The sequence below is a fragment of the Amycolatopsis alkalitolerans genome (assembly GCF_006152065.1).
Taxonomy (GTDB): domain Bacteria; phylum Actinomycetota; class Actinomycetes; order Mycobacteriales; family Pseudonocardiaceae; genus Amycolatopsis_E; species Amycolatopsis_E alkalitolerans.
The window spans coordinates 1-55443 of the sequence record NZ_VDFW01000013.1; the positions used below are offsets into that span (position 1 = coordinate 1).

General features: G+C 71.8%; 51 protein-coding genes and 2 pseudogenes (1 of these 53 only partly in view). 25 read left to right on the forward strand and 28 right to left on the reverse strand.

From position 1 onward, the window contains the following. The first annotated feature begins 78 nt into the window (after positions 1-78). Positions 79-2445: a phosphoketolase family protein gene (locus FG385_RS16260; RefSeq protein WP_139097590.1), complete on the forward strand. Its 2367-nt coding sequence runs from the start codon at positions 79-81 to the stop codon at positions 2443-2445. Between the two features lie 189 nt (positions 2446-2634). Here the strand turns inward: FG385_RS16260 and FG385_RS16265 are convergent, their stop codons facing one another. The 4 genes and pseudogenes from FG385_RS16265 to FG385_RS16280 form a co-directional block, all read right to left on the reverse strand. Continuing rightward, positions 2635-3930 carry an HNH endonuclease signature motif containing protein gene (locus FG385_RS16265; RefSeq protein WP_139097591.1) on the reverse strand — a complete coding sequence of 432 codons (1296 nt, stop codon included), beginning with the start codon at positions 3928-3930 and terminating at the stop codon, positions 2635-2637. A 260-nt stretch (positions 3931-4190) separates the two neighbouring features. Further along, the gene (gene cydD, locus FG385_RS16270) at positions 4191-7565 is read right to left on the reverse strand and encodes a thiol reductant ABC exporter subunit CydD (protein WP_139097592.1); all 3375 of its coding nucleotides are present in this window, start codon (positions 7563-7565) and stop codon (positions 4191-4193) included. Next, complete coding sequence (cydB, locus tag FG385_RS16275; protein WP_139097593.1) at positions 7562-8575, reverse strand: cytochrome d ubiquinol oxidase subunit II; 1014 nt, start codon at positions 8573-8575, stop codon at positions 7562-7564. The genes cydD and cydB overlap by 4 nt, the downstream gene beginning before the upstream one ends. A 10-nt stretch (positions 8576-8585) precedes the next feature. Beyond that, positions 8586-9985: pseudogene (locus FG385_RS16280) on the reverse strand (cytochrome ubiquinol oxidase subunit I). A 170-nt stretch (positions 9986-10155) separates the two neighbouring features. Here FG385_RS16280 and FG385_RS16285 point away from each other — a divergent pair. Genes FG385_RS16285 through FG385_RS16295 form a run of 3 tightly spaced genes read left to right on the forward strand, consistent with a single transcriptional unit; the run spans position 10156 to position 14388 of the window. Further along, a complete protein-coding gene (locus FG385_RS16285) occupies positions 10156-10563 on the forward strand; it encodes an Hsp20/alpha crystallin family protein (RefSeq protein ID WP_139097594.1) in 408 nt (135 codons plus the stop codon). Between the two features lie 57 nt (positions 10564-10620). Continuing rightward, entirely contained in the window at positions 10621-13254 is a 2634-nt protein-coding gene (locus FG385_RS16290; RefSeq protein ID WP_139097595.1) for a bifunctional acetate--CoA ligase family protein/GNAT family N-acetyltransferase, read from the forward strand. A gap of 9 nt (positions 13255-13263) precedes the next feature. Then, positions 13264-14388, forward strand: coding sequence for an acetate/propionate family kinase (locus FG385_RS16295; protein WP_139097596.1), 1125 nt, complete (start codon positions 13264-13266; stop codon positions 14386-14388). 109 nt (positions 14389-14497) lie between these two features. Here FG385_RS16295 and FG385_RS16300 read toward each other — a convergent pair whose 3' ends face one another. After that, a complete protein-coding gene (locus FG385_RS16300; protein WP_139097597.1) occupies positions 14498-14764 on the reverse strand; it encodes a hypothetical protein in 267 nt (88 codons plus the stop codon). 142 nt (positions 14765-14906) lie between these two features. On the opposite strand from FG385_RS16300, the gene FG385_RS16305 reads away from it, so the two are divergent. Beyond that, positions 14907-16661 (forward strand): SulP family inorganic anion transporter, encoded by a 1755-nt coding sequence (locus FG385_RS16305; RefSeq protein ID WP_139097598.1) that lies wholly within the window; start codon positions 14907-14909, stop codon positions 16659-16661. 51 nt (positions 16662-16712) lie between these two features. Here the strand turns inward: FG385_RS16305 and FG385_RS16310 are convergent, their stop codons facing one another. After that, entirely contained in the window at positions 16713-17177 is a 465-nt protein-coding gene (locus tag FG385_RS16310; protein WP_139097599.1) for a universal stress protein, read from the reverse strand. A gap of 169 nt (positions 17178-17346) precedes the next feature. On the opposite strand from FG385_RS16310, the gene ppsA reads away from it, so the two are divergent. Further along, on the forward strand, positions 17347-19605 hold the full coding sequence (gene ppsA, locus FG385_RS16315) for a phosphoenolpyruvate synthase (RefSeq protein ID WP_139097600.1): 2259 nt from the start codon (positions 17347-17349) through the stop codon (positions 19603-19605). Positions 19606-19618: 13 nt separating this feature from the next. On the opposite strand, the gene FG385_RS16320 is transcribed toward ppsA, so the two are convergent. Beyond that, on the reverse strand, positions 19619-20035 hold the full coding sequence (locus tag FG385_RS16320) for a CBS domain-containing protein (RefSeq protein WP_139097601.1): 417 nt from the start codon (positions 20033-20035) through the stop codon (positions 19619-19621). Positions 20036-20164: 129 nt separating this feature from the next. On the opposite strand from FG385_RS16320, the gene FG385_RS16325 reads away from it, so the two are divergent. From FG385_RS16325 to FG385_RS16345, 5 genes are all read left to right on the forward strand, one after another. After that, complete coding sequence (locus FG385_RS16325; protein WP_139097602.1) at positions 20165-20749, forward strand: Rv1733c family protein; 585 nt, start codon at positions 20165-20167, stop codon at positions 20747-20749. A gap of 19 nt (positions 20750-20768) precedes the next feature. Further along, the gene (locus FG385_RS16330) at positions 20769-21359 is read left to right on the forward strand and encodes a CBS domain-containing protein (protein ID WP_139097603.1); all 591 of its coding nucleotides are present in this window, start codon (positions 20769-20771) and stop codon (positions 21357-21359) included. Next, the gene (locus FG385_RS16335; protein ID WP_139097604.1) at positions 21356-22219 is read left to right on the forward strand and encodes a universal stress protein; all 864 of its coding nucleotides are present in this window, start codon (positions 21356-21358) and stop codon (positions 22217-22219) included. Before FG385_RS16330 ends, FG385_RS16335 begins: the two co-directional genes overlap by 4 nt. A gap of 88 nt (positions 22220-22307) precedes the next feature. Then, entirely contained in the window at positions 22308-22799 is a 492-nt protein-coding gene (locus tag FG385_RS16340; protein ID WP_160148828.1) for a universal stress protein, read from the forward strand. An 11-nt stretch (positions 22800-22810) separates the two neighbouring features. Then, positions 22811-24292, forward strand: coding sequence for a WS/DGAT domain-containing protein (locus tag FG385_RS16345; protein WP_139097606.1), 1482 nt, complete (start codon positions 22811-22813; stop codon positions 24290-24292). A gap of 11 nt (positions 24293-24303) precedes the next feature. Here the strand turns inward: FG385_RS16345 and FG385_RS16350 are convergent, their stop codons facing one another. After that, positions 24304-24900: a hypothetical protein gene (locus FG385_RS16350; RefSeq protein WP_139097607.1), complete on the reverse strand. Its 597-nt coding sequence runs from the start codon at positions 24898-24900 to the stop codon at positions 24304-24306. A gap of 169 nt (positions 24901-25069) precedes the next feature. Here FG385_RS16350 and FG385_RS16355 point away from each other — a divergent pair, with 169 nt between their 5' ends. Both FG385_RS16355 and FG385_RS16360 read left to right on the forward strand, forming a co-directional pair. Beyond that, entirely contained in the window at positions 25070-25273 is a 204-nt protein-coding gene (locus FG385_RS16355; protein WP_139097608.1) for a hypothetical protein, read from the forward strand. Beyond that, complete coding sequence (locus tag FG385_RS16360; RefSeq protein WP_139097609.1) at positions 25270-27831, forward strand: cation-translocating P-type ATPase; 2562 nt, start codon at positions 25270-25272, stop codon at positions 27829-27831. The genes FG385_RS16355 and FG385_RS16360 overlap by 4 nt, the downstream gene beginning before the upstream one ends. Here the strand turns inward: FG385_RS16360 and FG385_RS16365 are convergent. Beyond that, complete coding sequence (locus FG385_RS16365) at positions 27812-28348, reverse strand: GNAT family N-acetyltransferase (protein WP_235022598.1); 537 nt, start codon at positions 28346-28348, stop codon at positions 27812-27814. The two genes, FG385_RS16360 and FG385_RS16365, sit on opposite strands and share 20 nt — an antisense overlap. Before the next feature lie 108 nt (positions 28349-28456). Between FG385_RS16365 and FG385_RS16370 the strand changes: the two genes are divergently transcribed. After that, positions 28457-31141, forward strand: coding sequence for a cation-translocating P-type ATPase (locus FG385_RS16370; protein ID WP_139097611.1), 2685 nt, complete (start codon positions 28457-28459; stop codon positions 31139-31141). A 105-nt stretch (positions 31142-31246) separates the two neighbouring features. Continuing rightward, positions 31247-31408, forward strand: coding sequence for a hypothetical protein (locus tag FG385_RS34380; protein ID WP_200834490.1), 162 nt, complete (start codon positions 31247-31249; stop codon positions 31406-31408). On the opposite strand, the gene FG385_RS16375 is transcribed toward FG385_RS34380, so the two are convergent. Further along, positions 31398-31643, reverse strand: a complete 246-nt coding sequence (locus FG385_RS16375; RefSeq protein WP_139097612.1) for a PLDc N-terminal domain-containing protein — start codon at positions 31641-31643, stop codon at positions 31398-31400. The two genes, FG385_RS34380 and FG385_RS16375, sit on opposite strands and share 11 nt — an antisense overlap. A gap of 131 nt (positions 31644-31774) precedes the next feature. Between FG385_RS16375 and FG385_RS16380 the strand changes: the two genes are divergently transcribed. The 3 genes from FG385_RS16380 to FG385_RS16390 are packed head-to-tail and all read left to right on the forward strand — an operon-like array spanning position 31775 to position 35093. Next, complete coding sequence (locus FG385_RS16380; protein ID WP_139097613.1) at positions 31775-32176, forward strand: hypothetical protein; 402 nt, start codon at positions 31775-31777, stop codon at positions 32174-32176. Next, a complete protein-coding gene (locus tag FG385_RS16385; protein WP_139097614.1) occupies positions 32176-32853 on the forward strand; it encodes a CBS domain-containing protein in 678 nt (225 codons plus the stop codon). The genes FG385_RS16380 and FG385_RS16385 overlap by 1 nt, the downstream gene beginning before the upstream one ends. Beyond that, positions 32850-35093 (forward strand): heavy metal translocating P-type ATPase, encoded by a 2244-nt coding sequence (locus FG385_RS16390; protein ID WP_139097615.1) that lies wholly within the window; start codon positions 32850-32852, stop codon positions 35091-35093. The genes FG385_RS16385 and FG385_RS16390 overlap by 4 nt, the downstream gene beginning before the upstream one ends. Here FG385_RS16390 and FG385_RS16395 read toward each other — a convergent pair whose 3' ends face one another. Both FG385_RS16395 and FG385_RS16400 read right to left on the reverse strand, forming a co-directional pair. Further along, positions 35094-35345, reverse strand: coding sequence for a hypothetical protein (locus FG385_RS16395; RefSeq protein ID WP_139097616.1), 252 nt, complete (start codon positions 35343-35345; stop codon positions 35094-35096). A gap of 72 nt (positions 35346-35417) precedes the next feature. Continuing rightward, positions 35418-35825 carry a hypothetical protein gene (locus tag FG385_RS16400; RefSeq protein WP_139097617.1) on the reverse strand — a complete coding sequence of 136 codons (408 nt, stop codon included), beginning with the start codon at positions 35823-35825 and terminating at the stop codon, positions 35418-35420. A 202-nt stretch (positions 35826-36027) separates the two neighbouring features. Between FG385_RS16400 and FG385_RS16405 the strand changes: the two genes are divergently transcribed. Next, positions 36028-36948: a TauD/TfdA dioxygenase family protein gene (locus FG385_RS16405; protein WP_139097618.1), complete on the forward strand. Its 921-nt coding sequence runs from the start codon at positions 36028-36030 to the stop codon at positions 36946-36948. Here the strand turns inward: FG385_RS16405 and FG385_RS16410 are convergent. Both FG385_RS16410 and FG385_RS16415 read right to left on the reverse strand, forming a co-directional pair. Beyond that, on the reverse strand, positions 36945-37940 hold the full coding sequence (locus tag FG385_RS16410) for a glycoside hydrolase family 172 protein (protein WP_139097619.1): 996 nt from the start codon (positions 37938-37940) through the stop codon (positions 36945-36947). The genes FG385_RS16405 and FG385_RS16410 overlap by 4 nt on opposite strands. Beyond that, entirely contained in the window at positions 37941-38264 is a 324-nt protein-coding gene (locus FG385_RS16415) for a putative quinol monooxygenase (RefSeq protein ID WP_139097620.1), read from the reverse strand. It abuts the gene before it with no gap. Between the two features lie 56 nt (positions 38265-38320). Here FG385_RS16415 and FG385_RS16420 point away from each other — a divergent pair, with 56 nt between their 5' ends. Continuing rightward, positions 38321-39346, forward strand: coding sequence for a DUF5914 domain-containing protein (locus FG385_RS16420; RefSeq protein WP_139097621.1), 1026 nt, complete (start codon positions 38321-38323; stop codon positions 39344-39346). A gap of 11 nt (positions 39347-39357) precedes the next feature. Here FG385_RS16420 and FG385_RS16425 read toward each other — a convergent pair whose 3' ends face one another. Genes FG385_RS16425 through FG385_RS16440 form a run of 4 tightly spaced genes read right to left on the reverse strand, consistent with a single transcriptional unit; the run spans position 39358 to position 42388 of the window. Further along, a complete protein-coding gene (locus tag FG385_RS16425) occupies positions 39358-40842 on the reverse strand; it encodes an FAD-dependent oxidoreductase (RefSeq protein ID WP_139097622.1) in 1485 nt (494 codons plus the stop codon). Next, on the reverse strand, positions 40832-41188 hold the full coding sequence (locus FG385_RS16430) for a lycopene cyclase domain-containing protein (protein WP_139097623.1): 357 nt from the start codon (positions 41186-41188) through the stop codon (positions 40832-40834). Before FG385_RS16430 ends, FG385_RS16425 begins: the two co-directional genes overlap by 11 nt. Next, on the reverse strand, positions 41140-41448 hold the full coding sequence (locus FG385_RS16435; RefSeq protein WP_139097624.1) for a lycopene cyclase domain-containing protein: 309 nt from the start codon (positions 41446-41448) through the stop codon (positions 41140-41142). Before FG385_RS16435 ends, FG385_RS16430 begins: the two co-directional genes overlap by 49 nt. Positions 41449-41464: 16 nt before the next feature. Next, a complete protein-coding gene (locus FG385_RS16440) occupies positions 41465-42388 on the reverse strand; it encodes a phytoene/squalene synthase family protein (protein WP_139097625.1) in 924 nt (307 codons plus the stop codon). Between the two features lie 143 nt (positions 42389-42531). Here FG385_RS16440 and FG385_RS16445 point away from each other — a divergent pair, with 143 nt between their 5' ends. Next, positions 42532-43401, forward strand: coding sequence for a hypothetical protein (locus tag FG385_RS16445; RefSeq protein WP_139097626.1), 870 nt, complete (start codon positions 42532-42534; stop codon positions 43399-43401). On the opposite strand, the gene FG385_RS16450 is transcribed toward FG385_RS16445, so the two are convergent. From FG385_RS16450 to FG385_RS16460, 3 genes are read right to left on the reverse strand one after another with little or no spacing between them, the layout of a single operon-like run. After that, on the reverse strand, positions 43398-44009 hold the full coding sequence (locus FG385_RS16450) for a ComEA family DNA-binding protein (protein WP_139097627.1): 612 nt from the start codon (positions 44007-44009) through the stop codon (positions 43398-43400). The genes FG385_RS16445 and FG385_RS16450 overlap by 4 nt on opposite strands. A gap of 59 nt (positions 44010-44068) precedes the next feature. After that, positions 44069-44566 (reverse strand): SRPBCC domain-containing protein, encoded by a 498-nt coding sequence (locus FG385_RS16455; RefSeq protein WP_139097628.1) that lies wholly within the window; start codon positions 44564-44566, stop codon positions 44069-44071. Continuing rightward, positions 44563-44883, reverse strand: coding sequence for an ArsR/SmtB family transcription factor (locus FG385_RS16460; RefSeq protein ID WP_139097629.1), 321 nt, complete (start codon positions 44881-44883; stop codon positions 44563-44565). Before FG385_RS16460 ends, FG385_RS16455 begins: the two co-directional genes overlap by 4 nt. Positions 44884-44994: 111 nt before the next feature. Here FG385_RS16460 and FG385_RS16465 point away from each other — a divergent pair, with 111 nt between their 5' ends. The 3 genes and pseudogenes from FG385_RS16465 (at position 44995) to FG385_RS16475 (ending at position 49165) form a co-directional block, all read left to right on the forward strand. Continuing rightward, on the forward strand, positions 44995-45555 hold the full coding sequence (locus FG385_RS16465; RefSeq protein ID WP_139097630.1) for a hypothetical protein: 561 nt from the start codon (positions 44995-44997) through the stop codon (positions 45553-45555). A gap of 42 nt (positions 45556-45597) precedes the next feature. Further along, positions 45598-47078, forward strand: a pseudogene (locus FG385_RS16470) (flavin-containing monooxygenase). A 56-nt stretch (positions 47079-47134) separates the two neighbouring features. Further along, positions 47135-49165 (forward strand): AMP-binding protein, encoded by a 2031-nt coding sequence (locus FG385_RS16475; protein WP_139097631.1) that lies wholly within the window; start codon positions 47135-47137, stop codon positions 49163-49165. A 3-nt stretch (positions 49166-49168) separates the two neighbouring features. Here the strand turns inward: FG385_RS16475 and FG385_RS16480 are convergent, their stop codons facing one another. The 6 genes from FG385_RS16480 to FG385_RS35315 form a co-directional block, all read right to left on the reverse strand. Beyond that, positions 49169-49912 carry a class I SAM-dependent methyltransferase gene (locus tag FG385_RS16480; protein ID WP_139097632.1) on the reverse strand — a complete coding sequence of 248 codons (744 nt, stop codon included), beginning with the start codon at positions 49910-49912 and terminating at the stop codon, positions 49169-49171. Positions 49913-50052: 140 nt separating this feature from the next. Further along, entirely contained in the window at positions 50053-50979 is a 927-nt protein-coding gene (gene ligD, locus FG385_RS16485) for a non-homologous end-joining DNA ligase (RefSeq protein ID WP_139097633.1), read from the reverse strand. Positions 50980-51016: 37 nt separating this feature from the next. Continuing rightward, on the reverse strand, positions 51017-51955 hold the full coding sequence (locus FG385_RS16490; RefSeq protein WP_139097634.1) for a sigma-70 family RNA polymerase sigma factor: 939 nt from the start codon (positions 51953-51955) through the stop codon (positions 51017-51019). An 87-nt stretch (positions 51956-52042) separates the two neighbouring features. Continuing rightward, complete coding sequence (locus tag FG385_RS16495; RefSeq protein ID WP_235022599.1) at positions 52043-52627, reverse strand: TetR/AcrR family transcriptional regulator; 585 nt, start codon at positions 52625-52627, stop codon at positions 52043-52045. Continuing rightward, the gene (locus tag FG385_RS16500; protein ID WP_235022600.1) at positions 52627-53115 is read right to left on the reverse strand and encodes a GNAT family N-acetyltransferase; all 489 of its coding nucleotides are present in this window, start codon (positions 53113-53115) and stop codon (positions 52627-52629) included. Before FG385_RS16500 ends, FG385_RS16495 begins: the two co-directional genes overlap by 1 nt. A gap of 53 nt (positions 53116-53168) precedes the next feature. Then, a complete protein-coding gene (locus FG385_RS35315; RefSeq protein ID WP_268815930.1) occupies positions 53169-53303 on the reverse strand; it encodes a hypothetical protein in 135 nt (44 codons plus the stop codon). A 138-nt stretch (positions 53304-53441) separates the two neighbouring features. Here FG385_RS35315 and dinB point away from each other — a divergent pair, with 138 nt between their 5' ends. Next, a complete protein-coding gene (gene dinB / locus FG385_RS16505) occupies positions 53442-54638 on the forward strand; it encodes a DNA polymerase IV (protein ID WP_139097635.1) in 1197 nt (398 codons plus the stop codon). 67 nt (positions 54639-54705) lie between these two features. Here dinB and FG385_RS16510 read toward each other — a convergent pair whose 3' ends face one another. After that, positions 54706-55443, reverse strand: the 3' portion of a protein-coding gene (locus FG385_RS16510) for an SAM-dependent methyltransferase (RefSeq protein ID WP_139097636.1). 126 nt of this gene lie beyond the right edge of the window; only the last 738 of its 864 coding nucleotides appear in the window; the start codon falls outside the window, past its right edge; the stop codon is at positions 54706-54708.

Genomic DNA, 55443 nt, shown 5'->3' on the forward strand with positions numbered 1-55443 from the left:
CTGCATGATCGACAATGGCGAAGCCCCGATCATGCAAGCCGACCGGGTGCGGGTGTCCCGCAGGACACAGGAGGTGGAATGAGCACGGCCACCGAAACCGCGGCCGCACTGACCGAGTCCGAGCTGAACGAGGTCGACGCGCTGTGGCGGGCGGCGAACTATCTGGCGGCCGGGCAGATCTACTTGCTGGACAACCCTTTGCTGACCGAGCCACTGCGGCGGGAGCACATCAAGCCGCGGTTGCTCGGGCACTGGGGCACCTCGCCCGGGCTCAACTTCCTGTACGCGCACCTGAACCGGCTCATCAGCCGGCACGACCTCGACATGATGTTCGTGACCGGCCCCGGGCACGGTGGGCCCGCGCTGCTGGCGAACACCTGGCTCGAGGGCAGCTACCCGGAAGTGAAGCCGGAGGTCACCCAGGACTTCGAGGGCTTGCGGACCCTGTTCCGGCAGTTCTCGTTCCCTGGTGGCGTGCCGAGCCATGTGGCGCCGGAAGTGCCGGGTTCGATCCACGAAGGCGGTGAGCTGGGATACTCGCTCGCGCACGCCTTCGGGGCCGCGTTCGACAACCCCGGCCTGATCGTCGCGTGCGTGATCGGCGACGGCGAGGCGGAAACCGGTCCGCTCGCGACGAGCTGGCACGCCGGTAAGTTCCTCGATCCGGTGCACGACGGGGCGGTGCTGCCGATCCTGCACCTCAACGGGTACAAGATCGCGAACCCGGCGGTGCTGGCGCGGATCCCGGAGCACGAGCTCGACGAACTGCTGCGCGGTTACGGGTACGCGCCCTATTACGTCACCGGTCACGAGCCCGGGCTGATGCACCAGGCGATGGCCGCGACGCTCGACGACGTGTACGCCGAGATCCGGCGGATCCAGGAGCAGGCGCGCGAAGGTGTGTCCGGCCGCCCGCGGTGGCCGGTGATCGTGCTGCGCAGCCCGAAAGGCTGGACCGGTCCGTCCGTTGTGGACGGTAAGCAGGTCGAGGGCACCTGGCGCGCGCACCAGGTGCCGCTGCCGGAGGTCCGCGAGAACCCGGAACATCTGCGGGAGCTGGAACGCTGGCTGCGCTCCTACCGCCCGGAGGAGCTGTTCGACTCCGAGGGCCGCCCGCGACCGGCGGTGACCGCGGTGATTCCCCGGGGGCAACGGCGGATGGGCGCGAACCCGCACGCCAACGGCGGGCTGCTGTTGCGCCCGCTGCTCTTGCCGGATCCCGCCGCGCACGGGGTGCCGGTGCCGCGGCCGGGGACGTCGAGCGACGAGCCGACGCGCGTACTCGGCCGGTATCTCAAGGACGTGTTCGCCCGCGACGGCAAGACGTTCCGGCTGTTCGGTCCGGACGAGACGGCGTCGAACCGGCTGGACGCGGTGTACGACGTGACCGCGAAGGCGTGGCAGGCGGCGATCGAACCCGTCGACGAGCATCTCGCGGGCGACGGGCGGGTCATGGAGGTGCTCTCGGAGCAGCTGTGCCAGGGCTGGCTCGAGGGCTACCTGCTGACCGGCCGGCACGGGCTGTTCTCGTGCTACGAAGCGTTCGCGCACATCGTGGACTCGATGGTGAACCAGCACATCAAGTGGTTGCGGGTGCACCGGCAGATCCCGTGGCGGCGGCCGATCGCGTCGCTGAACTACCTGCTGACCTCGCACGTGTGGCGGCAGGACCACAACGGGTTCACGCACCAGGATCCCGGGTTCATCGACCATGTGGCGAACAAGAGCTCCGAGGTGGTGCGGGTGTACCTGCCGCCGGACACGAACACGCTGCTTTCGGTGGCGGATCACTGCCTGCGCAGCCGGGACTACGTGAACGTGATCGTGGCCGGCAAGAACGCGACGCCCAACTGGCTGGACCCGGAGCAGGCGGCGCTGCACTGCGCGCGCGGCGCGGGCATGTGGGAGTGGGCGAGCACGTACCCCGACCGCGAGCCGGACGTGGTGCTGGGCTGCGCCGGGGACGCGCCGACGATGGAGGTGCTGGCGGCGGCCTCGTTGCTGCGCGGGTACCTGCCGGAACTGGCGGTGCGCGTGGTGAACGTGGTCGATCTGATGCGCCTGCAGCCCGACACCGAACATCCGCACGGGATGAGCGACCGGGAGTTCGACGCGCTGTTCACCGCGGACCGGCCGGTGATCTTCGCGTATCACGGGTACCCGTGGCTGATCCACCGGCTGGCGTACCGGCGGCACAACCACGCGGAATTCCACGTCCGCGGCTACAAGGAGCGCGGGACGACGACGACCCCGTTCGACATGCTGGTGCTCAACGACATGGACAGGTACCAGCTGGTGATCGACGTGATCGACCGAGTCCCCGACCTGGCGCGGCGCGCGGGCGCCGTCCGCCAGGCGATGAGCGAGGCGCGTGAACGCCACCACCGCTGGATCCGCGAGCACGGCGAGGACATGCCGGAGGTGCGCAACTGGACCTGGGCCTGACCGCGAGTCACCCGGCCGTCGCTGCTGGCGGTGGCGAGGGCCGCTGCTCCCGTGGCGGGCCCGGCTGCCAGCGTCGCCCGTGCGGGCCACCGGCGGGCGATCGCGGCCTTGGTGGGTGCGCCGATGATCATCCCGGCCGCGAAGGCCGAGTTCAAAAGGCCGGCGGTGCCGACGTGACTTCCACCCTCCTCACCCTGCCCTGGCGAAGGCCCATGGGTCGTCGTCCGCCGCGACGGGTGGCGGGCATGCCGGTTCGGGTGGGCCGAGGGTGTGGGCGAGGTTGCGGCGCGGGGTGCGGGCGCTGTCGAGCCAGGACGGTGGGAGGAATTCGGGGATTCCGTGGCGGAATCGGATGTCCCAGCCGGAATGATGGGCCATCCGGTGATGCCGCGCGCACAACAGCACCAGGTTGCCCAGATCCGTGGGTCCGCTCTGGGACCAGGGGATGACATGGTGCGGCGTTGTCCATTTGGGACCGCGATCGCAGCCGGGGTGGGCGCAGCCCTTGTCCCGCACCACGAGTGCGTGCCGTTGGGCGGCGCCGGCCAGCCGGCTGGCGCGGCCGAGGAACAGCGGCTGCCCCTTCGCGCCGAGGACCGCGGGAATCACGCGCGCGTCGCAGGCGTAGCGCAGCAGCGTGTCGACGCTGCGGACCCCCGGAACGGTCAGCAGGGCTTCACGGAGGCGGCCTTCGAGCTCGGCGAGGGTGGTGCGCACGATCAGCACCGCCCGTTCGCCGCCTTGCACGCTCAACTCGTCGCAACGGGCGGCCAGTTCGAGGATGTCGGCGAGGGCGTCACCGCGCCGTTCGTCCAGGCCGCGCAAATCGGCGGCATCGTGGGGTTTCGCCAGGGGCCCGAGCAGACCGTCGAGCAGGACGGTGCTTTCGGCGTCGAGTTCGCCGCGGAAGCGGGCACTGCCGTCCGGACGGTGGGCGATCTGGAGGCTTCGCCGGGGCGGCGCCTTCTCCGGCTTCTCCCGTGGCTCGGTTTCCTGTTCCCAGTGGGCGATCAGCCGACGGCCGGCGGTGCGCACGGCTTCGGGGCCTGCTTGCCGTGCGAGCGTCACCAGCGCGGCTTCGCCCTCGGCCCGTTGCTGGGAGCTGATCCCTGAAGGGCAGGTGCTGAAGACGGCCGTGATGGCCTGGACGTGTTCGCGGTTCAGCTCACCCGCGGCCAGCGCTTCCGCGGTGCCGGCCAGGGGAGACGGCTGCGGGATACCGGTGACCGAAAAGGACGGCACCGTCGCGGAGGCGTGCGCGACCCGCGTCTGCGCCTCGCGCCCCGAGATCCGCAGGTTTTCCTGCAGCAGGGCCGCGGAATCCTGGTAGCCCAACGATCTGCCGAGGCCGCGATGCTCGACCTCGCCGACCAGCGCGAGCATCTCGGCGTACCCGCGGCGGAGTTTTTCCTCGCACGCCAGCAACTTGGTGGTAACCCCCGCGTCGGGGAGCCGCCACAAGGTGGGTGCGAGAATTCCGGTCACGTCGTAGAGTTTATCGCAGGATTCGAACGCGTGTGCTAACCCACAAGAATGAAGCTTCGGCGCGCAGACGAGTTGAGCCGGGCGATGTGCTCCAGCGGCGTAGTTCGATCTGGTGGTGCTGTGCGATGTGCTGCATCACGTGGCCGAGTCGGAGCGGGAGCAGGTGCTGCGGCAAGCGGGTTCGCTGACCGCGGCGGTGCGGTTCATGCCGCGCCGCGAACTCGACGGCAGGCTGGGCCGCGCCTTTCCGAGCCGTGAGGTTACGGGTGCGGCGTGCCGCGCCCCGCCCCGGTGGGTGAACCTGTTGGTGACGGTACGCCGTCCGGGCTGGCGGCGCGTGGCACTCGCACCTCCGGCAACGACGGGAACTCCGCCGGCCGGTGCGTGACCACGACCGTCGGGCGGGTGGCCGCCACCGCGGCGACGTCCTCGGCGAGCGCGGCCGCCGTGGGCGCGTCCAGGTGCGCGGTCGGTTCGTCGAGCAGGAGGATCGGGCGGTCGGCGAGCAGCGCCCGCGCCACGCCGAGCCGTTGCCGTTCCCCGCCGGAGACCGCGGTGCCGTGGGCGCCGAGCGGGGTGTCGAGGCCCTGCGGCAACGACGCGAACCACGACCGGAGCCGCGCGCGGCTGAGCGCGTTCAGCAGTTCCGGATCCGAAGCCGACGGGCGTGCCAGCATCAGGTTCTCCCGCAACGTGGTGTCGAACAGATGCGTGTCCGGCCCGCACCAGCCCAGTTCCGCGCGCACCTCGTCGCCCGCGCAGGTTCGGGTGTCGGTCGAGTCGAGGTGCACCGAGCCCGCGGACGGGTCCAGGTAGCGCATCACCGCCGCCAGGGTCGTGCTCTTGCCGGCGCCGGACGGACCGGTCAGCAGCACGCTGTTCCCGACCCTGAAGTCCACTCCGGACACCGCGTCCCGCGCAGCGCCTGGCCACCGGACGGCCAGGTCCGTGACCGTCAGCGAGCTGGGACGGGACAGTGACACCGGCGACGAAGGTTCGGTGGCGGGCGAGACGGTGTGGTCCAGTTCGGACAGTCGGCGTGCGCTGTGGCGAGCGCTGAGGAACCGTTGCGCCGCTTCGGGAAGTGCCGCGACGAGCTCGGCGGCGGCCAGCGGGGTCAGCGCCAGCACGGCCAGCTCCGGGCCCGGCAGGCGGCCCGCCCGCAGCGCGGCGATCCCCAGCAGCAGGCTGCCGATCATCGTCGCGCCCAGCGAAAGGGTGCCGGTGCCCGCGCCCAGGCCCCGGGCTCTCGCCGAGCGCCGCAGCGCCGAGGTGAGCACCGTATCGGTCTCCCGCAAGGAGGTGTGCCGTCCCGCCGCCGCGCCATAGGCGATCAGGTCGGGTGCGGCTTCGAGGACTTCGACCGTCCCGGACGTGACCTCGGCGCGCAACCCCGTCGTGTCACGCTCCGCGCGGCGCGCCGCGAAGGCCGACATCGCCGGGGCGAGCACCCCGGCGCACAGCAAGCCCACCAACAGCAGCACCCCGGCCTCGGGCAGCAGGGCCCCGACCGTGATCGAGGCGGCCGCGGCGACCACGGCGGCCGAAACCCCGGGCACGAGCACCCGCACCAGCAGGTCCTGTTGAGCGTCCACATCGGACACCATGCGCTGCAGGAGATCGCCACGCCGCAGGCGTTCGGTCAGTGCCGGGCCGAGCCGCACCAATGTCGACCACACGCGCACCCGCAGCTCCGCGAGTGCCCGCAGCGCGACGTCGTGCGACAGCAGGCGTTCGACATAGCGCAGCACGCCCTTGGCGATACCGAACGTGCGCACCGCGACGATCGCAACGGTCAAGGTCAGGATCGGCGGGTGGAGCGCGGCGGTGGAGATGAGCCACGCCGAGGTCGCGGTGAGCGCGACCCCGCTGCCGAGTGCGAGTGCCCCGGCGATGCACGCGAGCGCGAGGCGCCACCGGTGTGGCCGGATCACACTGGACAGCCAGCCGCGACCGTCCTCTTCGGAATCTTCCTGCGGAGCAGCGGAAACCGGCGCGACCTCGGGGACGGCCACCGGCGAAGGCGCGGGCAAGGCGACCACCCGGTCGCAAACGTCCAGTACGGCTTCGCGATGCGTGACGATGACGGCCGTGCGCCCGGCCAGCGCGGCGGGAAGGCAGCGGAGGATTTCGGCCTCGGTGTCGGCGTCGACGCCCTCGGTGGGTTCGTCGAGCAGCAACAGCGGGCGGTCGAGCAGAAGCGCGCGGGCCAGCGCGACCCGGCGCTGCTGCCCGGTGGACAGTCCGGCGCCGAGTTCGCCCACGTGCGTGTCGAGCGGGATGTCGAGCCCCGCCGCCTGCGCCGCGGCCTCCACTTCGGACAGTGGTGCACCCGGCTTGCCGAGGCGGATGTTCTCCGCCACGGAGCCGGTCAGCAGCCGTGGGCGCTGCGGGACCCAGGCGATGCGCTGCTGCCATGCCGTTCGGTCCAGTTCGGCGAGATCGACCCCATCGACGAACACGGCGCCCGCGTCCGGCGGGTACCAGCCGAGCAACAGATCGAGCAGGGTGGACTTGCCGGCCCCGCTCGCCCCGGTGATCCCGACGACCTCACCAGGTTCGACGCGGAGGTCGAACGAATCGAGCACGGGTCCGGACCGGCCGTGCACGGTCACCCCGCGCACGCGCAGCGGGACCACCGACGGATCCGGCGCGGGCGAGCGGAGCCCTTGTGCGACGGGCTTCTCCTCCAGCAGGCCGAAGATCTCGTTCGCCGCGGCGACCCCTTCGGCGCTGTCGTGGAAGCGGGTGCCGACCGCGCGCAGCGGGAGGTAGACCTCGGGCGCGAGGATCAGCACGACGAGCGCGGTGTGCAGGTCCATTTCGCCGTTGACGAGCCGCAAACCGATCGACACGGCGACCAGGGCGACCGACAGGGTCGCCAGCAGTTCCAGCGCGAGCGCGGACAGGAACGCCACGCGTAGCGTCCGCATCGTCTGCAGCCGGTAGGTGCGGGTGATCGCGCGCAGCCCGCGCAGCTGGGCGCGGGCCCGCCCGAACGCGGTGAGCACCGCGAGCCCGGCGACGAGATCGAGGAAATGGTTGCCCAGTACGGAAAGCGTGCGCCACTGCTTGGCGGTCTCGCGCTGGGTGTAGAGCCCGATGAGGATCATGAAGATCGGGATCAGCGGTACGGTGACCCCGACGATGATCGCGGAGACCCAGTCGGACAGCAGGATCCGCGCGCCCACCACCGCCGGGACGACGGCGGCGACGAGCAGCGTCGGCAGGTACCGCGCGAAATACCCGTCCAGCCGGTCGACGCCGCGCGTGGCCAGGGTCGCCAGCTCGGCGGGGGACCGGCCCGCCTGGCGCGTCGGCCCAATGCGGAGCGTGTGCTCGACGACGGCGGCGCGCAGCTGGCTCAGCACCGCGGCGGACGCGCGATGTGCCGAGGTCTCGGCGAGCCAGGACACGAGCGAGCGCCCGAGCACGACGAGCGCGAGCAGCGCGACCGGGATCGCCAGCGCGGCGATCCCGGCGCCGCCGAGAAAGGCGCGCGAGATCGAGGTGGCGAGGAGATCGGCCTGGACGAGCACGAGTCCCGCCGTGGCCACGCCGAGCGCCGCGCACCCGAGAATGAAGGGGCGCGCGGCACCGGCGTGCCGGAGCAGCCGCGGGTCGAGCGGCTTCACGGCACCAGCCCCTGTGCGGCCGGGATCGATTCGCGGGTGATCCGCTTGCGGAACACCCAGTAGGTCCACGACTGGTACAGCAGCACGATCGGGGTGAACGCGACGGCGACCCAGGTCATGATCTTCAGCGTGTACGGCGTGGACGAGGCGTTGGTCGTGGTGAGGCTGTTCGCCGCGTCGGTCGTCGAGGGCAGCACGTCCGGGTACAGCGAACCGAACAGCAACACCGTGGTACCGACGATCGCGGCCGCGGTGAGCAGGAACGCCCAGCCTTCCCGTTCCAGCCGCAACGCCAGCACGCCGCCGACGAGCGCGGCCGCGGCCGCGGCCAGCGCGATCCACGTCCAGGACTTGCCGTGCTCGAGCTGGGTCCACAGCAGGAACGACGCCGCGAACAGCACCGCCAGCAAGCCCAGCGGCCAGCTCAGCGCCCGGGCGCGGCGGCGCAGCTCGCCGGTCGTCTTGAGGGCGAGGAACACCGTGCCGTGCAAGGCGAACACGCTCAGCGTGGTCAGCCCGCCGAGCAGCGCGTACGGGTTGAGCAGGGTCAGCAGGTTGCCGGTGAAGTGGTGCTGGGCGTCCAGCGGCACGCCGCGCACGATGTTGCCGAACGCGACGCCCCACAGCAGCGCGGGCAGGAGCGAGCCGACCACGATCGCGATGTCCCAGCCGGCGCGCCACCGCGCGCTGTCGATCTTGCCGCGGAACTCGAACGAGACCCCGCGCACGATGAGCGCGACCAGGATCAGCAACAGTGCCAGGTAGAACCCGGAGAACAGGCTCGCGTACCACAGCGGGAACGCGGCGAAGGTCGCGCCGCCGGCGACGAGCAGCCATACCTCGTTGCCGTCCCAGACCGGGCCGATGGTGTTGATCATCACCCGCCGGTCGGTGTTGTCGCGGGAGAGCACCGGCAGCAGCATCCCGACCCCGAAGTCGAAGCCTTCCAGGACGAAATACCCGGTCCAGAGCACCGCGATCAGCAGGAACCACACATCCGTGAGAGCCATCTTTTCTCTCCTAGTACACGAACACGCCGGGACGCTGTTCGGCGTCCGTTTCGGACTCTTCGGTGGGGGTGGGCTCCGGCGGTCCGGCCTTGGCGTAGCGGACCATCAGCACCCCGTCGATGACCGCGAGCACGCCGTAGAGCACGGTGAACACGATCAGCGAGGCCAGCACGGTGCCGGCCGCGACGGTGGGCGAAACCCCGTTGGCGGTCTTGAGCACCCCGAACACGACCCACGGCTGGCGGCCCATCTCGGTGAAGATCCAGCCGAGCGCGTTGGCCAGGAACGGCAGCGCGAGCGACGCGATCGCGGCTCGGTAGAACCAGCGTGACCGCGGGATCCGGCCCTTGCGGAACAGCCACAGCCCGACCAGCGACAGCAGCCCCATCAGGAAGCCGAAGCCGATCATCACGCGGAACGTCCAGTACGTGGTGGGGATGTCCGGGCTGTAGTCGCCGGCGCCGTAGCGCTGCTGCTCGGCGGCCTGCACGTTGTTGATGCCCTCGACGGTGCCGTCCCAGTGCCCGGTCGCCATGAACGAGAGCACCCGGGGCACCCGGAGGGACCAGACCTCCTTCGACCCGTCGAGCGAGCCGATCGTGAACAGCGAGAACGAGGCCGGGGAGACGGTGTCGTAGAGGGCCTCGGCCGCGGCCATCTTCATCGGCTGCTGCTGGGTCATCAGGCGCGCCTGGAGGTCGCCGGTCACCACGACGCCGAGGCTCGCGATCAGGACGGTGACCAGCGCGATCTTCATCGACGGCCGGTAGACCTCGGTGGGCGCTTCTTCTTGAGCTGCCACGCGCTGATCGCCACGACGAAGATCCCCGCGGTGACGAAGCAGGCCGTGACGGTATGCGCGAACGCCCCCACCGCGGTGGAGTTGGTGAGCACGGCGCCGAAGTCGTTCAGCTCGGCGCGCCCGGTCTGCGGGTTGACCGCGTAGCCGACCGGGTGCTGCATCCACGAGTTCGCGGCGAGGATGAAGTACGCCGAGAGGACGGTGCCGATCGAGGCGAGCCAGATCGTGGCGAGGTGGAGCCGCTTCGGCAGCCGGTTCCACCCGAAGATCCACAACCCCAGGAAGGTGGATTCGAGGAAGAACGCCAGCAGGCCCTCGATCGCCAGCGGGGCGCCGAAGATGTCGCCGACGAAGGCGCTGTAGTCGCTCCAGTTCATCCCGAACTGGAACTCCTGCACGATGCCCGTCACCACGCCCATCGCGAAGTTGATCAGAAACAGCTTGCCCCAGAACTTCGTCATCCGCAGGTAGTGGTCCTTGCCGGTGCGCACCCACGCGGTCTGCATGCCGGCCACCAGGAATGACAGTCCGATCGTGAGCGGCACGAAGATGAAGTGGTACACGGTGGTGATGCCGAACTGCCACCGCGCCAGATCGAGTGGGCTCATCGGTCCTCCCTCTTACACCCGGACAAGATCGGGCCCCAGGTTTCGCCCCCCGTCCTGGTGGCAGCGAGGGTCCTTCGTCACCGGGATTGAGGGACTACGACCGCGTCGGGTCCCGGGCGCCCGGCGGTTGCCTGGTGGGGCAAGCCACCCGACGGAGGGAAGGAGGATCGATGACATCACTGCTGCCGCGCCCGAGGATGACGTTCCCGGCGCTGGCCGACTGGCTCGACACCGGCTGGCCGTTCGGTGAGCACAACATCGTGCGCATCGAGGAGTCCGCGGCGGACGGCAAGTACACCGTCCGCGCGGAGCTGCCCGGTTTCGACCCGGCCAAGGGCATTCACATCACGACGGAGGGCGGTCTGCTGACCATCACCGCCGAGCGTGAGGCCAGGACCGAGACGAAGGGCCGCAGCGAGTTCCACTACGGCTCGTTCCGGCGGACCGTCTCGCTGCCGCAGGGAGCCGACGCGTCGAAGATCACCGCGAAGTACGCCGACGGGATCCTCGAGGTCGTCGTTCCCTACGACGGAGCCGAGCCGGGCAAGCCGGTCGAGATCGAAGTCAAGAAGGACTGACCGTACGACGGATGCGGGCGCGCGCGGGCGTGCCCGCATCGCCATGGGAGGGAACGCATGCCCACCGACCTAGGGTCCACCGCGGTGCTGGCCGACGGCGAGGTCGTCCTGGTGCGCCCGCTACGACCGCAGGACACGGCGGCGGTGCTCGCCCTGCACGACGGCCTCGACGAGCGCGACCGGTACCTGCGCTTCTTCGGCACGCCAGCCGGGCTGGACAAGATCTGCGAGCGGATCGCGGGCGAGCCGGGGCCGAGCCATGGCGCGGTCGGCGCGTTCCGCCAGGACCAGCTGGTCGGCTGCGCGCATTTCGAGGTCTCCGGCGATCCGACCGAGGCCGAGGTCGCGCTCGCCGTGGACGGCCGCGTGCAGGCCCACGGGGTCGGCACCCTCCTGCTCGAACATCTCGCTTCGGCCGCCCGTGCGCAGGGAATCCGGCGTTTCACCGGTGAGGTGCTCGCCGAGAACACCCGCATGGTCCGCGTGTTCGCCGATCTCGGGCTGCCGTACCGCATGACGCCCGGCGGGCCGGAGCGCCAGTTCGTGCTCGTGCTCGAACCGGGGGAGAACTACTGGAGCGCGCTCGCCGAACGGGAACGCGTCGCCGACGTCGCGAGCCTGCGCTCGGTGCTGCGGCCCGAGTCGGTCGCGGTGATCGGCGCGAGCCGCCATCCCGGGTCGATCGGGCACGCCGTGCTCGAGAACCTGATCGAGGGCGGCTACCCGGGCAAGCTGTTCGCGGTGAACCCGCATGCCACCGAGATTTCCGGGGTCCCGTGCGCGCCGAGCGTGCCGGACCTGCCCGAGGTCCCCGAACTGGCGGTCGTCTGCGTGCCCGCCCCGGCCGCCGCGGAAGCGGTCGAGCAGTGCGGGCGGCGGGGTGTGCGGGCGGCCGTGGTCATCACCGCCGGGCTGACCGGTACCGAGTACGGCGAGCGCGCCGTGACCGCCGCCCGGACCTACGGCATGCGCCTGGTCGGGCCGAACTGCATCGGCGTCGCGAGCCCGGGGGCCTCGCTGAACGCGACCTTCCTGCCCGGAGTCGTGCCCGCCGGCCCCGTCGGCGTGGTGAGCCAGTCCGGCGGGTTCGGGATCGCCCTGCTGGAATCCTTGCGGCAGCTGGGCATCGGCCTGTCGAGCCTGGTGTCGACCGGCGACAAGTACGACGTGAGCGGCAACGACCTGCTGCTGTGGTGGCAACGGGATCCGCACACCGAGATCGCCGTGCTGTACCTGGAGTCCTTCGGCAACCCGCGCAAGTTCGGCCGGCTCGCGCGCACGCTGGCCCGGTCGAAGCCGGTGCTGGCGATCCGCACCGGGGAGACCGAGATCGCCCAGCGCGCGGCCGCCTCGCACACCGCGGCGGCGGCGACCCCGGCGGTCACCAGGGACGCGCTGTACGAGCAGGCCGGGGTCATCGCCGTGGACACCATCAGCGAGCTCGTCGAAACCGTCGCCACCCTGTCGTGGCAGCCCCTGCCCCAGGGCAACCGGGTCGCTGTCATCAGCAACGCGGGCGGGGCCGGGGTGCTCGCCGCCGACGCGTGCGCGCGGCACGGGCTGACGCTGCCGGACATCCGGGACGAGACCAGGTCCGCGCTGCACGCGCTGCTGCCCGAGCAGGCCTCGCTGCACAACCCGGTCGACACGACGGCGGGCGTGGGCGCCGACCTGTTCGGCGCCTGCCTCGACGCGGTGCTCGCCGATCCCGGGATCGACGCCGTCCTGGCCGCGACGGTGCCCACCGCGCTGGGCGACCCGATGGCGACGGTGCCCGAGCGGGCCCGCCGGTCGGCCAAACCCGTGCTCGCGGTGCGGCTCGGGCAACTCGGCCACGTCGAACCTCTCACCGACGAGCGCGGTCCCGCGACCGCGAGCTTCACCGACCCGGCCGACGCCGCGGCCGCGCTCGGGCACGTCGCCCGGTACGCGCGGTGGCGCGCGACCCCGGCCGGGCCGGTCGAGGAACTGTCCGGTATCGACCCATCGCACGCGGTCGCCCTGGTGCAGTCCTACCTCGCGGCGGGCCACCGCTGGCTGGCGCCGCTGGAGGTGGCGGAGCTGCTGCGCTGCTTCGGCCTGCCGCTCGCCGAGACCCGCTACGTGACCGACGAGGACGGCGCGGCAGCCGTGTTCCAGGAGCTCAAGCGCCCGCTCGCGCTGAAGGCGGACGTCGAGGGCATGCTGCACAAGAGCGCAGGGGGCGGTGTCGCGCTCGACGTCACCGAAGAGTCCGCGGTCCGTGACGTGGTGCGCGGCTGGCGGCGGAAGTTCGGCGCCGCCTGGCACGGCGCGGTGCTGCAGCCGATGGCCGAACCCGGCCGGGAACTGCTGGTCGGTATCAACTCCGACGAGGTCTTCGGCCCGCTGGTGGTGTTCGGGCTCGGGGGCACCGACACCGATCTGGTGGCCGACCGCGCCGCCCGGCTCGCCCCGCTCAGCGGCACCGACGCCGACCGCCTGCTCGGCGGCCTGCGCTCCTCGGCGAAGCTGTTCGAGACCATCGACCGGGGCGTGGTGCGGGACGTGCTGCTGCGGGTGAGCCGTCTCGCGGAGCTGGTGCCCGAGGTCGCCGAACTGGACCTGAACCCGCTGGTGGTCAACGATGCCAGGTGTGTCGTCCTGGACGCCCGGATCCGGATCGAGCCGCGCAGCGCCGCCGATCCGTTCCTGCGCCGGCTGCGGACCTGAAGGGAAACCATGCGCATCCTGACCTTGAACCCCGGTTCTTCGACGATGAAGGCCGCGCTGATCGACGAAGGCGCCCCGGTGCACGCCGAGACCTGGGACGCCGCGGACGCCGTGGCCGACGACACCGTGGTGCGCCAGGCGATCGAGCGCTGGGGGCGGCCGGACGGAGTCGCGATCCGGTTCGTGCACGGGGGCTCCCGCGGGGGACCCGCGCTGGTCGACGAGGAACTGCTGCACCAGCTCGACCGGCTCGGCTCGCTCGCGCCGCTGCACCAGCCGCTGTCGGCGGAGGTGGCCCGGCTCGTGCGCGCGGCGCTGCCGGACGTGCCGGTGATCGCCTGCTTCGACACGTCATTCCACAGTGGACTTCCCGACGCCGCCGCCCGGTACGCGCTGCCGAAGGCGTGGACCGCGCAGAACCGCTTGCGCCGCTACGGGTTCCACGGCCTGTCCTGCCAGTACGCGGCTCGCCGGTGCGCCGAGCTGCTCGCGATGCCGCAGGTGCACATGCTGTGCTGCCATATCGGTTCCGGCGTGTCGGTCACCGCGATCCGCGGCGGGGCGAGCGTGGACACGTCGATGGGGTTCACGCCACTGGAGGGCGCGGTGATGGCGACGCGGTCGGGCTCGGTGGATCCGGGGCTGCTGCTGTACGTCCTCGGCACCGGCGAGGTGGACCTCGAGAGCCTGACCGACACGCTGTACCACCATGCGGGCCTGGCGGGGATGACCGGGACGAGCGGGGACCTGCGGGAGGTACTGGCCGCTCGCGCCGCGGGAGACGCCGAGGCGGCGGCCGCGGTGCGGGTGTACCTGCACCGGCTGCGGCGCGAGATCGGGGCGGCGGCGATGAGCCTGCAGCGGCTCGACGCGGTCGTGTTCACCGGTGGGGTCGCCGAGCACCAGCCGGAGCTGCTCGCCGAACTGGCCGGCGGGCTTTCCTTGCTGCGCGTGGAGATCGACGCGTCCCGCCTGGCCGGCGAAGGTGACCGGCTGATCAGCCCGCCGGGCGCGCGAGTGGCGGTGTTCACGATCACCGCACGTGAGGATCTGGAACTGGCCCGCGAGGCCACGGCCCTGCTGGCTGGTGAGACTGCTGGCCAACGCGGGTCGCACGCGCGCCTCCGAAGGTAGCCGATTTCCGGGGGCAGGGCTCCGATCCGCACGAACGCAAGGTCGAGGCTCAGGAGGGCCCTGGCCATGAAATCGGCTGGGCGCGCAGGCCCCCAGACAATCAGCCGCGTCAGGAGTGCTGCAGCCCGGCGGCTTCCAGCATGGCGCCCAGTTCGGCGATGGACAGGTGCTTGCTCCGCTGTCTGGGCAGCTTCGGCCGCTCCGGCTGCGGCAGGACATCCGTGGCCTTGAGGCCGAGCATGTCCAGCAGTTCGACGAGATCCTCCGCGTCGTGGGCGCTCGCGGCGACCGTGCGCACGGCGCGTGCCCGGCGTTCCTCCTCGGGCATCTCGGGGTTGGCGGGATCCAACTCCGTGTCTGTCGCTTCCTCAGTCATACCTTCATGTTCCCAACGCGGGACGGTGCGGTTCGCCGGGCCAAAGGCCCCGCCGGCAGGGACGTTCTGCTTCGCGATGGTCCCGGCCGCGACGGGACCTTAGGCCCTGTCCGGGACCGCGGGCGCGGATCATCGTTACGCCATGTCAGTACGCTCGGCAGGGCGTGCCGCGAGCCGGCTGCTGCCCGGGATCAGGCAGTTCCGCGGATACCGCCGGAGCTGGCTCCGGGGCGACATCGTCGCCGGGGTCACCGTCGCCGCCTACCTGATCCCGCAGGTCATGGCGTACGCGGAGATCGCGCGACTGCCACCGGTCGCCGGGCTGTGGACGGTACTCGGGCCCATGGCGATGTACACGCTGCTCGGCACGTCACGGCGGTTGTCGGTCGGGCCCGAGTCGACCACGGCGCTACTCACCGCGACCGCGCTGGCCCCGCTCGCCGCGGGCGAACCCGCCCGGTACGCCGCGCTGGCCGCCGTCCTCGCCCTCGTCGTCGGCGGCGTGTGCCTGGCCGGCGGCCTCATCCGGGCCGGAGTGTTCGCCGACCTGCTGTCGAAACCGATCCTCGCCGGCTATCTCGCGGGCATCGCGGTCAGCATGATCGTCAGCCAGCTCGGCACGGTCACGGGCGTCCCGGCACACGGCGAGGATCTGCCGGCCCAGGTGCGCTCCTGGCTGGGTCACCTCGGCGAGACGCAGTGGCCGACGCTCGCCCTGTCCGTCGCGGTGCTCGCGTTCCTGCTGCTGGCCGCGCGGTTCCTGCCCGCACTGCCCGGCCCGCTGCTGGGCATGCTGCTCGCTGCGGGCTGCGTAGCGGTGTTCGGCTGGCAGCGTTCCGGGATCCAGGTCGTGGGAACCGTGCCGGCCGGGCTGCCGGTGCCCGGCCTGCCGCACCTCGACGGCGCCGACCTGCCTTCGCTCCTGTTACCCGCCTTGGGAATCATGCTGGTCGGGTTCTCCGACGTCGTGCTCACCGCGCGCGCGTTCGCGGGATCGGAGGAGCCGCCCGTCGACGCGAACCAGGAGCTGCGGGCGCTCGGCGTGACGAACGTCGTGGCCGGCCTGTCCCAGGGGTTCCCGGTCAGCTCGAGCGGCAGCCGGACCGCGATCGCGGTTTCGGTCGGCGGCCGCACCCAGCTGTTCTCGCTCGTGGCACTCGCGACGGTGGTGGTCGTGCTGTTCACCGCGCGCCCGGTGCTCAGCGCGTTCCCCGAGGCCGCGCTCGGCGCGGTGGTGGTCTACGCGGCGTTGCGGCTGATCCGGCCGGGCGAGTTCCGGCGGTTCGCCACGTTCCGGCGCAGCGAACTGGTGCTGGCGCTGGCGACCACGGCCGGGGTGGTGGGGCTGGGCGTGCTCTACGGCGTGCTTGTCGCGATCGGACTGTCCATTCTGGACCTGATGCGGCGGGTGGCCAGGCCGCACGCCGCGGTGCTCGGGTACGCGCGGGGAGTGCCGGGGATGCACGACGTCGGCGACTACCCGGGTGCGGATGTGGTGCCGGGGCTGGTGGTCTACCGCTACGACGCGCCCCTGTGCTTCGCCAACGCCCAGGACTTCCACGACCGGGCGCTGGCGGCGGTCACCCCGGGCACGGAATGGTTCCTGCTCAACGCGGAGGCCACCGTGGAGGTCGACCTCACCGGCATCGAAGCCCTCGACGGCCTGCGGCGGGACCTGGAGCGCCGGGGGATCCGGTTCGCCATGGCCAGGGTCAAGCGCGAGCTGGAGGAGGAGCTCGCCGCGGACGGGTTGCTCGGCAAGATCGGCGAGGCCAACCTGTTCCCGACCCTGCCCGCCGCCGTCGCGGCCTACGTGCGCAGCTACCGCGCCATCCACGGCCACCTGCCCGAGGGGGTCACCCCTCCGGTCCTGCCACCCAACCCCATGTCTTCCTAGGAGATGCCGTGAGGGACCCCCTCATGCCCTTATGTGCCGTGAGGGACCCCCTCACGGCATAGCGTGGGCCGTCTGGCTGGGGAGGACGACGACGGGGCAGTGGGCGTGGCGCACGCACTGGGTGGCGACGCTCCCGACGAGCAGTTCGGTGACCAGGCGCGCCCCGTGCGAGCCGACCACCAACAGGTCCGCCGCCGCGGACTCCTTGATCAGCTCGGTGCCCGGGTCGCCGTCGGCGATGATTTCCTCGACGGCCGGCGGGTTCTCCTGCCCTTGCAGGGCCTTCTCGACGGTGGCCCGCAGCAGGGCGGCGTAGTCCTCGTCCCGGGCCACGGGGCGCCGGCCGTGCGGCTGGATCGCGTACGAGGTGCCGGGCAGCAGGTCGTCGCGCGCCCGTACGAGCACGGCGCGCACGCTGTCGTTGCCCGGGGTCGCTTCGGTGATCGCCCAGCGCAGCGCGGCTTCGCTCTGCGGTGAGCCGTCGACGCCGACGACCAGCGTCCGAGTCCGTGTCATGGCTTCCTCCTTGCCGGATTCGCCCACAGCGTGCTCGCGCGCGCGTGGGCGGTGGGAGAGGAAAAGGTCACCGGGACAGGTCCTTCAGCAAAGGGACTTCGGGCTCTCGCCACTGGTCCGCGGACCTGGTGACGCTGGCCCGGAACGGTCGGCCGAAACAGGAGGAGCGATGGCGAGCGTCAAGGAACTGTCGGAGATCCGCGCGGCGGACGACGTGTCCGCGGGCGGCAAGGGGGCGAACCTGGGCGAGCTTACCGCCGCCGGGTTCCCCGTACCGCACGGGTTCATCGTGCTGCGCGAAGGGTACTGGGCGGCGATGGAGTACAGCGGCGCGCGCGAGGACCTGGCCCGCCTGCACGCCGAGACGCTCGCCGTGGCCGACGACTCCGACCGGCTGGCCGAGAACTGCCGGCAGATGCAGAAGCTGGTTCGCGGGGCGACGCTGTCTCCGGCCATGCGCCAGGAGGTGGTCGACGCCTACGCCCGCCTCGGCACCGGCGTGCCGGTGGCGGTCCGTTCCTCGGCCACCGGTGAGGACAGCGCGGACGCGTCGTTCGCGGGGATGAACGCGACCTTCACCAACACCACCGGCGAGGACGACGTCCTGCGCCGTCTGGTGGACTGCTGGGCGTCGGCGTTCTCCCCGCGCGTGGTGGCCTACCGCGCCGAACGGGGCTTCAGCGGCGAGCCCGCGATCGCGGTCGTCGTGCAGCAGATGGTCGAGACCGAGCGGGCCGGGGTCATCTTCACCGCCGATCCGCGTACCGGCGACCGCGGCCGCCTGATCGTCGAGGCCGTGTTCGGGCAGGGCGAAACCCTGGTCAGCGGCTCGATCGAGCCCGACTCCTACGTCGTCGCCAAGGAAGAGCTGAAGATCGACGACGTCCGGATCGGCAACAAGAAGTACAAGATCGTGCACGGCGCCGGCGGCGACGAGAAGGTCGAACTGCCTGAGCCCGCCGCGCATCGCCGGGTGCTCGACGACGCGACCGTGCTAGAACTCGCGCGGCTCGCGATCCGCGTCGAGGACCACTACGGCCGCCCGCAGGACATGGAATGGGCGATCGATCCGGCCGGCACGATCTTCCTCGTGCAGACCCGGCCGATCACCACGCTGCCCCCGGAACCGGCGTCCGACGGTGAGGTGCTGCTGCGCGGGCTGGCCGCGTCGCCAGGGGTCGCCGGCGGCGTCGTCCGCGTGCTGACCAGCCCCGAACAGGGCAAGCAGCTGCGCAAGGGCGAGATCCTCGTCGCGCCGATGACCAACCCCGACTGGGTCCCGGCGATCCGGCGCGCGGCCGCGCTCGTGACCGACGGCGGCGGGATGACCTGCCACGCCGCGATCGTCGCGCGCGAGCTCGGCGTGCCGTGCATCGTCGGCACCGGGCACGCGACCGAGGTGCTCGCCAACGGGCAGCTCGCCACGGTCGACGGCGGTACCGGCGAGGTCACCAGCGGGGTCCGGGAGACCCCGGCCCGCACCGAGCCCGTCGTGGCACCGGCGGTGCGCGCGGTCGAGGCGCTCGCGACCCGGCTGTACGTCAACCTGGCCATGCCCGAGCAGGCCGAGTACGCGGCCGCGCTGCCCGGGGTCGACGGGGTGGGCCTGCTGCGCGCGGAGTTCATCCTCACCGAGGCGCTCGGCGGGCGGCATCCACGCGACCTGATCGCGAACGGGGAGCAGCAGTCCTTTGTGGACGAGATGACCGAGTACCTGCTCAAGATCACCGAACCGTTCGCGCCGCGGCCGGTGATCTACCGCGCGACCGACTTCCGGAGCAACGAGTTCCGGGGGCTCACCGGCGGCGCCCGGTACGAACCGGAAGAGGACAACCCGATGATCGGCTACCGGGGGTGCTACCGGTACGTCAAGCAGCCCGACCTGTTCGCGCTCGAACTGCAGGTGCTCGCCCGGGTGCGGGAGCGCACCCCGAACCTGCACCTGATGATCCCGTTCGTGCGGACGAAATGGGAGCTCGAGGAGTGCCTGCGGCTGGTCGACGCGAGCCCGCTGGGCCGCCAGCGCGGGCTGCACCGGTGGGTGATGGCGGAGGTGCCTTCGGTGCTGTACTGGCTGCCCGAGTACGTGGGCCTCGGCATCGACGGGGTGTCCATCGGCAGCAACGACCTGACCCAGCTGGTGCTCGGCGTGGACCGCGACTCGACCGAATGCGCGGAGTTGTTCGACGAAGCCGACCCGGCGGTGCTCGACGCGATCGCCGGGATCGTGTCGAAGGCCCGTGCGCTGGGCATCACGTCGTCGCTGTGCGGGCAGGCGCCGTCGAACCGGCCCGAGTTCGCCGATCACCTGGTACGCCTGGGTATCACGTCGATCTCGGTCAACCCGGACGCGGTGGCCGCGGCCCGGTCGGTCATCGCCTCCGCGGAACGGCGCCTGCTACTGGAGCACGCACACGGGCAGCGCTGAACCGGCGGGGTCGTCAGCCGGGGAGCAGGTTGGCCAGCAGATCGCGCCAGGAGATCATGCCGACCACCCGCTCCCCGCCGTCGACGACGGGCAGGCAGCGTTCGTGGGCGTCGACCATCGCCATGGCGACGTCGGACACGTCCATCTCCGCGCGCACCGCGACCGGGGTGCCGCGCATCACCTGGCGCACCGCGTGCGGCCGCAGCCCCGCGACGGCGCCGCCGTCGGGGGTCGGCTCGCCGCGGGTGCCCGGCGTGAACAGGGCCCGCACCAGGTCGGACTCCGTGACCAGGCCCAGTAGCAGGCCACCGGCGGTGATGACCGGCAGTGTGGTGAACCCGCGTTCCATCATCAGGCCCGCCGCCTCGTCGAGGCTGGCGTCCGGGGTGATCCCGTAGACCGGGCTGCTCATGAGATCTGCTGCGCGCATGGGCCGAGCATGATCCACGCGACCGGGGACCGACAGAGCCGAAGGAGCCGGTCCCGCCGGGTCCTCCGCCTCGGGCGGTGAGGACGAAGTGCCCTTCGCCACCGCGCCGGCGAGCGCCATGCTTTTCACATGAACGCCAGAAGATGGTGGCGGCTCGCTTGTGTGAGCCGGAATCCGCTCGTCCGGACCGGGGACCGCGTCGAGAGTGCCGTCCTCGTGTTCGTGCTCGTCCTCGTGCTCGGGGCCCTTCCGTTCGCCTTCGCGCTCGGTTCGAACACCTATGCGCACCAGCGGGAATCGGCCGAAGCCGCGGCGGCGGACCGGCATCCGGCGACCGCGGTGCTGCTCGCCGACGCACCGGCGCCGCTGATGAGCCCGCAAGGGGTGCCGACGGACGCGTCCGCGGCCGTCGAGGCCACTTGGCGGCTGCCCGACGGCACGGTCCGGACCGGTCCGGTCACCGCCGACCGCGGCAGCCTCAAGGGCGCGAAGGTGCAGATCTGGCTCAACGGCAACGGGGACGCCGTCGCGAAGCCACCCGACCCGAACGCGGTCCTGCTCACCGCGGTGACCGCGGCGGTGCTGAGCTGGCTGGCGTTCGCCACCGTCGCCGGCGGGGCGTTCTTCCTCGTGCGACTGGCGGAGGACCGGCGGCGCTACGCCCGCTGGGAACGCGAGTGGGCACGCCTGCCCAGCGGCCACAGCCATTCCTGACCGAACGAGGAGGAACACCATGAGGGCACGGGACATCATGAACTCGCCGGCCGTCGTGACGCATCCGGAGACACTGGTGAAGTCCGCGGAAGCGGCGCTGGTGCAACACGGTTTCACCGCGCTGCCGGTGGTGGACGACGACGATCGCCTCGCCGGCATCGTGACCGAGGCCGACTTCGTCGAAGACCGGTTCCCCGCCGAGCCCAAGCGCGTGGCCAACACGGTCGACGACATCATGACCAGGCAGGTGAAGTCCGTGGACATCAACACCGATGTCGCCCAGCTGGCGCGGATGATGCTCGACGAGCACCTCCGCTGCGTGCCGGTGCTCGACCGCGGGAAGCTCGCGGGCGTCGTCACCCGGCGCGATTTCCTGCGCGTGCTCGCCCGGCCGGACAAGGCGCTGGCACAGGACGTCCGCATGCGGCTCGCCGCGTTCGGCGACCCCGCCCGGTGGGTCGTCGACGTACGCGACGGCGAGGTCACGATCATCGACCGGTTCGACAGCGACCGCGACCGCGAGGTCGCCGTGGTACTCGCGGAAGGCGTGCCCGGGGTCATCCGTGCCCAGTGCTACATCGGCGAGCTCGAACGTCAGGAGGAGAAGTGACCACTCCGATCGTGGCCGGCGCCGACGGCACACGGGCCTCGCTGCGGGCGGTGTCGTGGGCGGCCGGTGAAGCGGCCCTGCGGCACCTTCCGCTGCACGTGGTGAACGGGTTCGGCATCCCGGACGCCTTCTACGGCGAAATCCTGCCGCCGAAAGGCTGGCTGGAGGCACGCAAGAGCGAGTCGGAGGCGCTCGTCCGGGAAGCCGTGACGGTCGCCGAGCAGGAGCAGCCACGGCTGACGACCGAGCAGGAGTCCAGTTTGGACGCCCCCATTCCGTTGCTGATCCGGCGTTCCGAGGGCGCGAAGATGATCGTGGTCGGTTCGGCCGGGCGCGGGGTGCTCGGCGATCTGCTGGTCGGCTCGACGGCCGCGGCGCTCGCCGCGCACGCGAAATGCCCCGTCGCCGTGATCCGCGGGGACGAGCATCGTGACGGTCCGGTGGTCGTCGGGGTGGACGGCAGCGAAGCCGGCGAATCCGCGGTCGCGTTCGCGTTCGAGGAGGCGTCGTTGCGCGGTCTGCCGCTGATCGCCGTTCATGCCTGGCATGACGGGGACGCGGCGCAGGTCTTCGCCGCCGCCAGAGCCGCTTACGACTACGAACCCTTGCGGGACGCCGAGACCCGGGTGCTGGCCGAGGTGCTGGCCGGCTGGCAGGAGAAGTTCCCCGACGTCCAGGTGGACCGGGTCGTCGAGGAGGACCGGCCGCGCCAGCGGCTGCTGGACTGGAGCACGAAGGCGAGCCTGATCGTCGTCGGAAGCCGGGGCCGCGGCGGGTTCACCGGGCTGTTGCTGGGTTCGGTGAGCCAGGCGCTCGTGGAGCACGCCGGTTGCCCCGTGCTGGTGGCCCGGCCGGTGTGACTTTCGGCGGGCGGCCGGTGGCCCAGGACCCTCCCGCCACCGCGCCGCCCGCGCCATGGTGGGACTGCCGAGCGGAAAGGACGGCGTCATGACTAGCAAGGGTTTCCTCGTCGCCGGTGTGGACGGATCGGCGTCGAGCACCGCCGCGTTGCGGTGGGCGATGGAGCAGGCCGAAATCACCGGTGCGGAGCTGCTGGCGGTCACCGCGTGGTCACACCGGCTCGCCCTCGATCCCGGCGCGCCGCACCTGACGGCCGAAGAAGAGGCCGAGACGCACCGGAAGGCGTTGCGGGAACTGGTCGAAGCGGTGCGCAGGCCGGGGGTGGAAGTGCGCATGGAGGTCGTCGAAGGCGACCCCGCGGACATGCTCCTGCGCGCCGCGAAGGGCGCGCGGCTGCTGGTGCTCGGCAGTCACGGGCACGGTCTGGTGCTGCGCGCGCTCGTCGGTTCGGTCAGCGCGCGGTGCCTGCGCCTGGCGACCTGCCCGGTGCTGGTGCTGCCCGTGCCCGCGGTCGAGGCCGAGGCCAAGGCGGGAGAGGCGGTGGCCAGCCTGGGGTACGACGCGGGACCGGTATTGTGACCCGCCACGGCATGCGCGCCCAGGACAGCCTGTGGCTCAGCCTCGACCGGCCGGCCAACCGGCTCCACATCACGTCGGTGCTCTGGACCGAGGGCCCGGTCGATCCGGTGCAGCTGCGCGAGATCGTGGCCGACCGGATCCTCGCCCGGTTCCCGGTGTACCTCGAACGCTGGGTGCCGCACCGGCTGCCGGGACGGCATCCGATGTGGGAGACCGACCCGGATTTCGAACTCGGCAGGCATCTGGTGGTCCGCGACATGCCGGCGCCGGGGGACGCCCGCGCGCTCCAGGACTATGTCGCCGCCGAGCGCAGCAAACCGCTCGACCCGCTGCACCCGCTGTGGTCGATCCACCTGCTGCGTGGCTACGGCACCGGCGACGCGGTCGTGTTCCGCTCGCATCACGCGATGGCCGACGGGATCCGGCTGACGCAGGTCATGTTCAGCCTGCTCGACCCGCTCGGCGCGACCGCCGCGCCGCCCGCGCGGGTCGGCGGCCGTGCCCCGCACCGCCCGCCCGCCCCGCATCCGGTGGGCGAACTGACCGCGACGGCGCTCCGTGCGGTCGGCCGGACCAGCGCGTGGCTCCAGGACGCGGCCCGGCGGGCAGGGCCGATCGCGGAGGCGGCGGTGGCGTTGCCGGCGTTCGGGGCCAGCGCCGCGGTCGGCGCGACCGGGGCCGCCGTGGACCTCGCGACGTCGAGACTGCCGGCGCCGGTGCGGGACGTGGTGGACCGGCTGGCGATCGCGGGGCTCACCGTGTGGCACAGCGGCGAGGGGATCCTGAAACTGGTCGGGCGGGCCGAAACCGCGGCGTGGCAAGGCCGTCCGGGTGAGGAGAAGACCGCGGCCTGGGGTGAGCCGGTGCCGCTGGAGACGGTCCGGCGGATCGCCAGGGCCACCGACGCGACGGTGAACGACGTGTGCACGACGCTGGTCGCGGGCGCGGTGGACCGCTATCTGGCGGAGCACGGCACCGCCGGGCGACAGCGCGAGATGACGTGGATGATCCCGGTGAGTCTCGAGCGGTTCGACACCCGGCTCCCGGAAACGCTGGGCAACCACTTCGCGCTCGTCCTCGCGCGGTTACCGCTGCTGCGCAACGGATTCTCCGAGCGGCTCACCGAGGTGCACCGCAGCATCACGCATATCCGTGACTCCTACGAGCCGCTGGTGAACCTCGGCCTGCAGACGCTGGTGAGCCAGAGCCCGCCGCCGGTCGCGGCCGCGCTGATCCGGTACTTCACCGACAAGGCCGTGGGCGTGCTGACGAACGTGCCCGGCCCGCGCGAGCCGATGGCGCTCGCCGGGGCGAAGGTCGCGGGTGTCGTGGGCTGGGCGCCGTGCAGCGGCCGCCAGGCGATCACCGTGTGCATCTTCAGTTACGCGGACGGGATCTTCTTCGGCTTCGGCACGGACCGGCAGCTGATCCCGGACCCCGAGCACCTGGTGGCGGCGCTGGAGGCCGAGGTGGCGGCGGCACCGGCCGCATAGCGCCGGCCCGCTCAGCCGGGCTGCTCGGCGTGACGTGCGGCGGTGCGCAGCGTCGCGGTCTGGACGGCCCCGACGAACGGCGCGACCACGCTCCAGTAGGCGCGAACCCTGGCGCGGCTCGCGCGGTCGGTACACACGATCCGCACGTCGTAGGTGAGCAGCGAGCGCGACTGCCCGTACGGCGTGGCGGACAGCGAGAATACGATCTTGCCGTAGCCGGGTTCGTCGAACGCGGTGAACTCGCCGGCCTCGGTGTGGCGCCATTCGATGACGGGCTTCCAGAACCGGCCGACGGCGCCGGCCGCGACCTCCGCGCCCGGCCGCTCGCCGAGGAAGACCCAGTCGGAGTCGGCGGTCATGTCGTCCAGCGTCAGCCGGGTCGGCACGCGGGGCGGCCGGCGGCGGTTCCGCCAGCGTTCGGGCAGGCCCCGCACCCAGAACGAGGCGCTGACCAGCCGGCCGCCGACTTCCATGAAATCGAGCCGGCGCAGGGCGAGGTAGGCGCGGTCGGCCGGCGCCGCGACCACGAGGTGCCGGGTCTGCATGAAGTCGTAACGCGACGCGAACCGGTCGACGAGCAGCTCGTCGCGGATTTCGGTGGCGGTCATCTCCAGCCCTGCCTTTCGATCGTCGTCGTCCCGACGGTCGCCTGTCCGGATCCTCCGCGAAAGTGCCGAAGGTCCCCAGCGCGGGGCTGCCGTTGGTCTCTAGTGCCGCGCCGGCGCGGGGCGGAGGCTCGAAGTGTCCGGCGATCCATAGTGGACAAGGGGAATCGTCATGAGTGACATCGAAAGCGCCAGAGCCGCACGAGAAGCGCGGGCGTCGTCGGTCGAGCGGGCCTCGTCCGGGCACACCACCGACGAACTCGCCGACCGCGCCATCAGGCGCTACCTGCGGGCCGAGGAGCTGCTGCTCCGCGCGGCCGAGAAGGAGAAGACCACCAAGGAGAAGGCCGAGAAGGAAACCGGCGACCAGGAGTGACCGCCTTCACCGGCGAGTTACCGGGCCTGAGCGCGGCCGAGGCCGCGACGCGGTTACGCCGTGACGGGCCCAACACGCTGCCCGCGCCGCGGCGCAAGAACCCGCTGCTGGTCCTGGCCGCGCAGCTGGTGCACTTCTTCGCGCTGATGCTGTGGGTGGCGGCGGGGCTCGCGCTGCTGGGCGGGATGCCCGCGCTGGCGGTCGCGATCGTCGTCGTCGTGGTGCTCAACGGCGTGTTCTCGTTCGCGCAGGAGTACCGCGCCGACCGCGCCGCCGACCGCCTGCGTGACCTGCTCCCAGTGCGGGCCACGGTGCGGCGCGACGGGCACCCGGCCGAGGTCGACGCGGGTGTACTCGTGGCCGGCGACGTGCTGCTGCTCGAGGCGGGCGACCGGGTCTGCGCGGACGCCACGATGACCGGCGGCAGGCTCGCGGTGGACGAGTCGATGCTGACCGGCGAGAGCGATCCCGTCCGGCCGGAGGCCGGGGCCGGGATCTACGCCGGAACCTATGTCGTGGAAGGACACGCGACCGCGGTCGTCACCGCCACCGGCCCGCGCTCGCGGCTCGCCGGGATCGCGGTCGTCACCGCCGCCGCGAAGCGCCCCCGCAGCCCGCTCAACACCCAGCTGCAACGGGTGGTCAGGATCATCGCGGTCATCACCGTCACCGTCGGCGCGGTGTTCTTCGCCGTCTCGATGGTGCTGGGCCGCCCGCTGAGCGACAGCGCGCTGTTCGCCATCGGCGTCACGGTCGCGCTGGTGCCCTCGGGACTGCTGCCGACGGTGACCCTGTCGCTGGCCAGGGCGGCGCAGCGGATGGCGGGGCGCAACGCGCTCGTGCGGCATCTCGAGTCGGTCGAAAGCCTCGGCGCGACCACGTTCATCTGCACCGACAAGACCGGCACGCTGACCCGCAACGAGATGTCCGTCGTCGAAGTGTGGACGGCCGAGGGCCTGGTGACGGTGACGGGCGAGGGCTACCAGCCCACGGGCCGGCTCGACGGAACGCCGGGCGCGCTGCGGGCGGTCGCGGCGCTCGCGGATTCGGCGGCACGCTGCTCGCCGGATTCCCGCGCGGTGCATAAGAACGGCCGGTGGCTGCCCGTGGGGGACCCGATGGAGGTCGCGCTGCACGTGCTCGCCACGCGCGCCGGTGCCGGACCCGGCCCGGCGCCGGTGTCCCGGCACCCGTTCGACCCGCGCCGCCGCCGCTCGTCCGTGGCCGACGCCGACGGCCTGCACGTCACCGGGGCGTCGGACTCGGTCCTGCCGCGCTGCCGGACGGTACCGGCCGGGGCCACCGGCGCGGTCGAGGAGATGAGCAACCGGGGACTGCGCGTGATCGCGGTCGCCCACCGCCCCGGCGTGTCCACTGTGGACGATCCGGACGAGGTGGAACGCGATCTTGACCTGCTGGGCCTGGTCGGGCTGGAAGACCCGCCACGGCCCGACGTCGCCGACGCGATCGCGGCCTGCCGCGCGGCAGGTATCCGGCTGGCCATGGTCACCGGCGACCACCCAGGTACGGCGGCCGCGATCGCCGCGGAGGTGGGCCTGCTCGGGCCGCACCGGATCGTCGTGGCGGGCAAGGACCTGCCGGGCGAGGACGGTGCGCTCGGCGAGCTGCTCGACCAGGACGGGGTCGTGGTGGCCAGGGTCGCCCCGGAGGAGAAGCTGCGGATCGCGCGCGTGCTGCAGGCGCGCGGGCACATCGTCGCGATGACCGGCGACGGGGTGAACGACGGGCCGGCGCTGCGCACCGCGGACATCGGGGTCGCGATGGGCGCGTCCGGGACCGACGTGGCCCGCGAGGCGGCCGACCTGGTGCTGCTGGACGACCATTTCGGCACCATCGTGTCCGCGGTGGAACTGGGCAGGGCGACCTTCGCCAACATCCGCCGGTTCCTGACCTACCACCTCACCGACAACGTCGCCGAGCTCGCGCCGTTCGTCGTATGGGCGCTGCTGGCCGGCAACTTCCCGCTCGCGATCGGCGTGCTGCAGGTGCTGGCGCTCGATATCGGCACCGATCTGCTGCCCGCGCTGGCGCTGGGCGCCGAACCGCCCAACCCGCGCACGATGCGCGGCGCGGCGCGGACCGGGCCGCTGCTCGACCGCCGGGTGCTGGGGCGCGCGTTCGGCGTGCTCGGCCCGGCCGAGGCGGTGGTGTCGATGGCCGTCTTCACGGCGATCCTCCTGCTAGGCGGATGGCACTGGGGCGACACGCCGAGCGCGGCGCTGCTGGCGACCGCGTCGGGCACCGCGTTCACCGCGATCGTGCTCGGGCAGCTCGCCAACGCCTTCGCCTGCCGCAGCGAGGCTCGCTGGGTCGGCCGGGTCGGCGTCCGCGGCAACTCGCTGCTGCTGTATTCGGTCGGCTTCGAGCTCGCCATGCTGATGGCTTTCCTGTTCGTGCCGGCACTTTCGCACCTGCTCGGCGGGACCGCGCCGTCCGCGCTGGGCTGGCTGCTCGCGTTCGCGGCGGTTCCGGTGGTCTGGCTCGCGGACACCGTGCAGAAGGCCGTGCGGGCCCAGCTCAGCCGAGCGCGCCCTTGAGCCGCACGCTCGCCTCCGCGATGCCCTGGGCGATGGTGCGTGTGCCGTTCACCGCGTCGAGAATCTCCGAGACCGGGCGGTTGTCGGCCAGGTACAGCGCCGTGAAATGGGTGAATCCGCGGTCGCGGGCGGCCTCGGCGAGCATCCGCAGCAGCGTGGTCGCGAGCCCGGCCCGCCGCCAATCACGGTCGACGACGACGGCGACCTCGGCCACTCCCGGCTCGCCGGTGGCCTCGTACCGTGCGATCGCCACCCCGGTTTCGTTGTGGTCGCGTGCGACGAGCGCGAAGCGGCGCACGTAGTCGAGGTCGGTGAGATACCGCAACAGGGCCGGCGTGACCTTCGGCGGCGCCCCGCAGAACCGTTGGTACAGCGTTTCGCTGTCGGCATGACGCAGCGCTTCGCCGAGCTCGTTCGCGTCGGCCGGGGTCAGCGGGGCGATGTCGACCTCGCGGCCGTCGCGTAGCCGGACCGTGCGCTCGAACCCGGCGGGCGGCACGTGGCGATCTGCCTTCACCGGCAAGAGTGTGCCGTTCACGGGACCACGCGGCCAAGGTCGTTGGTCCTCACGATCCGGGCAGAACGCCCACGGTGCCGGCCCGTGCCCGCCCGGGATGGTGGAGACATGCAGACAGCGGACGCGCCCGCCGGCTTCCATACGCTTCCGGCCGCCGCGGCCGCGAAACGGCTGGACACCGACCCCGCCACCGGGCTGACCTCCGCCGAGGCACGGGACCGGCTGGACCGGTACGGGCCCAACACGCTGAAGGCGCTTCCCGGACCGGGCGTGCTGTCGCGGCTGGTGTCCCAGGTCCGCGATCCGCTGGTGTACGTGCTGCTGGCGGCCGGGGTGGTCACCGCCGCGTTCGGCGGGTATCTGGATGCCGCCGTCATCGCGGGCGTGGTCGCGCTCAACGCCGTGATCGGGTACGTGCAGGAATCCCGCGCGCAACGGGCCCTCGACGCGCTCGCCCGGATGGTGCGGACCGAGGCCACCGTCGTCCGGGACGGTGTCGCCGGCCGCCTGCCGGCTGACGATCTCGTGCCCGGTGACGTCGTCGAACTCGCCGCCGGCGATCAGGTGCCCGCGGACGTCCGGCTCGTGGAGGTGCACCTGCTCGAAGTGGACGAGTCGGCGCTGACCGGCGAGTCGGTGCCGGCGGGCAAGCATCTGGGGGAGCTGGAGTCCGGCACCGCCGTCGCCGACCGGACGAACATGGCCTACTCCGGCACGATGGTGACCCGGGGTTCGGCTCGTGCGCTGGTCACCGAGACGGGGACGGCCACGCAACTCGGCGCCGTCCAGCGCATGGTGGCCACGGCGGGTACCGTCGCGACCCCGCTGACCCGCAAGCTCGCGCGGTTCTCGAAGCAGCTGAGCATCGGCATCGTCGTGATCGCCGCGGTCGCGTTCGTCGTCGGCGTCGCCCGCGGCATGGGCGTGGCCGAGATGTTCACGGCGGCCGTCGCGCTCGCGGTCGGCGCGATCCCGGAAGGCCTGCCGGCGGCGGTGTCGATCGTGCTCGCGATCGGCGTGGTCCGGATGTCGCGGCGCCGTTCGGTGGTGCGGCACCTGCCGGCGGTCGAGACGCTCGGCAGCACCACGGTGATCTGCACCGACAAGACCGGCACGCTGACGCTGAACCGGATGACGGTCACGGAGGTCGCCGCGGGCGGGCGCACCGTGGCGGCCACCGACCTGCCCGAGGAGGCGGACCCGGCGCTGCGCGAATGCGCCCGGGCCGGGATCCTGTGCAGCGAAGCCGATCTTTCCTTCGTCGACGGGCGGTGGACCGGCCACGGCGACCCGACGGAGACCGCGCTCGTCCCGGTCGCCGAGCTCGCCGGGCTCGACCCGGGCGCCCTGCGCGCGCAGGCGCCGCGAGTGGAGTTGCTGCCGTTCGAGTCAGAACGCCGCCTGATGGCGACCGCGCACGCGGGCGGCGCCGCCTACGCCAAGGGCGCGGTCGAGGAGATCCTGGCGCGCTGCGACCGGGAACTGCGCGCCGACGGCAGCGAGGGATCGCTGGACGTCGAACGGGCGCACCGGGTGCAGCGGACGTTCGCCGCGCAGGGCCTGCGGGTGCTCGCGTTCGCGCGGTTCACGCGGGGCGCCTCACTGCCCGACGAGGTGGATCGCGGCGGCTGGACCCTGCTGGGTTTCCAGGCGATGCAGGACCCGCCGCGGCCCGAAGCGATCCGCGCGATCGCCGCGTGCCGCAGCGCCGGGATCGCGGTCAAGATGATCACCGGCGACCACGCCGACACCGCCCGCGCGATCGGCAAGGCGGTCGGCCTCGCCGAGGAACCCGTGGTCCTGACCGGGGCCCAGCTCGACAACCTCGACGACGACCGGCTCGATGAGGCCGCGGCGGCCACGACCGTGTTCGCCCGGGTGTCACCCGGCCAGAAGCTCCGCCTGGTCAGGGCCTTCCAGCGAGCCGGGCAGATCGTGGCGATGACCGGCGACGGGGTCAACGACGCGCCCGCGCTGCGCCGCGCCGATATCGGAGTCGCGATGGGGCTGGGCGGCACCGACGCGGCCCGGCATGCCGCCGACATGGTGCTGACCGGCGACGACTTCGCCGCGATCGAGTCGGCCGTGGAGGAGGGCCGCGGGGTGTTCGACAACCTGCGGAAGTTCCTCGCCTGGACGCTGCCGACGAACATCGGCGAGGGCATGGTCGTGCTCGTCGCCGTCGTGCTGGGCGCGACGCTGCCGATCGTGCCCGTGCAGATCCTGTGGATCAACATGACCACCGCCGTCTTCCTCGGGCTGACCATGGCGTTCGAACCCAGGGAACCCGGCATCATGACCCGCCCGCCACGGCCACCGGACCGGCCGCTGTTCACCGCGGACCTGCTGCGGCGGGTCGGGCTCATCTCGCTGCTGCTCGTGGTGTCCGCGTTCATCGCCTACCAGTGGGAGCTGAACACCGGCGCCCCGGTGGCGCAGGCCCGCACCGTCGCGATCAACCTGTTCGTCAGCGTGCAGATCGGCTATCTCGTCAGCTGCCGCTCGCTCGAGCATCCGGTGATCCGCGCCTGGCCGCGCGGGAACCGCATGTTCGGCCTCGGGATCGGGATCACCGCCGGGCTGCAGCTGCTGCTGACCTACCTGCCGGGGATGAACACGATCTTCCACACCGCCCCGATCGGCGGTGACGCGTGGCTGCGCATCCTCGGCGCGACCGTGCTCGCGTTCGTCCTCGTGGAGCTGGACAAGGTCGTGTGGGGGCGGATCCGGCGGCACAAAGTCCCCGGCACCGGGGACCGACAGCCGCAGCCAGGGCGCGGCGACCGGGCTTAATTTGTGTTTGCGGAGTGGCGGAGCCGCTCGCGGTGGGCTATCAGCTGGCGCCGCCCGCACCGGCACGCAAACCACTTTCAAACAGGCTTCAGTGAGGTGAGGACGATGACGGTCATCTGGCTGCTGGTATGGCTCGGTTACGGGACTCCCGACGTCGCCGCGTGGGGTCCGTGGAACAACTGGGGCGTGGCGCTGTTCGTCTGCCTGGCACTGGACTTCCTCGGCGCCATCAGCGCCGGAGGGCGTCGCCGCGTCGTCAGGCGGTGACCTCGGGTACCGGTTTGCGGCCGAAGCGCAGGTAGGCGATCGGCCCGGCGAAGTTCACCGCGATCGCGAAGGCCCACGCGGTCTTCGTGCCCCGGACCGCGGCCGCCGGCCGGCGCGAGAGGTCCCACCAGGCGAACCCGGCGAGCGAGAGCTGTACGGCGCCGGCGGCGATGATGGCGGCGCGCTGGGCGGTGGTCAGCTCGGACCACTTCTTCTTCTTCCTCCTGGCTGCCATGACGTCCGTCCTTTCCCACGGGTCCTCGCGACGTTTCCATCCGCGAGCATCGCACGCGAAGAGCCCAAGGTCGCCTCGCGCGGGGACGTGCTGCCCTGTCCGGGGGCGGCCGGTGACCGGATGCTGAAGGCATGAGCAGGCTCGACTGGCACAGTGACACGCGGCGGCGGCCGTGGCTCGCGTCGTTCACGGGTCTGATCGCGATCCTCGCCTTCGCCGGCGCCGTCTCCCTGATGACCGGGGTGATCGCGCTCGGCACCGAGGTCGAGGCGAGGATCCCGTTCCACAGCCCCGTGCTCGCCGGTATCGCGCTCGCGGTGATCGTCGGCGTGCCGATGAGCGACGTGTGCTATCTGGCGATGCGGCCGGACTCGCGCACGGCGGTGGCCGCGGTGGTCGCCGGCGCGCTGCTGATCGGCTGGATCGTCGCCGAGATCGCGTACACCCAGACCTACAGCTGGCTGCAGCCGGTCTTCGCGTTCGCCGGTGTCGCGGTCGTGGTCGCGGGCCTGCAAGAGCTGAGGAGGGTCTGATGCGACGCCTGCTGGTTCGTGACGTGATGACGGCCGATGTGCACTCGGTGCGGCGGACCACGCCGTTCAAGGACGTCGCCCGCATCCTCGCCGGGCGTGAGATCACCGCGCTGCCGGTGGTCGACGACGAGTCGACGGTGGTCGGCGTGGTGAGCGAGGGCGACCTGCTGTACAAGGAGATCCCGGAACGGCGGTGGGCGCGGCCGTTGCGGCGCGCGCGCCATGAGGCGAAGGTGGCGGGGGAGCTGATGAGCGCGCCCGCGGTCACCATCGGCCCCGACGAGTCCATTGTGGAGGCCGCGCGGCTGATGACCGGCCGGCATGTGAAGCGGCTGCCCGTGGTCGACCGGTACGGCAAGCTGCAGGGCGTGGTGAGCCGGTCCGACCTCATCCGGATCTTCGTGCGCGACGACGGCGAACTGCGGGAGGAGATCGAGCGCGAGGTCCTCGACCGCGCCTTGTGCGTGCCCGCCGGCACCGTTTCGGTCACCGTGACCGACGGGGTCGTGAGCCTGGCCGGGCAGCTGGAACGCAAGAGCCTGGTGCCGGTCGCCCTCTCGCTGACCCATCAGGTGCCCGGGGTGATCGATGTGGTCAGCGAGCTTTCCTACGCTCTCGACGACGATCACCTCCGCCCGACCGAACCGTCGAACCACGGCGTGCTGCACCGCCGATGAGGTCACGGGAAGCACTGCTGCTCGTTGCAGTGGCGTCGCTGCTCGCCGCGGGCGGCGCCGCGCGGTTCGCGGGACCGCTGCCCGCGAACGTGCTGTGGGCCGTCGCCGACGGGGTCGCGCTCATCCCGGCCATCACGTGGGTGATCGCCGATCTGCGCGCGCACCGCTGGGGCGCGGACATGCTCGCGGTACTGGCACTCGCGAGCACCCTCGCGGTCGGGGAGTTCCTCGCGGGCGGGATCATCGCGGTGATGGTCGCGACGGGCCGGCTCCTGGAGTCGGCCGCCCGGCGCCGGGCCGGGCGCGATCTTTCCGCGCTGCTGGCGCGCGCGCCGAGCGAGGCGCACCTGCGGCGCGACGGTGACCTGGAGACCGTGCCGGTCGGGCGGATCGCGGCCGGTGATCAGGTCGTGGTGCTACCGGGCGAAGTCGTCCCGGTCGACGGATTCCTTTCCGGTGAAGGCGTTTTCGACGAGTCGGCGCTCACCGGCGAGTCCGCGCCGGTCTCCAGGCGGGCCGGTGAGCCCGTGCGCAGCGGCGTGGTCAACGCGGGCGCCGCGGTGGATCTCAATGCTTCGGCGACGGCGGAGGGCAGCACGTACGCGGGTGTCGTGCGCATGGCCGAGCAGGCGGCGGCCGGCACGGCACCGGTCGCGCGGCTGGCCGACCGGATCGCCGTCTGGTTCCTGCCGTTGGCCCTGCTGCTCGCGGCGGGCGCCTGGCTGCTGACCGGCGACCCCGACCGGGCCGTCGCCGTGCTCGTGACGGCCACGCCGTGCCCGCTGTTGCTGGCCGTTCCGGTCGCGGTGACGAGCGGGATGTCGCGGTCTTCCCGCGCGGGGGTCGTGGTCAAGGACGGTGCCGCGCTGGAACTGCTGGGCCAGGCCCGCAACCTCGCGATGGACAAGACCGGCACGGTGACCGAAGGCAGGCCCGAGGTGGTCGCCGTGGTGTGCGCGCCCGGAGTCACCGCCGAGGAAGCGCTTTCCGACGCGGCCGCGGTCGAGCGGTACTCGCCGCACGTCCTCGCGGGCGCGGTGACGCGTGCCGCCGGGCGGGCGAAACTTCCCGCGGTGCACGCGGAGTCGGTCACCGAAGAGCCAGGGCAGGGTGCGGCCGGCAAGGTCGGCGGGCGCACTGTCCAGGTAGGACGGTTGAGGTCGGGCGAGCTTCCGCACTGGGCGCGCACCGCGGCGCGCCGGGGCAGGCTCGATCTCGCTTCGGTCGTGTGGGTCAGCCGCGACGGCGAACCGATCGCGGCGCTGTTCGTGCGCGACCGGATCCGGCCGGACGCGGCGCGAACCCTGCGGCGGTTGCGTGAGGCCGGGTTGCGCGAGGTCGTGCTGCTGACCGGGGACCGGGTCGACAACGCGGCCGACGTGGCGATGCTGATCGGCGTGGACGAGGTCCAGGCGGAGGCGACCCCGGCGGAGAAGATCGCGCGGGTGCGGGACGAGCGCGCGCGCGGCGTCACCGTGATGGTGGGGGACGGCATCAACGACGCCCCGGCGCTCGCGGCCGCGGACGTGGGGATGGCGCTGGGATCGCGGGGTGCCACCGCGGCGGCACAGGCGGCGGACGCGGTGATCCTGGACGACCGGATCGACCGGCTCGCCGACGTGCTGGAGATCGCCCGCCGCACCCGGCGGATCGCGGTGCAGAGCGCCGGGGCCGGGACGATCCTGTCGCTGCTGGCGATGATCGCGGCGGCGGCAGGCTGGCTCGTCCCGGTCGCCGGCGCGGTCGTGCAGGAGGCGATCGACGTCGCGGTGATCCTGAACGCGCTGCGCGCGCTGCGCGGACCTCGCCACCACGACGGCCCGGACGACCTGCTGCACCGGTTCGCCCACGAGCACGACGAGTTGCTGCCGGTCCGTGCCGCGGTCCGGCAGGCGGCGGACGCCCTCGCCGAGGGCGCCGGTCCCGCGGCGGAGGCCGCCGTGCGCGCGGCCTACCACCAGCTCGTGACCGAGTTGCTGCCGCACGAGCACGCCGAGGAAACCGAGTTGTACCCGGCGCTGTGGCCCGTGCTCGGCAGTCCGGAAGGGACGGTCACGATGAGCCGCGGCCACGCGGAGATCGAACGTCTCGTCCGGCGCCTCGGCCGCCACCTCGCGCCGGGCGCGCTCCAGCCGGACCAGATCGACGACCTGCGCGCGACGCTCTACGGGCTCGATGCCGTGCTGACGCTGCATTTCGCCCAGGAGGAGGAGGCGTACTTCACGCTCGCCCCGGACTGATCAGGAGTTCTCCCTGTCCCGCAACGGCTCCGCGCGCAGCTGGGTCGCGCGCAGCCCCGGGCACCAGCCCTGCCGGGTGGTGCTCCGGCGCCTTCCCCGCGGCGGGACACGGTGCCCGTGCAGGCGCCAGCCGCGGCCGTCGTAGGACCAGTGCAGCAGCTCCTCCTCCCACGGCCGGTTGAGCAGCTCCTGCCGCTGGGCCAGCTCGGCCTGGGTGGCCAGGAACTCACGAAACCGGGTCAGAAACTCCATACGTGCGAGCGTGCCCGCCCGCGCGCGACCCGGCGAGTGGCAGGGCTGCACGTTCGCGGCAAAATCCTGCCACTAGTAGTCGTCGCGGCCGGTGAACTCTTCCTCGAGGAGCTCCGCGGAACCGGTGACGAGTTCGAGCGGATCGGTGAACTCGTTGATATCGAGGTTCACCAGCGGCAGGGAATGCCGCAGTACCAGGTAATCGCCCATCACCACGGCACCGCCGACGACCGTGGTGTGGCCGATCTCCGCCAGCACGGCAGGCAGGTCCACCTCGCCGACGCGCGCGAACGGGGTCGCGATCTGCACCCACTCCTCGCGCTTGTCGAGTACCTCCCTGGCGATGACGACCATCTGGGTCCGCTCCGGTTCTTCGGGATCCTTGCGGAAATGCAGCCGGATCCGGATCTCCCCGGGTTCCTCCCGCACCACCCGGTACGACTGCTTGATGAACGTCACGAGCTCGCGCCAGGTGGCCACCCGTACCCCTTCCTGATCGAGAAGACTGTGAGCAGTCAAGCACAATCCCGGGCCGCGGACCCTCTTGACCGCCGGCCCGTCCCCGGCGACCATCGAAGACATGTCGAACGTGGGCGTCCTTCTGTTGCGTCGCGGCCGCCTCGGCTCCCCGCCGAGTTGATCAGGCCCGCGCATTTCCCACGTCCGCAAAGGAGTTTCGACCATGTCCGCCCCTGCCCTGCTGCGCGCCGCGCACGTGCCCGACGAGAGCATCGTGGAAGGCACGCGCGTCCTGCGCCGCCTGCCCGAAGGTGCCCGGCCGCTCCCGTACACCCTGTTTTCCCTGCGCCCGCTCGGCCGCGTCATCGGCGCCGAGATCACCGGCGTCGATCTCGCCGGCCCGCTGACCGGACCGGTGCGCGCCGAACTGAACCGGGCCCTGCTCGAATGGAAGGTGCTGTTCTTCCGCGACCAGGACATCACCTCCGCCCAGCAGCGCGCCTTCGCCCGTCACTGGGGTGAGCTGGAGACCAACCCGCTGCTGCCGGCCGGCGACACCGACGAGGTCACCCGGTTCTCCCGGAGCGCCACGATGCCCGCGTTCGAGAACATCTGGCACACCGACGTCACGTTCCGCCCGAGTCCCGCGCTGGGCTCGGTGCTGCGGCTGGTGAAGGTGCCGTCGCTCGGCGGCGACACGATGTGGGCCGACATGGCCGCGGCGTACGACAACCTGCCCGCGGACGTCCGCGAGCGCATCACCGGCCTGCGCGCGGTGCACGATTTCGTCCCCGGTTTCGCCCGCTTCACCGATCCAGGCCTGCTCGCGGCCCGGCAGGCGGAGTTCCCGCCCGTCGAGCATCCCGTGGTGCGGACGCATCCCGGGACCGGGCGGCGGACACTGTTCGTGAACCCCGCGTTCACCACGCATATCGTCGGCCTCGACCGGGACGAGAGCGACGCGTTGCTGCGGCTGCTGTTCGCCCAGGCACATGTGCCCGAGTTCCAGGTCCGGTTCACCTGGACCGAGAACGCGGTCGCCTTCTGGGACAACCGCGCGACGCAGCATTACGCGGTGAACGACTACGCCCCCGAGGCGCGGATCGCCGAACGCGTGGCGATCGCGGGCGACCGCCCGTTCTAGGCGTACCAGAAAGCCGTCGTCGCGATCTCCGCCCGCTCGAGTGGCCGATACCTGCCGCCGGAGCGCCACCCCAGCGCCTGGATCGTGACCCGCAGGTCCTCGCCGAACGCGATCGGGTCGGGGCCGTGCCAGCGGTACATGCCGAACCGCTGGCGCGGCTGGTAGATCTCCTCCGGCGGCAGCACCTGGTGCAGCCCGAGCCAGCGCGTCGAGTACGGCACGTACCGTCCGTGCACGTCGAAGTTCCACGCGCCGCCGAAGTAGTCCTCGGTGCCGGTGCCGCAGATGGTCGGGAACTCCTGGTCGCCGTCGAGGTAGAACTTGAGCTCGCCTTCGCCCCACCAGCCGGGGGCGTTCGGCTGGATCGCGAGATAGGTGCCGGCGTAGTGCCCGGGCCCGCGGGCGCCGTCGAGGATCGTGTGCACCGCGGGCGAACCCACGGGATCACTGCGGCGCCACCGCGCGTGCAGGTACGCCGCGTCCGGCGGGAGTTCCCGCAGCCGGTAGCTCACCTGGTAGTACACGGGCACACCGGCGCCGCCGGAGTTGTGCAGCGTGATCCGGGCGTGCTCGCGGAAGGGCATCGGCCAGTAGCTGTTGAGCCCGCCCGCGGGCGCGACCACGATCAGGTCCGAATCCACCAGGGCGAGCTCTTCCCAGCCGTTGCAGAAGAAGTCGCCGAGCGGGACGTCGACCGCGGGCTCCGGCCGCTCGTCCCAGTACAGCCGCAGGATCAGTTCCCGCAGGCGGGAGCGGTCGGTGGTGAGCCAGATGTGCTGGATGACGCCCGGCCCGCCGAGGTCCGCGAGCGTCGCGGTGCCCCCGGCCGGCAGGACGATCGACGGGGAGACCTTCCAGCCGCGCCCGAGTTCACGCGCCGCGGCGGCGCCGGTGCCTTCGGTGGCCCGTGCCCCGCCGCCCTTGGCCCCGGTGAAGTTCTCCGGGCTGACCGACCCGGAGGTGCCCGGCTGCAGGCGCCACAGTTCCGCCACCTACTCCACGGCCATCTCGCCCAGCTCGGACCAGTCGTCCTGGTCGACGGCGAAGTTCACGATCTTCGGTGTCGACACCAGATGCGGCGGGATGGTCTTCTGCGCGGTCTTGAAGTGTTCCGACTGCACGTGCGCCGCTCCGGCGTCGCCGTCGCGGAACGCTTCGACCAGGACGTACTCCGTCGGGTCGTCGAGGCTGCGCGACCAGTCGAACCACAGGCAGCCCGGCTCGCCGCGGGTGGCCTCGGTGAACTCCCGGGAGATCTCGGGCCAGCGGTCGGCGTCCTCGGGCTTGATCCGGAACTTGGCGGTGATGAAGATCATGGTTCTCCCTCCTACTCTTGGGCAATCTACCCGTCAAGTACGGAGGGAGCGCGCCCATGTGGCGAGGGTGGCCGGTCCGGCGTGTGCCGGGGGAACCGTGGTCCGCGCAGGAACCGACGTTCCGGAACGCTTCGCCCGCCGTGATCGAGGCCGCCGCGAAACGGGCCGAGGCGCGCGCTTCCGGCAACTGGTTCGCCTTCGCCCCGAGTACTGCCGTCCGATGTGACCGTCCATTGGGGACACAAGTGGCGGGCCGGGAGCTGGTCGCCTGGCGGGACCGGGCGGGCCGGCCGGTCGCCGGGCCGGGACAGTGCCCGCATCTGGGCGCGCCACTCGCGGAAGGCCGGGTGGTATGCGGCACCCTCGTCTGCCGGTGGCACGGGATGCCGGTGGGCGCGAGCGGCGGGTCCGGCTGGGAACCGTTGCCCTGCCACGACGACGGCGTTCTCGTGTGGGTGCGGCTCGACGGACCGGAGGAACCCCTGCCCGAGCCCGTCCTCCCGACACGCCCCGCGCTCGCGGGCAGCGTCGTGGCCGTGACCCGGCTCGTGGGGGTGTGCGAGCCCGGGGACATCATCGCGAACCGCCTCGACCCGTGGCACGGCTCGTGGTTCCATCCGTACTCGTTCACCCGGCTGACGGTGCTCACCGTGCCCGAGCCGGACGACGACCGGTACGTGGTCGACGTGACCTTCCGCGTCGGCGCCGGGTTCGGGGTGCCGGTGCGCGCGGAGTTCACCTGCCCGGAACCCCGTACCGTGGTCATGACGATCACCGGTGGCGAGGGCGCGGGCAGCGTCGTCGAAACCCACGCGACCCCGCTCGGGCCCGGTCCGGACGGCAAACCGAGGACAGCGGTGCTCGAGGCCACCATCGCGACCTCCGATCGCCGCGGATTCTCCCTGGCCCGCAAGGCGGCGCCGGCCTTGCGCCCGCTGATGCGCCGGGCCGCCGAGCGGTTGTGGCGCGACGACCTGGCGTACGCGGAACGCCGCTACGCCATCCGCTCCTACTGTGCCGGTCGTTACCAATCCGATCGGCAGCCACGGCCATCGGCGTGGCGTAGGCCGGCTTCCGGTTGATCACGGTCGGCCTACTTTCGGTCGGATTGGTAAAGCAGGTGAGCCAGCGCGCGGAAGGCGGTGAACCGGCCGCGCACCGGCACGGTCGTGATCGGATGCCCGGCCGTGTGCCAGCCCGACAGCAGGTGGTTCGCGGCGAGCCAGCCCGTCGTCGCGGCGCGTTCCATCAGCGCGACCGGGAGGTCGACGCGGATGCCGTCACCCGCCAGCACCACGCCGGGAACCGGGGTCGCGATCGACGGCCGCTCGAAGTACGTCCCGGGCGCGAGCAGCGGGCAGTCGGCGCGCCACTGCTCGCGGTCGCCGACGACGCGCGCCTGCCGCGTCTCCGGGTAGACCTCGTGCAGCCGGGACAGCAGCGCCTTCGCCGTCGTTTCCCGTCCGGTGGCCGCGTAGGCGTGGAGTTCGACGACGGAACCGCCGGTGCGCCGCGCCCATGCGGCCGCGTCGGTGTCGTACCGGTCCAGCACGCTGATGTTGTCCAGCGGCGGCATCCCGCCGGTCGCGAGGAACGCCGGCCGGTCCGCGTGGACCGGATCGCCGAGCCACAGCCTCCGCACCAGGAACGGCGGGGCCGAACGCTGCGCGGCGATCCGCTCCCGCCACCACGCCGGCCCCACCTCCGACGCGGCGACCAGTTCGCGGAGCGCCGGAAGTTCGAGCGCGAGCACCACCGCGTCCACGCCGTACGAGCGGTCCGCGGTGTGCACGGCACCCGCTTCGACCGCGGTGACCGGCGTGCCCAGATGTGCCGTCACGTCCAGGCGGTCGACGACCGGGTCCCACAGCGTGTGGAACGGTTCGCGCGGCACGTCGAACAGCAGGCCCTCCGCCGAGCCCAGGAAGTACAGGTGGAACATCACCGCGAGCTCGGCCGCGGAAAGCCGGTCAGGCGAGGCGAAGAAGCTCCGCGAGAACACCTCGAACGCGAGATGCCTCGCCGCTTCCGGGAACCGGACGCGGGCGAGGAACTCCGCCGCCGTCTCGCCGTCGAGCCGTTCGTAGGTGCCCGGCACCGAAACGTCCATAAGCGACAAAGCGGCGCGGAGATCGACCTTGCGCAGTCCGGAAAGGGTGAACGTCGGGCTGCGCAGCGCGAAGCCGACCGCGTTCCACGGCGGTGTCCGCGGGATGCCGTGGAAGGTGTCCGTGTGCCCGTGCTCGTCGAGTAGCGGGTAGTCCCGGACCGGGACGAGCCCGACCCCGGCCCGGGCCAGCAACGCCCGGAGGTTGTAGTACTGGCGGAAGAAGGCGTGGAAGCCCCGGCTCATGCCGACCGTGCTGCCGTCGCCGAGCCGCGTCGTCCAGCCGCCGGCCCGCCCGCCCCAGTAGCTTTCCCGCTCGAACAGTTCGACCTCGGCGCCCCGTTCGGCCAGTGCCGTCGCCGCGGTCAGCCCGGCGATCCCGCCACCGACCACGGCGACCCGTTTCGGCCCCGGCACCCGGGGTCCGCCCGGTGGCGCGGCGAACCGGACGCGCCGGCGGTCACCGCGCACGGCGTGTCCCGGCGCGCGACCACAGCAGCAGGGTCAGGGTGACGAGGCTGAACCCGAACAGGTAGTCCTCGACCGGGATGTCGAACGGGAACCGCAGCCCGCTCAGCTGATCCGGGTCGTACCGGACGATCGGGGCGGACAGCTTCGTCAGCCACCCGTCGGCCGCGATCTGGAAGGCGAACACGATGACCATCGAGATCCAGTACGCGGGGCGGCGCAGCAGGCCGGTGCGCAGCCAGAGCAGTTCGAGCCCGAGGACGGCCGGCACCGACAGCACCGCGGGCAGCGTGTAGCCGATCACCGTTCGAGCATCCGCTCGACGGTCTCGAAGGTCAGCAGCCCGCATAGCGGGATCACGAGGAAGAACAGGGCTTCCTCCAGGGGAAGGCCGAAGGGGAGTGTGATCCCGGTCAGGTAGCGCGGGTTGTAGCTCCACACCCCGCCCGCGATCGCCAGCACGTCCCACGCGCCGAACACGACGGCCGAGGGGAGGATCGCCCTGGCCGCACGCGCGGGCTGCCGGTACACGCGCGAGCCGGTCAGCTCCAGCGGCAGCGTCACGACCAGGCACGCCGCCAGCAGCAGCAGGTATTGCAGGTGGTCCATCTCCGCCTTCCCGTTGTCAGCCAGCCGCCCTGGCCCACAGGGCGCGGGCCGCGGCGCCGCCGGCGAGGGCGAGGCGCTTCGGGTTGCCGACCTTCACCCGCGTGCCGAACACGTTGTACTCCTGGTCCTCGATGTGGTCGAGGATCCGAGCGTAGAGAGCGAACGCGGTCGCCACGCACGGGCGCGAGGCGGGGTCGAGCATCCTGATGCCCGGCCGGGCCCGCCGGTAGACGGCGCGGGTGAACGCGATCTGGTCGGCCAGCGCACGCCGCACCCGCGGCTCCACCCGCCCCGCCCGGCGGCACCACATGAGCAGTCCGCGATCGACCCCGTACGCGGCGAGTTCGTCCTCGGGCAGGTAGACGCGGCCACGGTCGAGATCCTCGGCGATGTCGCGCAGGAAGTTCGTGAGCTGGAACGCCTCACCGAGCGCGGCCGCGTGCGGCGCCGCCTCGGCGGGATCGACGACGGTACCGAGCACCGGCAGCAGTTGCAGGCCGATGACCTCGGCGGAACCGTGGACGTAGCGGCGCAGGCTCGCCCGGTCCGGATAGCCGGTGACGGTGAGGTCCATCCGCATCGAGGCGAGGAACGCGGTGTGGAACGCCGGGTCGATGCCGAACCGCCGGGTCGTGTCGACCACCGCGGCCAGCACCGGATGGGCGGAACGTCCGGTGCGCAGCCCCTCGGACAGTTCGTCCTGCACACGGGTGAGCCGGGCGCTCGCGTCTGTGCCCGGCTGGGGGTGGTCCACGATGTCGTCGGTGTAGCGGGCGAAACCGTAGAGCGCGTGGATCGCCGGGCGCTGGCGCGGGCGCAGCAGGCGTGTCGCGAGGAAGTAGGTGCGCCCGTGGCGCGCGTTGAGCGCGCGGCAGCGCAGGTAAGCTTCGTGCAGGCGCGGGTCGGTGATCCGCGCCGCGGCGAGTTCTCGCCGGGACAATGGCCGCTCCTGGAATCTGGGATCCCCCCTCCCATGATTCCCTGCCGCCGGGAAGCCGGCAGGACCGGAAGCTGCCGGTTCTCCCCGTCAATATTGCGTTCTATATTGCATGATGGACCGCCGGAGACGGGAAGGCGGATCGGATGACCGACCGGGACGCGGCCGTCGCGCTCGAAGTGGCCAGGACGGCGGACGAGTGCACCATCGCGGCCAGGGCCGCGGAGTTCGCGGTGCTCGACGAACTGGTGCTGGCCAGCGCCCACCGCGAGGAGCTGGTCGCGATGTGGGCCCGGCTGCTCGTCACCGTCGTGCCCGAGGATCTGGCCGCCGAGCTGGTCGACGAGCTGTGGCGGCGCGGCGAGGGGCGCTGGCTCGTCGCCGTCGAGTACTTCCTCGACTACGCGCAGCGGCGCGACCTGTCCACCGCCGGCCGGCTCGCCGCCGAGGTGACCTCGTGGCCGTGGGCCGCGCAGGCCGAGTTCGCGCGGGCGGTGCTGACCACCATCGCGCGCGCCCTGCCCGACGGGATCGTGCCCTCGCACTATCTCGTCGCGCGCGGTCTGATCATCGAAGCGGCCAGCCTGCTCGGGCATCCGGATCTGGTGGACCCGCTGGCCGGGCTGGTGTCGCTGAGCTGGCACGAAGACGGGGCAGGCGCGGCGCTGCTGGCGTATCGCGAGCTGCCGGAGGCGCGCCTGGCCGATGCGATCACCGTGCTGGCCCTGGTGGCCGGCGGTTTCCGCGAGCCGGACGAGCCCGTGGCGATCCGCCGGCGCGGGCGCCAGCGCGCGCTGACCGACGGCGACGACCCGGCCGCGCAACGGACCGCGGCGGACAAGGCGACGGTGCTCGCCGCGCGCGCCGCCCGGTGCGGGAGCCGCGGCGACCTCGGCGGCATCGAGGCCGAGCTGTCGGCGCACGCCCCGGGCGAGGACGAGCTGATCCCCGTGCTGCTGGCACTGGCACTCGCCGTCGCCGCCCAGGTCCGCATCGAAGCGGTGCCCTGCGGCTAGCCGAGGATGATGGCGCGGTCGCGGATGAGGTCCCACGTGTCCAGCGGCAGCTCGGTGGCCGCGAACACGTCGTCCACCGCGGAGAACGCACCGCCGAAGGAAGCGCGGGCGTCGACGATCGACTGCGCCTGCGCCGGGTCGAGACCGAGGCGGCGAGCGAGGGTTTCCGCGGGTGCGGTGTTCAGCTCGACCAGACCACCGTCGTCGTAGTCCCCCGGCAGGTCGGGCCTGCCGATGTGCAGTTCCTTGGCGAGCAGGGGATCCCGCGCGGCGAGTTCGCGTGCCTGCTGCCTTCGCGCACGGGCGGCGAGCGCCCGCGCCACGGCCGGATCCTCCGCGGGCGGAGGTGCCGACGCCGCCGCGATCCGTTCGCGCCGCAGCCGCAGTTGGTGCACGGACCCGGCGATGATGGTCACGAGCGCGATGGCCGCGCCGGCGGACCCGGCGGCGACGCTCGCCACGGCCGCCGCCGCGTAGGCGAGTGTCCACCAGTAGAGCCGGCGGCGGGACAGCACGCCCGCGGCGTGCAGGACCGGTACCCACGCGAGGAGGCCGGCCGAGAGGATCGTGACCGGCAGGTACCACCAGCCCACGTAACGCGAGGTCATGTAGTTCGGTCGCGGGGTGCCCGGCGCTCGTTACGCGGCACCGGGCACCCCGCCGGCATTCACTCCGCGAGACGCTTTCCGGTCTCCAGCAAGGACTTCAGGTCGCTGAGGATCCAGGGCCAGCCGCCGCCACCGCCGGTGGCCTCGGCGCCGCCGTCGACCAGGGCGGCAAGTTTCGGCATGCCCTCGAGCTCGTGGACCACCGTCAGCTTCACCCCGCCGGCGGACTCGGTGATCTCGTAGGTCAGCGTGCTGAAACCCTCGGCCGCCACGTCCGGGTCCATCAGCATCCGCCACTTCAGCACGAGCCGGCTCGGCGGCTTCGCTTCGACGACCTCGCCGTCGACGATCGTGTCCGGCATCGGGTAGCCCTGCTCCTTCGCCGAGATGATCATCGCCTCGCTGGGCCGGGTGTGGAACCGCGCCCCCGGCGTCAGGTCGAAGTCGGTGAGCCCGCCGTAGCCGTAGCGATCCGTCCACTCCGGTTTGATGATCGCGTCCCACACCTTCTCCGGGTCGGCCTTGATGTAGATCCGGTGCACCTGTCTCATCGTCATGGTTCCCGCTCCAGTTCTTCCTTGAGCTCCAGCAGCGCGGACGCCTGGCGCTCGGTGTACTTGTCGATCCACCGGTCGTGGATCGACCTGATGGGCACCGGGTTGAGGAAGTGCAGCTTCTCCCGCCCGGACCGCCTCGTGATCACCAGTTCGGCGTCCTCGAGCACCTTGAGGTGCTTCATCACGCCGAACCGGGTCATCTCCAGCTCGGACTCGAGTTCGGTGAGCGTGCGGCCGTCACGTGCGAACAGCAGGTCGAGCAGGAAGCGACGAGTCGGGTCGGCGAGTGCCTTGAACACCCGGTCGTCGTCCGTCACTAACCCAGAATAGGTGACCAAATAGTCACATGTCTACCCCGACATTTCCCCGTCGGCCGGTGCACGTCCGGCGTTCATCTCCGGTTCGCACTCGGCAGCGACCCTTCGGAGGTGACCTGCTTCGGTCTTGACGCCGGGACCCGCTCGTTCGGGGAGGCCGATCACCTGGCCCACGTGCTCGTGGACCGGCTCCGCCTTCCCGCGCAGGCCGTCGTCTGCACGCATCTGGTCCGCCTGCCGGACTCGCACGTCGCGCTTTCGCTGTGGGTGCCGCCCGGCTTCGACGGGCTGTGGAACGAGCTCACCCGGTTCGCCGAGCACGGCACGGCCGGTGCCGCTTCCGGTACGGGCCGCTCCGGCCGCCCGGAACTGGCCGCCGCGGCGGCGGACGCGGCGATCGAACATCTCTCCCGCAAAGGCGGGCGTGCCGTGGTCTACCCGGGTTCGCGCCAGCTGACCGGCACGGTGCGGGTGGGGGAGATGCTCGCGCGTTCGGCGATCGCGCGGGTGCACGTGACCGGCGGGCGGCCGCCCGCCGACGAGGATCTGCTCGACACCGGCGACCACGTCCGCCCGGAATGGCTCGACGGGGAGCTGGTGCTCACCGTCAAACAGGTCCACAATGGACGGTTCGTGCCGTACGATGTGTCCTACCAGGCCGACCACGCGTAGGGTGTTGACCGCCCTCGCTACTGCCCGGTAGGTTCCCGTGACATGCCGCGTGAGCACGTCGACGTCCTGATCGTGGGGGCCGGGCTGTCGGGGATCGGCGCCGCCTGCCATCTGCGGGACGAGGCGCCGGGCAAGACCTTCGTGATCCTCGAGTCCCGCGGCGCGCTGGGCGGCACCTGGGACCTGTTCCGCTACCCGGGCGTCCGGTCGGACTCGGACATGTACACCCTCGGCTACGACTTCCGGCCCTGGACCAAGGCGACCGCGATCGTCGACGGCGCGTCGATCCGCTCGTACCTCGCCGAGACCGCGCGCGAGTACGGCGTGGACGAGCAGATTCGCTTCCGCCACAAGGTGATCCGGGCCGAATGGTCCAGCGAGAAGGCGCGGTGGACGGTCTTCGCGCGGCGCGCGGGTTCGGCCGAGACCGTCGAGTTCACCTGCGGCTTCCTGTTCTGCAATTCCGGTTACTACGACTACGAGGCGGGCTACACGCCGGAGTTCGAGGGCGTGGACGGCTTCCAGGGCGCCGTGATCCACCCCCAGCACTGGCCCGAGGACTTCGACTACGCCGGTAAGCGCGTGGTCGTCATCGGCAGTGGCGCGACGGCCGTGACGCTGGTGCCCTCGCTCGCCGCGAAGGCCGGGCACGTGACGATGCTGCAGCGCTCGCCGAGCTACGTCCTGTCGGTGCCGGGCACCGACACGATCGCGGGCAGGCTGTACCGGCACCTGCCGGAGCGGCTCGCGGCCACGATGGTGCGCTGGCGGCATGTCCTGCTGGCCGATCTGCTGTACCGGCTCAGCCGCGGCCGGCCGGAACTGATGAAGAAGCTGCTTCGCAAGGGGGTCGAGCGGCAGCTGCCACCGGGCTACGACGTCGGCACGCATTTCAACCCCGGCTACGCCCCGTGGGACCAGCGGCTGTGCCTCGCCCCGGACGGCGACTTCTTCCGCGCGCTCCGCGCGGGCACCGCTTCGGTGGTGACCGACCGCATCGACCGGTTCACCGAGCGCGGCATCCGGCTGGAGTCCGGTCAGGAGCTGGAAGCGGATGTCATCGTGACGGCGACCGGGCTGAACCTGCTACCCGTCGGCGGGATCGCGCTCACCGTCGACGGAACTGACGTCGAGCTCGACAAGACGGTGGCGTACAAGGGGATGATGCTCTCTCCGGCGTGCCGAACTTCGCGATGACTCTCGGCTACACGAACGCGAGCTGGACGCTCAAGGCGGATCTCGTCGCCCGGTACGTGATCCGCCTGCTGCGCCACCTGGACGCCAGGGGGTACCAGATCTGCACCCCGGTCGCGCCGCGCGGCCCGCTGCCGGACGAGCCGCTCGTCCCGTTGCAGGCCGGGTACGTGCTGCGAAGCGCCGGCAAACTGCCGAAGCAGGGCCGCGCCGCGCCGTGGCGGCTGTACCAGAGCTACCCGCGTGACGTCCGGCTTTTCCGCCACGGCCCGGTCGAGGACGAGGGCATCGTGTTCACGAGCGCGGCCGCGACGAAGGTGAGCGCCTGACCGATCTTTGATCTGTGTCGTTGACCGCCGACGAAGAGCCCTCTAGGTTCAGCGGAATGGCGGATTGCGTCAGTTTCGACTTCGTTGTCGGGCACCCGCGCGCGGCACTGTGGCCGGTGATCACCGACCTCGAGCAGTACCCGAGGTTCTTCCGCGGCGTCGGCGCGTGCGAGCGCGCCGGCTCCGAAGGCCGCGGCACGCGGTACCGGATGCGGCTGAGCCTGTGCGGTCCGCCCGCCGAGTACGAATGGCGCGTACTGCTGAGCCGCCGCGGGGAGCAGTTCGTCCTCGACAGCGAACCGGACGGCGCGGGCAGCGTGTCCGTGCAACTGTCCGACGCCGGCCGCGGCCGGACGCGGGTCAAGTGCATGTTCTTCCACACGCCGCCGCGGATGAGCGCGAACGAGCTCAAGGCGTGGGTCCGCGAGGCGTTCGAACGGATCGGGAGACGGCTGTCCGAGACGCCCGAACCGTTGCCCGAGGAGAAACCGCCGTCGCATCTGCAGGTCGCGAACGTCCTCGTCGCGGCCGGCATCCTCGCCACCGCCCGCCCCGACCGGCTGGTGCGCCAGTTGCGCGCCGCGGCCAAATGGGGCGCGACGCTCGCCGGCGGGTACACCTCGGCCGCGGCGCGTTCGCCGAAAGCGCTGTCGATGATCGACGACAAGGGGCCGCGCTGGAGCTTCGCGGATCTGGCCGACCGGACCGACCGGCTCGCCTCGGTGCTGCGCAAGATGGGTGCCGCGCCGGACAACAAGGTCGCCGTGCTCGCCCGCAACTCCAGCGCGATGGTCCAGACTCTCGTCGCCTGCGGCAAGCTCGGCGTCGACGCCCTCCTGCTCAACACCGGGCTGGCCGAGCAGCAGGTGCTCGACGGGGTGCACGACAACGGCGTGCGGATCGTCGTCGCCGATCCCGAGTTCACCTCGCTGCTGCAGAACCTGCCCCAGACCACCGCGTGGGTGCCCACCGACGCGCTCGACCCGCTGATCGACCGGCACCAGTCCGGCCCGCGGCTGGGCCCGCCGGCCACGACCAGCCAGCTCGTGGTGCTCACCTCGGGCACCACCGGCGCCCCGAAAGGCGCCCGCCGGCCGACGCCGAAGGGCCTGTCCGCGGTCGTCGCGCTGCTTTCGCGGGTCCCGCTGCGCAGCCTCGACCGCATCCTGATCTCGACGCCGCTGTTTCACACCTGGGGCCTCGCGGCGTTGCAGATCGCCATGCCGCTGCGGGCCACCGTCGTGCTGCAGCGGCGGTTCGACGCCGAGGAATGCCTGCGCATGATCGAGGAGTCGCGGTGCACGGCGATGTTCGTGGTGCCGGTCATGTTGCAGCGGATCATGGCACTGCCCCCCGAGGTCCGCGCCCGCTACGACACCTCCAGCCTCCGCATCGTGATCAGCAGCGGTGCGGCGATGCCGGCGGCGCTCGTCACGGGTTTCATGGACGCCTTCGGTGACGTCCTCTACAACTTCTACGGTTCGACCGAGGTTTCGGCGGCGGCGATCGCGACACCGGCGAACCTGCGGGCCGCGCCGGCCACGGCGGGCTACGCGCCGCTGGGCTCGCGCCTGGCGATCCTCGGGCCGGCGGGCGAACCGCTGCCACCGGGCGAGGTCGGCTGGATCTACGTCGGCAACGAGATGCTGTTCGAGGGGTACACCGACGGCAGCGGCCGCGAGATCCGGCACAACCTGATGGATACCGGCGACCGCGGCTACCTCGACGCGGACGGCCGCCTGTTCGTCTCGGGCCGCAACGACGACATGATCATCTCCGGCGGCGAGAACGTGTTCCCGCGCCCGGTCGAGGAGGCGCTGGCCACCCTGCCCGGCGTGCTCGACGCGACGGTGCTCGGCGTGCCGGACCCGGAATACGGTCAGCGGCTGGTCGCCTACATCGTGGCGCATCCGCAGTCGGGGCTCGACGAGCACGTCGTGCGCGACTTCCTGCGGCATCGCGTCGCGCGGTTCGAGATGCCCCGCGAAGTTCGGTTCGTGGTGGACCTGCCGCGCACCCAGACCGGCAAGGTGCTCAAGCGGCTGCTGCTCGAGGACGGCTGGCTCGCCGGGAACGCCGGCCGGTAGCGGTCAGTTCCTGACGAAGACCAGCAGTTCGGTCCAGCCGCCCGAGAGCGGCTCGAAATGGCTGCCCACAAGGGAAAGCCCGCGCCGCGCGAGCAGGTCGACAACCCAGTGGCGCGAGACCATGCCGTAGATGACCGCGTTGTGCTCGACCCACCCGCGCGTCGTCTCCTCGTCGAGGCAGTCCTCGGTGACGACGTCGAACGCGGCGACGCCGCCCGGGCGCAGCACGCGCGCCATCTCGTACAGGTAGCCGGCGGTGACCACGAATGGGAGGTAGACGAACACCTTGTGCGAGTGCGCGAGATCGACCGAACCCGTCTCGGTCTGCCGCAGGGTGTGGCCGTCGGCGTCGCGGATCACGGCGCCGGGAAGCCCGCGCAGGTACGGGACCCAGTCCGAGGCGGTTTCGTAGATCTCGTAGGCCTCCGGGTTCAGGGCACTGATCACCCGGCGCGCGTAGCGGCCGCTGCCCGCGCCGATTTCGCAGACACGGTCCGCCTTTTCGCCGAGGTCGGCCATCCGGAGCATGGCGTTGGCCGCTTCGGCGGTGGCGCCCGGCGCGGCGCTGTAGGCGTCGAGGTAATCCTCGACCGGGACACCGGCGCGCCGGGCGCCGGCGAGGATCCGGCGGGCGGGCAGGAACGGGCGGATCGCGGGGTCATCGCTGTGGCCGCGGACGACCTGGACCCCCAGCGGGCGCAACACGCGGTTGACGCCGTCGCGGACGAGCGCGGGCAAGGCGGGCATCTCCTGCTCCGATCGACGGGTATGACCGGTCGTCGCACGAGACCGGGCCGCCGTGTCAGCCCGCCGCGCGTTCTCAGGAAGATTTTACCTTGACCTGTAAGGAAAACCGGATGAACCGGACATGACTGTCCACAGTAGAATCAGTCGAGGCCGTCGCGGTCGGCCCACTCCAGCAACGTGTCCAGCGAGTAGACGGCTTCGTCGATGCCCTCGTGCAGATCGCCGAACTTCGTGAAGCGGGCGGGCACGGTGGCTATCGTGCAGTCGCGCGGTTCGACGTCGTCGATCTCGTCCCAGGTGATGGGCGTCGACACGGTCGCCTCGGGTACGCCGCGCACCGAATACGCGCTGGCGATCGTGTGATCGCGAGTGTTCTGGTTGTAGTCGACGAACACCTTCGCAGGGTCGCGGTCCTTGCGCCACCACGTCGTCGTCACGTCCTCGGGCGCCCGGCGCTCGACCTCCCTGGCGAAGGCGAGCGCGGCGCGCCGGACCTCGTGGAAGCCCCAGCGCGGTTCGATCCGCACGTACACGTGCAGCCCGTCACCGCCCGAGGTCTTCGGCCACCCGGTCGCGCCGAGTTCGTCGAGCACCGTCTTGGCGACGTGCGCGACCCTGCGCACGCGGGCGAAGCCGGCGTCGGGGCCGGGATCGAGATCGATCCGCCACTCGTCGGGACGCTCGGTGTCGGCGCGGCGCGAGTTCCACGGATGGAACTCGACGGTCGACATCTGCACCGCCCAGATCACGCTGGCCAGTTCGGTGACGCACAGCTCGTCGGCGTGGCGGTGGTAGCGCGGGAAGTGCACGCGCACGGTTTCCAGCCAGGGCGGCGCGCCCGCCGGGACCCGCTTCTGGTGCACCTTCTCGCCGCTGACCCCGGACGGGAAGCGGTGCAGCATGCACGGCCGTTCCCGCAGGGCGCGCACGATCCCGTCACCGACCGCGAGGTAGTACCGCGCGAGGTCGAGCTTCGTCTCACCGCGGGCCGGGAAGTACACCCGCTGGGGGTTCGAAATCCGCACGGTCCGGTCGCCGACCTCGAGCTCCACCGCATCGTTGGCCATACGCCAGGAATCTAGTGCAGGACCCGCGAGTTGGCGCTCAGGCGACCGGGAGGAGCGCTTCGCGCCGCTCCGGGTCACGTAGCTCCGACAGAGCCTCCTGCTCGAGGCGCCGCGCCTGGGCCCGGGTCACCCCGGCCTGGTCGGCGGTCTGCTGCAGGGTGCGCTGCCGGCCGTCGTCGAGCCCGTACCGCAGCGAAATGACCTTCTTTGCCAGCGGAGGCAGGCTGTCGAGCGCCGCGTCGAGCAACCGCGTCGTCGCCTCGCGCGCGATCGCGTCGGCGACCGGGTCGTCCTCGGTGGCGCCGATCAGGTCACCCAGCTCGACCTCACCGTCTCCGATGGGCACATCGAGGCTCGTCGTCACCCGCGCGACGCCCTTGAGTTCGACGACGCGTGCCAGCGACAGCTCCGAGGCCTCCGCCAGCTCCTGCAGCGTCGGGTCGTGGTCGGCGTCCGCCCGCAGCGTCGCCTCCGCCCGCTCGAGCTTGACGAGCTGGTCGCTCGCGTGCTCGGGTACGCGGATCGGCCGGCTCGAGAACGCGATCCCGCGCTGCATCGCCTGCCGGATCCACCACATCGCGTAGGTTGAGAACTTGTAACCCTTCGTGTAGTCGAACTTCTCCACCGCGCGGATCAGCCCGAGGTTGCCCTCCTGCACCAGATCCAGCAGCGGGATCGAGCGCTCGCGCCGTTTGCGCGCCGCGGCCACCACCAGGCGCAGGTTCGCCTTGATCATGTGGTCCTTGGCGCGGGCGCCGTCGCGGGCGACGCGCTCCAGCTCCCGCCGGTCACCGGTCAGCTCCTGCTCACCGGCGTCCGCGCGGCGCACCAGTTCGGCCGCATACACACCCGCTTCGATCCTCTTGGCGAGGTCGACCTCCTCGGTCGCCGTCAGCAACGGGACCGCCCCGATCGCGTCCAGGTAGTCGCGTACCGAATCGGGTTCCTCGCTGCGACGTTCGATCCTTCTCGCCATGATCCTCACCCCCTTCCGGGACGTCCGTGCAAGTTCAACGAACGAACCGTGCCCGGAATTCCATTCGGCGGGAGCGTGGCGGCGTGTTCAGGCCCTGGTCGCCGCGCCGTCGAGCACGGGGGCGAGTTCGGTGGCGACCGCGTCGAGGGGGGCCACGTCATGGTGGGCGCGCGCGAGCACGATCGCGCCTTCGAGCGCACTGAGCATCAGCAGGGCGAGCGTGCCGCTGCGCCGCTCCGGTACCCCCATCCGCTCGAGTTCCCCGGCGACCGGTGCCTGCCAGGCCGCGAAGGCCGCGCCGACCGACTTCCGCAGCCGCTCGCTGGCCGCGGCCGAGTCGGCGGTCGCGGCGACCAGCGGGCAGCCGCCGGCGAAACCCGTCCTGGTGAACTCGTCGCGCCACTGCCGGGCCATCGCGGCGAACAGCTTGCCCGGGGTCGGATCCTCCAGCGCCTCCGCGTACTCGCGGACCCGCCGGGCGGCGTAGGACCCGGCCCACGCCACGGCCTCGTCGACCAGTTGCTCCTTACCGCCGGGGAAGTAGTGCTGCAAGGACCCTCGCGGCGCTTCGGCGTGCTCGACCACGTCGCGCAGCCCGGTGCCGCTCACACCCTGGGTCCTGATCAGCTGCGCGGCGCTGAACACCATCCGCTCACGCGGCGACCTCGGCATCAGGCCACCTCCTCCATGACACCTGTCATGGTACCGGCCGGGGGCAGGTCGAGTTCGTACTCCGCCTGTCCGTGTTCGAACGAGGCGATGCGGTGGAACCCGAGCGTCCGCAGGAAGCCGAGCGCGGCGCGGTTGTCCGGCTGGACGGTCGCGCGCACCGTCCGGCCCGCCCAGCGGCCGGAGCGCCACATCGCCCCGGCCAGGGCCCGGCCGACGCCCTGGCGCTGCCACGGGTCGGCGACCAGCACGCCCAGTTCGGCGACGGTGGGCGTCTCGGGCACGAGGTTCAGCAGCCCAGCCGGGGCGCCGTCGGCCCAGGCCAGGAGCGGGTCCCCGGCGAGCAGGAATCGCCGGTAGCGACGCCAGATGTCACGCGGATCCGGTTCACCGGCGAGGAAGAAGCGCTGGGTGAGGCTTCGCGGGGAGCAGGCGAGCAGCAGGCGCTCGACGGCCTCCGGGTGCGCGGACCCGGTTATGACAGTTGTCATGACGTCCAGTCAAGCAGAACCCGCTCGCGGACGCTATGACGGACGTCATAGCGTCATTCGCGGCCACGGATGATCGTCGGTTCGAACTCCGGGTCGTCGTCGGCCGGCGGTCTCGGCGCGGGTGCGGGTGGCGGGGTTTCGTCCTCCAACTCCACCGCGACGGTCCGCCGGGCTGTGCTGATATCCATGGTCTGTCAATACCTCCGGGCGGCGCGGTTGCTGAAGGGGCTTGCCTCAACCGGGCGCGAAAACCGCCGGATCGGGTGCGGCTATCCGCTCGGCGGGCCGGAATGGTCGTGGTGATTGTCGGTGGCCCATGCGAACATATGTTCGTGTCGAATGAGGGTCCGATCCTGCATGCCGATCTCGACTCGTTCTACGCGTCGGTCGAGCAGCGGGACGACGCGAGGCTGCGCGGGCGCCCGGTCATCGTCGGCGGCGGGGTCGTGCTGGCCGCGAGCTACGAGGCGAAGGCGTTCGGCGTGCGCACGGCGATGACCGGCGGCCTGGCGCGCACGCTGTGCCCGCAGGCGATCGTGGTGCCGCCGCGCATGTCGGCGTACGCGGCGGCGAGCCGGGCGGTGTTCGGCGTGTTCGAGCACACCACGCCGCTGGTCGAGGGGTTGTCGATCGATGAGGCGTTCCTCGATGTCGGCGGGCTCGCCCGGATCTCGGGCTCGCCCAGCCGCATCGCCGCGGATCTGCGCCGCGCGGTCGCCGATCAGGTGGGGCTGCCGATCACGGTCGGGGTGGCCCGCACGAAGTTCCTCGCGAAGGTGGCCAGCGGGGTCGCCAAACCCGACGGGCTGCTCGTCGTCCCGCACGACGGGGAACTGGCGTTCCTGCATCCGCTGCCGGTCGAGCGGTTGTGGGGCGTCGGGCAGGTCACCGCGGGCAAACTGCGGCGGCGGGGGATCACCACGGTGGGCCAGGTCGCGCGGCTGGGGGAGGCGGCGCTGGTGTCGATGCTCGGTCGCGGCGCGGGGCGGCATCTGCACGCGCTGGCGCACAACCGGGATCCGCGGCCGGTGCAGACCGGGCGGCGGAGGCGGTCGATGGGCGCGCAGCGGGCCCTCGGTCGCCGGCGGCGGTCGGCGGAGGAGCTGGACGCGGTGCTCGCCGCGCTGGCCGACCGGCTGACCAGGCGCCTGCGCGTGGCGAAACGGGTCTGCCGCACGGTGACCCTGCGCCTGCGGTTCGCCGATTTCAGCCGTGCCACGCGTTCCCGCACGTTGCGCGAGCCGACCTCGCACACGGCGACCATCCTGGCCACCGCGCGGGGCCTGATCGCCGCGGCTCGCACCATGATCGAGACCGACGGCCTCACCCTGATCGGCCTCGCGCTGTCCAATCTGGACGATGACGGGGCCGTGCAGCTGACGCTGCCCTTCGATGGGGTGGAGACCGGAGCCCTGGACGCCACCCTCGATGAAGTGCGGGCCCGGTTCGGTGCCTCGTCAGTGACCCGCGCGATGCTGCTCGGCCGGCAGGACGGGCCGACGGTTCCCTTGCTGCCGGACTGAGCGTCCGCCTCCCCGCGCGGGCTCGCGCCGCCGATGCCGAACTCGCCGTCGCGGGCGTCGATCTCACCTACGATTTTCGGACTAAGGGGAGGGTTTTTTGGGCGACGCCGCCGATTACGCGGGATTCGGAGGGGGCCGAGGCGAACACGGTGCCGGCGTCGGGGTGCCAGGCGGGGGCGTAGCCGAGCCCGGGTTCGAGCAGTTCCCAGTCGCCGAAGAAGCGCGCGAACTCCTCGGTCGTGCGCAGCTGCCCGGGGTTCGTCGTTTCCTCGTAGTAGGCCACCAGATCCTCGAGCGCCTGGCGTTCCTCGTCGCTGCGCGGGTGCTCGTTCGTCATCTGCGAAAGCACCAGCAGCGAGCCCGGCGCGAGCGCGTTCCGGTACGCCGCGAGGATCGAGTCCGGCTCGTTCTCGTCCTTGATGAAGTGGAGCACCGCGTTCACGATCAGCGCCACCGGCCGGGCGAGATCCACCACGCCGGTGTCCCGCACCCGGGTCAGCAGCTGCTCCGGCCGCATCAGGTCGGCGGCGATCGCGCGGTGCCGCTCGGGGTCGGCCGTGTCGGCGAGCAGCAGCGTCGAGTGCGCGAGCGCCACCGGCTCGTTGTCGATGTAGACCACATGCGTGTCGTGCTGCGGGCGCGTCTCGTCGGCGACGTCGTGCACGTTGCCCGCCGTGGGCAGCCCGGAACCGATGTCGACGAACTGCGTGATCCCGAGTTCGGCGCACCGCCGCACGGCGCGCCCGAGGAACTGCCTGCTGGTGCGCATGTACTGCCCGATCAGCGGCACCCGCTCGCGGATCTT

What these genes read in the sequence shown, in the direction of transcription:
- FG385_RS16260 (WP_139097590.1), top strand. Translation starts at nt 79, where the DNA reads ATGAGCACGGCCACCGAAACCGCGGCCGCACTGACCGAGTCCGAGCTG.
- cydB (WP_139097593.1), bottom strand. Translation starts at nt 8,575, where the DNA reads ATGGCTCTCACGGATGTGTGGTTCCTGCTGATCGCGGTGCTCTGGACC.
- FG385_RS16285 (WP_139097594.1), top strand. Translation starts at nt 10,156, where the DNA reads ATGACATCACTGCTGCCGCGCCCGAGGATGACGTTCCCGGCGCTGGCC.
- FG385_RS16290 (WP_139097595.1), top strand. Translation starts at nt 10,621, where the DNA reads ATGCCCACCGACCTAGGGTCCACCGCGGTGCTGGCCGACGGCGAGGTC.
- FG385_RS16295 (WP_139097596.1), top strand. Translation starts at nt 13,264, where the DNA reads ATGCGCATCCTGACCTTGAACCCCGGTTCTTCGACGATGAAGGCCGCG.
- FG385_RS16300 (WP_139097597.1), bottom strand. Translation starts at nt 14,764, where the DNA reads ATGACTGAGGAAGCGACAGACACGGAGTTGGATCCCGCCAACCCCGAG.
- FG385_RS16305 (WP_139097598.1), top strand. Translation starts at nt 14,907, where the DNA reads ATGTCAGTACGCTCGGCAGGGCGTGCCGCGAGCCGGCTGCTGCCCGGG.
- FG385_RS16310 (WP_139097599.1), bottom strand. Translation starts at nt 17,177, where the DNA reads ATGACACGGACTCGGACGCTGGTCGTCGGCGTCGACGGCTCACCGCAG.
- ppsA (WP_139097600.1), top strand. Translation starts at nt 17,347, where the DNA reads ATGGCGAGCGTCAAGGAACTGTCGGAGATCCGCGCGGCGGACGACGTG.
- FG385_RS16320 (WP_139097601.1), bottom strand. Translation starts at nt 20,035, where the DNA reads ATGCGCGCAGCAGATCTCATGAGCAGCCCGGTCTACGGGATCACCCCG.
- FG385_RS16325 (WP_139097602.1), top strand. Translation starts at nt 20,165, where the DNA reads ATGAACGCCAGAAGATGGTGGCGGCTCGCTTGTGTGAGCCGGAATCCG.
- FG385_RS16330 (WP_139097603.1), top strand. Translation starts at nt 20,769, where the DNA reads ATGAGGGCACGGGACATCATGAACTCGCCGGCCGTCGTGACGCATCCG.
- FG385_RS16340 (WP_160148828.1), top strand. Translation starts at nt 22,308, where the DNA reads ATGACTAGCAAGGGTTTCCTCGTCGCCGGTGTGGACGGATCGGCGTCG.
- FG385_RS16345 (WP_139097606.1), top strand. Translation starts at nt 22,811, where the DNA reads ATGCGCGCCCAGGACAGCCTGTGGCTCAGCCTCGACCGGCCGGCCAAC.
- FG385_RS16350 (WP_139097607.1), bottom strand. Translation starts at nt 24,900, where the DNA reads ATGACCGCCACCGAAATCCGCGACGAGCTGCTCGTCGACCGGTTCGCG.
- FG385_RS16355 (WP_139097608.1), top strand. Translation starts at nt 25,070, where the DNA reads ATGAGTGACATCGAAAGCGCCAGAGCCGCACGAGAAGCGCGGGCGTCG.
- FG385_RS16370 (WP_139097611.1), top strand. Translation starts at nt 28,457, where the DNA reads ATGCAGACAGCGGACGCGCCCGCCGGCTTCCATACGCTTCCGGCCGCC.
- FG385_RS34380 (WP_200834490.1), top strand. Translation starts at nt 31,247, where the DNA reads ATGACGGTCATCTGGCTGCTGGTATGGCTCGGTTACGGGACTCCCGAC.
- FG385_RS16375 (WP_139097612.1), bottom strand. Translation starts at nt 31,643, where the DNA reads ATGGCAGCCAGGAGGAAGAAGAAGAAGTGGTCCGAGCTGACCACCGCC.
- FG385_RS16380 (WP_139097613.1), top strand. Translation starts at nt 31,775, where the DNA reads ATGAGCAGGCTCGACTGGCACAGTGACACGCGGCGGCGGCCGTGGCTC.
- FG385_RS16385 (WP_139097614.1), top strand. Translation starts at nt 32,176, where the DNA reads ATGCGACGCCTGCTGGTTCGTGACGTGATGACGGCCGATGTGCACTCG.
- FG385_RS16390 (WP_139097615.1), top strand. Translation starts at nt 32,850, where the DNA reads ATGAGGTCACGGGAAGCACTGCTGCTCGTTGCAGTGGCGTCGCTGCTC.
- FG385_RS16395 (WP_139097616.1), bottom strand. Translation starts at nt 35,345, where the DNA reads ATGGAGTTTCTGACCCGGTTTCGTGAGTTCCTGGCCACCCAGGCCGAG.
- FG385_RS16405 (WP_139097618.1), top strand. Translation starts at nt 36,028, where the DNA reads ATGTCCGCCCCTGCCCTGCTGCGCGCCGCGCACGTGCCCGACGAGAGC.
- FG385_RS16415 (WP_139097620.1), bottom strand. Translation starts at nt 38,264, where the DNA reads ATGATCTTCATCACCGCCAAGTTCCGGATCAAGCCCGAGGACGCCGAC.
- FG385_RS16420 (WP_139097621.1), top strand. Translation starts at nt 38,321, where the DNA reads ATGTGGCGAGGGTGGCCGGTCCGGCGTGTGCCGGGGGAACCGTGGTCC.
- FG385_RS16430 (WP_139097623.1), bottom strand. Translation starts at nt 41,188, where the DNA reads ATGCGGGCTGCTGACCTTCGAGACCGTCGAGCGGATGCTCGAACGGTG.
- FG385_RS16435 (WP_139097624.1), bottom strand. Translation starts at nt 41,448, where the DNA reads ATGGACCACCTGCAATACCTGCTGCTGCTGGCGGCGTGCCTGGTCGTG.
- FG385_RS16445 (WP_139097626.1), top strand. Translation starts at nt 42,532, where the DNA reads ATGACCGACCGGGACGCGGCCGTCGCGCTCGAAGTGGCCAGGACGGCG.
- FG385_RS16450 (WP_139097627.1), bottom strand. Translation starts at nt 44,009, where the DNA reads ATGACCTCGCGTTACGTGGGCTGGTGGTACCTGCCGGTCACGATCCTC.
- FG385_RS16455 (WP_139097628.1), bottom strand. Translation starts at nt 44,566, where the DNA reads ATGACGATGAGACAGGTGCACCGGATCTACATCAAGGCCGACCCGGAG.
- FG385_RS16475 (WP_139097631.1), top strand. Translation starts at nt 47,135, where the DNA reads ATGGCGGATTGCGTCAGTTTCGACTTCGTTGTCGGGCACCCGCGCGCG.
- FG385_RS16480 (WP_139097632.1), bottom strand. Translation starts at nt 49,912, where the DNA reads ATGCCCGCCTTGCCCGCGCTCGTCCGCGACGGCGTCAACCGCGTGTTG.
- ligD (WP_139097633.1), bottom strand. Translation starts at nt 50,979, where the DNA reads ATGGCCAACGATGCGGTGGAGCTCGAGGTCGGCGACCGGACCGTGCGG.
- FG385_RS16490 (WP_139097634.1), bottom strand. Translation starts at nt 51,955, where the DNA reads ATGGCGAGAAGGATCGAACGTCGCAGCGAGGAACCCGATTCGGTACGC.
- FG385_RS16495 (WP_235022599.1), bottom strand. Translation starts at nt 52,627, where the DNA reads ATGCCGAGGTCGCCGCGTGAGCGGATGGTGTTCAGCGCCGCGCAGCTG.
- FG385_RS16500 (WP_235022600.1), bottom strand. Translation starts at nt 53,115, where the DNA reads ATGACAACTGTCATAACCGGGTCCGCGCACCCGGAGGCCGTCGAGCGC.
- FG385_RS35315 (WP_268815930.1), bottom strand. Translation starts at nt 53,303, where the DNA reads ATGGATATCAGCACAGCCCGGCGGACCGTCGCGGTGGAGTTGGAGGAC.
- dinB (WP_139097635.1), top strand. Translation starts at nt 53,442, where the DNA reads ATGTTCGTGTCGAATGAGGGTCCGATCCTGCATGCCGATCTCGACTCG.